This window comes from Streptomyces sp. 549, from assembly GCF_030124175.1.
Lineage (GTDB): Bacteria > Actinomycetota > Actinomycetes > Streptomycetales > Streptomycetaceae > Streptomyces.
The window spans coordinates 113,460-170,483 of sequence record NZ_JASKMT010000004.1; the positions used below are offsets into that span (position 1 = coordinate 113,460).

Sequence of the window (57,024 nt, forward strand, 5' to 3'; positions counted from 1 at the left end):
CGCCCGGGACAGCGGTGGCTGGGCCATGCCGAGGCGCTCGGCGGCACGGCCGAAGTGCAGTTCCTCCGCGACGGCCGTGAAGTACCGCAGCTCACGGGTCTCCAACGGGTCCATGACCACAGCGTACTTCGGTGATACCCACCGGGTATGGCAGGCCACCGGATCGGTATTGGATGCGCCGCTTGTCCGCGAGCGAGCATCGACGGCATGAGCGAAACCACGAACACAGCCTCCGCATCACTGCCCGGCGGCACCTGGTCCCTGGGCGAGCTGACCGTCACCCGCTTCGGCTACGGCGCCATGCAGCTCGCCGGCCCCGGGGTCATGGGCCCGCCTGCCGACCGCGACGGCGCGCTCGCCGTCCTGCGCGAGGCCACCGACCTCGGGATCAGCCATATCGACACCGCCGGCGCGTACGGACCACGAGTCACCAACCACCTGATCCGAGAGGCGCTGCACCCCTATCCCGAATCGCTGCACATCGTGACCAAGGTCGGCGCGGTCCGCGATCAGCAGGGTGGCTGGCCCCCTGCCCGCCAGCCCGAGGACCTGCGCCGCGCCGTCCGCGAGAACCTGGAGGACCTCGGCCTCGATGCGCTCGACGTGGTCAATCTCCGGCTCGGCGACGCCCAGGGGCCCCTGCCGGGCTCGCTCGCCGAACCCTTCGAGACCCTCGTCGAACTCCAGCAGCAGGGCCTCGTCCGGCACCTCGGAGTGAGCAACGCGACGGCGGAACAGGTCACCGAGGCGCAGTCGATCGGACCGATCGTGTGCGTGCAGAACATGTACAACCTCGCCCACCGTCAGGACGACGCGCTGATCGACGAGTTGGCCTACAAGGGCATCGCCTACGTACCCTTCTTCCCGCTGGGCGGCTTCACCCCACTACAGTCCACGGCGCTCTTCGCCGTGGCCGACCGGCTGGATGCGACGCCGATGTCGGTCGCCCTGGCCTGGCTGCTGCGGCGGTCGCCGAACATCCTCCTCATCCCCGGTACCTCGTCGGTGGGGCACCTGCGCGAGAACGTCACCGGCGCGGGACTCTCGCTCTCCGACGAGGACCTTGCCGAGTTGGACCGGATCGGCCACTAGCAGGACGCGATCCGGCCCCGCGGGGCTCGCCTACGCGGCAGCGGACAGCCCCGGTGCGTCCGCTCGCCGACCCCTGCCCGCCCCGACGCGTTCCGTCCGTGCCCCCGCCCTCTCACGGGCGGGACGAGGACGGGACGCGTCGGCGGGTGGCGGGCGGCTATCTGCGGATCATGCTCACCAGGGTCTTGAAGGCCGGCTTGGTGGGAATGAACGGCGTGAAGTGGCCGATGCCCGTCATGAGTTGCAGCCGCGCACCCCAGTTGTTGACGTACCGGCGGGACAGCTCGATCGGCACGTCCAGGTCGGCGGTGCCGTGCACCACCTCGACGGCCACCCGCGGCAGCAGCCGCATCGGGTCGGCCTCCGGCATGTGGGCGGCGACGCCCTCCTGGCCGCCGAGGAACTCGGCCACCGCACCGTCGCTGAGCCCCATGTCGTAGGCGCGGGCCAGGTCCGCGATCGGCGCGACGGCGATCACCCGGTCCGCGGCCCGTTCCCGGGTGGCCGCCGCCCACAGGGCGAGCTGGCCGCCCGCCGAGTGGCCCAGCAGCACCCTCGGCGGACCACCCAGATGGGTGAGCGCGGCGTCCACGTCCTCGGCCGTCTGCGGCCATCCGCCGCCACCGCCGATCCGCCGGTACTCGACCAGCTCGACGGAGAACCCCTCCTCACCCAGCGCCGCGGCGAACGGCGACAGGTAGCCGCGGTCGTAGCTCTGCCGCCAGAACCCGCCGTGCAGCACCGTCACCCGCGGCCCGGTGCCCTTGCCGTACAGGTCGATCACCTGCGCCGGGTCGTCCCCGTACGCCTCCGTGCGCACCGGTTCCACCGGCGCCAACTCGGTCAGCAGCGTCCACTCGGCCTCACTCACCCGACGACCTCCCCCAGCACCCGTGCCGCGTACTCGACATCGGTGAACGAGGTGTACAGCGGAGTGAAGCCGAAGCGCAAGACGCCCGGCCGCCGGTGGTCACCGACCACACCCCGCGCGATCAGTTCGGCCATCACCGGTTCGGCGTCGTCGCAGTGCAGCGAGATCTGGCTGCCGCGCCGGTCGTGCTCGCGCGGCGTTACGCAGCCCAGCCGTCCCTCGGGCACGTGGACGTCCACACACCGCAGGAAGAAGTCGGTCAGGGCGAGGGACTTGGCACGCACGTCGGCGATGTCCACGTCCCGCCAGACGTCGAGCGCCGCCTCAAGGGCCGCCATCGACAGGATGTCGGGCGTGCCGACGCGCCCGTTGCGCACGTCGCCCGCCGGCTCGTACGCGGACGCCATTCCGAACGGATCGCGGTGCGAGTGCCAGCCCGGCAGCGGGGAGTCGAAACGGGACTGGTGCTCGCGGCGCAGGTACAGGAACGCCGGCGCCCCCGGGCCGCCGTTGAGGTACTTGTACGAGCAGCCCACGGCGAAGTCCACGCCGTGCTCGTCCACGCCGACCGGCAGCGCGCCGGCGCTGTGGCACAGGTCCGCCACGACGTACGCGCCGGCGGCGTGCGCCGCCGAGGTGAGCGCGGGCAGGTCGTGCAGTTCACCGGTGCGGTAGTCGACCTGGTTGAGCAGCACCGCAGCCGTACGCGGCCCGACCGCGGCGGCCAACTCGCCCGGATGCACGGGCCGGACGGTGCGGCCGGTGAGCCGGGCGGCGGACTCGGCGATGTAGCCGTCGGTGGGGAACGTCGCCGCGTCCACCAGGATCTCGTCCCGGTCGGCGCCCGCGGTGGACGCCCCGGAAGCTGCCGGGTGCGGGCCGTGGCTGTCGGCCAGCCGCACCGCGCCGACCAGCGCCTTGAAGACGTTGACGGACGTCGAGTCGCCGACGACCACCTGGCCGGGGGCGGCACCGATGACGGGGGCGATGAGGTCACCGACCCGTTCGGGCGCCTCCCACCAGCCGGACTCCGTCCAGGAGCGAATGCGCATCCGTCCCCACTCGCGGGTGACGACGTCCGCGAGCCGGTCGGGCACGTTGCGCGGCAGGGCGCCGAGCGAGTTGCCGTCGAGGTAGACGACCCCCGGAGAGCCGTCCTCTGCGGGGCCGTCCTCTGCGGAGCCGTCCTCCAGGGAGTCGTCCAGTACGAACCGGTCCCGGACCCCCGCGAGCTTGTCGCCGTCGTCGAGGCGGGCTGCTTCCCGCCTGAGGTCAGACATGGCTGCGAGCCGTCCACAACTCGGGGAAGACGCTCTTGCCGGCGCGCTTCTCCAGCCAGGCCACCCCGGCCGAACCGCCCGTCCCGGTCTTCGCGCCCATCGCCCGGCGCGTGGCCACCAGGTGGTCGTTGCGCCAGCGCCACACCAGCTCGGCCACCTCGGTCAGCGCCTCGCCGAGCCGCACCAGCTCGCTGTCCTGGTCTCCGTCGGCGTAGACGCGCGTCCAGGCGGCCTCGACCTCCGGGTCCGGCTCGTAGCGCTTGGTCAGGTCGCGGTTGACGACGTGCTCGGGCACACCCGCGCCCCGCCGGTGCAGGAAGGCGAGCACCTCGTCGTAGAGGCTCGGCTCGTGCAGGGCCTTCTCCAACTCGTCGTGCACCCGCGGCGCACCGCGGTGCGGGACGAGCATGGAGGCCGACTTGTCGCCGAGCATGAACTCCATCCGCCGGTACATGGCCGACTGGAAACCGGAGCCCTCGCCCAGCGCGGACCGGTAGGAGTTGAACTGGGCGGGCGTCAGGTGGGCCAGCGGCTCCCAGGACGCGTTGAGCGAGCTGAGCTCCCAGGTGGAGCGCTTGAGTGCGGCGAACGCGGTCGGCAGGTCGTCCTGTCTCAGCGCGTTCGCGGCGGTCTGCCACTCGTGCACGATGACCGTGAACCACAGCTCCATGACCTGCGTGGTCACCAGGAACACCATCTCGCCGGGGTCGTCCGACAGCGGGTGCTGGAGGTGGGTGAGGACGTCCGCCTGCACGTAGTCCTCATACGGCGTGGTACCTGCGAAATCCAGGTTCGGGGTCTCCGACATCTCAGGTCTCCTTGAACGCTCGCCCGGGGTTGCCGGGCCCTCGGGCCCGCCCCTCGCCGCGCCGCGCGCGCCGGGCGCACACGGGCGGGGAGACGAACAGGCCCCGGCGAGATCATCTCTGCCGGGGCCTGCGACGGCAAGGGCCGAAGGGCACAGTCAGGCCCGTTCAGGCCTGTTGGTGTTCTGCGGTCAGCCGTATCCCAGCGGTCACCGTCAGCCGTCAGCCGTCAGCCGTCAGCCGTCAGCCGTCAGCTGAGGATGTCCGCCGCGGTGGGCGAGCTCTCCTTCAGGAACGTCGAGCAGCGCTCGTACTCGTCCTGCTCGCCGATGGCCTGCGCGGCGCGGGCCAGGGCGTGCAGGGCGCGCAGGAAGCCGCGGTTGGGCTCGTGCTCGAACGGCACCGGGCCGTGGCCCTTCCAGCCGCTGCGGCGCAGCGCGTCCAGACCGCGGTGGTAGCCGGTGCGGGCGTAGGCGTAGGACGCGACGACCTGGCCGGCCTCGAAGGCGTCGTCGGCGAGCTGGGCCCAGGCCAGGGAGGACGTGGGGTACTTCGCGGCGACCTCGGCGGGTGCCTTGCCCGAAGCCATCAGCTCGCGCGGCTCCGGATCGTCGGGCAGGTGGGTGGGGGGCGGTCCCCCGAGCAGGTTTTCGTGAGTGGCCATGCCCCCAGTGTGCCTTGTGCGGCGCACGGAGAACCGCCCGCCCCGACGACCCGGGCGGGCGGTTTCCTGGTTGTACCGTGCAGCTTTCGGCGAGGTGCTACTTGAGCTTGGTGCCGGTGGAGCGCAGGTCGCCGCAGGCCTTGAGCACGCGGGCCGCCATCGACGCCTCGGCCAGCTTGCCCCAGCTGCGCGGGTCGTAGACCTTCTTGTCGCCGACCTCGCCGTCGACCTTCAGCACGCCGTCGTAGTTGCGGAACGCGTGGTCCACGATCGGGCGGGTGAAGGCGTACTGGGTGTCGGTGTCGAGGTTCATCTTCACCACACCGTTCTCCAACGCGGTGGCGATCTCCTGCTCGGTGGAACCGGAACCGCCGTGGAAGACGAAGTCGAAGGGGTCCTGCTTGCCGTACTTGGCGGCGACGCCCTCCTGCAGGTCCTTCAGCAGCTCCGGACGCAGCACCACGTTGCCGGGCTTGTACACGCCGTGCACGTTGCCGAAGGACGCGGCCAGCAGGTAGCGGCCCTTCTCCCCCAGCCCCAGGGCCTCGGCGGTGCGCAGCGCGTCGTCCACGGTGGTGTACAGCTCGTCGTTGATCTCGTGGGTGACGCCGTCCTCCTCACCACCGGTCGGGGTGATCTCCACCTCAAGGATGATCTTGGCGGCGGCAGCGGCGGCGAGCAGTTCCTGGCCGATGGACAGGTTGTCGGCCAGGGTCTCCGCCGAGCCGTCCCACATGTGGGACTGGAACAGCGGGTTCTGACCGGCGGCGACGCGCTCCTTGGAGACCTCGATCAGCGGACGGACGTAGCCGTCCAGCTTGTCCTTGGGGCAGTGGTCGGTGTGCAGCGCGATGTTCACCGGGTACTTCTTGGCGACGATGTGCGCGAACTCGGCCAGCGCGACCGCACCGGTGACCATGTCCTTGCTGTACTGGCCGCCCAGGAACTCCGCACCACCGGTGGAGATCTGGACGATGCCGTCGCTCTCGGCCTCGGCGAAGCCGCGCAGCGCCGCGTGCAGGGTCTGCGTCGAGGTGACGTTGATGGCCGGGTAGGCGAACTTGCCTGCCTTCGCCCGGTCGAGCATCTCGTTGTAGACCTCGGGGGTTGCGATGGGCATCTGTCCGCTCCTTGTGAGACGTGCGGGTGTCCGCTGGGATTGACCGTGAAAGTTTCCAGCCCTGACCTTTGGGCGACGTCATCGTCGGCCCCATCCTCCCAGAACCCGCCGGATGCTCCAGACGGGCAGGCCGTTTGTGGACGGCTCGCCTCTCCGGACAACCGTCGTGCCCCGGTTTCACGTGAAACCGTCCGCCACTCGGGGGATCAGGGGCGGGCACGGGGATCAGCTGGCTCAGGGATCAGGCGAGGCCGAGGTCGCTCAGGTCGTAGGCGTACCGGTAGGTGAGGCCCGCGTCCTCCATGGCCGGAGCGGCACTGCGCTCCACGATCGTCGCCACCGCGACGACCTCGGCGCCCGCCTCGCGGGCGGCCTCGACGGCGGTCAGCGGGGAGCCGCCGGTGGTGGAGGTGTCCTCGACGATCAGCACCCGGCGGCCGGCGATGTCCGGGCCCTCGATCCGGCGCTGGAGGCCGTGGGCCTTGCCCGCCTTGCGCACCACGAACGCGTCGAGCCTCCGGCCGCGCGCCGCGGCGGCGTGCAGCATCGAACCGGCGACGGGATCGGCGCCCAGGGTGAGCCCGCCGACCGCGTCGTACTCCAGGTCGGCGGTGAGGTCCAGCATGACCTGACCGGTCAGCGGCGCGGCCTCACCGTCCAGGGTGATGCGGCGCAGGTCCACGTAGAAGTCGGCCTCGGCACCCGAGGAGAGAGTCACCTTGCCGTGCACCACGGCCTTGTCCTTGATCTGCTGCAGCAGATCAGCACGCACGTCGCTCATGGCGCAGAGCCTATGCGCTGCCCCCCGCCCGGGCAGCGCCGGGCGGGCCGGGGACAGGGCGGGAACAGGGCGGGGCAGCACCGGGCCCGGCGGGGGCGAGACCGGGCGAGGCGTGGACGTGCCGGGTGCGGGCGTGCTGACGGGCGCTGCCTGGACGGCACGGCTCAGGAAGGGTCGCCGAGCCCGCGCCAGGTCCAGGTGGTCGACGCCTCCAGTGGTTCGATCGGGGTGACCAGGCGCGGGTGCGTGTTCAGGCCGTTGGGCGGTCCGGTCTGCGGCTCCACGCAGACCGCCTCGGCCTGCTGGTCGTAGACCACCGCCCACTCGCTCCGGCTGGTGACCCGCAACTCCAGCTCGCCCGGCCAGGTGAGCGTGACGTCCACGCCGTCCGGCATGCCGAAGCAGTCGTCCCAGGGGCCGGGCTGGGGTGAGAGTCGCCGTCCGGTGGGGATGTGGTCCTCGCCGCGCTCCTCCTGCCACTCGGCGGTGAAGTCCAGCGCCACGTCCGAGCCGCCGCGTCCCAGGTTCCGCAGGAACCAGGGGTGCCAGCCGACCTGCGCGGGAAAGGACTCGGCTGACGTCTCGACACCCGTCGTGAGCGTCAGACCGCTGCCGTCCTCGGCGAGTTCGACCACCTGCGTGACCAGGCCGTCCCACGGCCAGGGGTCACCCAGCGGAAAGGTGAACACCGCGGAGCGGGCGTCCGAGCGGACCGCCCGCCACTCCCCCCGCCACCCCGTGCCGTGCATGGCGTGCGGGCCTGCGTCCAACGGGAGTTGGTGGGTGTCACCCCCACTCAGGAAACGTCCCCGGTCGATCCGGCCGCACCACGGCACCATCACGAACGAGCCGTAGGCGTCGCCCTGCCGGAGCAGTTCGGCACCGTGGACGCGGAGGGATGAGACGCGGCAGCCGTTTCCCGGTTCGACGGTCAACTCGGCGGGCCCTGCGGCAAGCCGCACAGCGGCAGTCTGAGTCGTCACGTCGACGACCCTAACGGCCCCTGCGACGGAGCACGCGCCCCACCACCACCGCCGTGGCCAACGCGAGCGCGGCGGCGGGCGCCGCCCAGCGCAGTGTGTCGGCGGTCGAGGAGTCGTCGGGCGCCGGCACCGGTGCGTACCGGCCGCGCGGCGGGGCGTGGTCCACCTCCTCCGCGCTGCGCCCGATCATGGTGCGCCGTGCGTGCGCCGCCTCGGCGGCGGGCACCCCCTCGACGTCGGCCGGGTCCTGGGCCCCGAACGGCCCGGCGTCCTCACCGGGCAGCTCGCCGGGCACATCCCCTGGCAGGTCACCGGGCAGGTCACCGGGCATCTCGCCGGTGGCGAACAGTTCGTCGGCGTCGGCGTCGGCGTTGTCCTCCGCGTGGTCATCGCCCACCCCACCGTTGCGGTCGGCTGCTTCAGCGTCGGCCGGCTCCCCGGTACGGCCGGGTCCCGCAGGTTGCTCCGGACGGGGGGCGTGCGGGTCCGGCGGGGCTGCGGGCATGTCCGCGTCGAAGACCGGTTCGGGGCTCTGCGGCACGGACGGGTCGGGCTGCGGTGTGCCGCTGGACGTGGTCTCCGAGCTGTCCGGGGACTCCGGGGCGGGGATGCCGGGAATGACCCGCGCGTTGTCGTCCGCGGGCGAGTCGGCGGCAAGGCTCTCGGCCAGGGCCACCGCGAACCGGTCGAGCAGGCGGCGCCCCGCGGTGGCCTGCTGCGTTTCCTCGTACTCGGTGATGCGGCCCTTGCCGGCCAGCGTGCCCTCGCAGACCAGCACCGTCCCCGCGCCCTCGCCGGGGTTCTCCGCGGGCCGCGGCAGCATGCTCATGGACAGCAGGGCGGAACCGGAGCCCCGGGCCTCCTGGCCCTCGCCCTCGATGGCAAAACCATTCTCCCGGGCGCTGATGCGCAGCACCCCGCGGTAGGTGATGGACGAGCCGGCGATGCGCAGCCTCAGCCGCCCTTCGACCGCACCGCCGTCCCCGGCGGAGTCGGCAGCCGCCGCGGGCCCGGAGGCCGGCTCGGCCTCGTCCGGCGTGTCGAGCTGAAGGCCCGGCACGCACCGCGCCACGCGCTCCGGCTCGGAGAGCGCCGCGCGCACCTCGCCGACCGGAAACGGAACGTACACCTCGTGCTCCATGCTTCCGAGCCTACCCACGGGGTGGCCGAGATGTACCCGCCCGATGCGCGACGCGCGCCGCGGTCCCACCCGACGGGCCGCAGGCGGCACACCGGCCGGGGGGACGGCGGCGTGTGCGGAAGGCGGATCAGGCAGCAGAGGCGAGAGCGGCGAGGCACCGGGCCGTGCCGCCAGGGTCGGTCGTCTGGTGGAGGTGCGTGCCGGGAAGGTGTGCCGTGCGCCAGCCGCGTTCGCGTGCGGCAGCGGCCAGGACTTCGTAGGGAGGGCTGAACAGCAGATAGGCGCAGGGGTGGTCGTCCCAGCCTTCGGGGACCGGGATGCGCTGCTCGTAGAACGACAACGGCAGGGTGGGCTGCTCCTCGATGACCGTCTGCCGCATCTGCGGATCGGGGAGCATGGGAGCGATGTCCGACTCCTCCCACCAGTCGGTCCAGCGTGGCAGCCGCCCGTTCACGGCCATGGGGCGGAGGAACTCCAGCATCTCGGGTGAGGCGACCGCGGTCGAGCCGTGCCGGGCCGGGAGCGCGGCGTCAACGAAGATCGAACTCGTCACCGAGTGGTCGAGGCCTGAGCGGATCGCGGGAAGGTACAAGCCTGCGTTGCTGTGTGCCACCAGGGAGACGGGGCTGCCGGTCGGGACCTGCTGGAGGTCGTCTCGGACGGCGTCGACGACGCGCGGCCAGAACGGCGGGGCGCCGGCGCCTGCGTGCAGCAGCGACGGGACCCGCACCTGGTGTCCCGCCGCCGCCAGGTGTTCGGCCACGGGGCGCCAGGTCGAGGGCCCCACGGACGGACTGTGCACGAGAACGAAGGCAGGCTGCATGGGTTGATGCTGGCGCCCGGGTCGTCGCAGGCGCGACCGGATCGGCTGAGAGCGGATCGACCGGCGCGGCAACGCACCTGCGGCCTGACGCAGGCCGGAGGCCACCGCGGCACGGACTACTCGCAGCGCGGGTGCTACTTACAGCGCGGGTGCTACTCGTAGCGCGGGTGGAGGAGCGTGGAGGGTTCGGCGGGGTCGGGGCGGTGGGCCTGGGCGGTGCGCGCGGCGCGCTCCAGCGCGGGCCGGTCCACGTCGCCCGGCCCCGGACGGAGTTCGGGCGCGGTGTGCCGGGCGGCCAGCAGCATGCCCCAGTCCGCGGCGTCGGCCGCCCGGCCGGGCGGCGAGCCCTGCCGGGCGCGGTCCGGACCGGCGGGGCCGCCGGACAGCCTGCCGTCGACGGCGTAGGGCAGAGGCCGGAAACCGGCGGCGCGCAGGGTGGCCTCGACGGTCCAGAACGCGCCGCCGTCGCCGCCCGTCACCGAGGGGGCGTGCACGGCGAGGCGTCCGCCGTCGGCGAGGGCGCGCGCGACGAGACCGTAGAACTCCTGCGAGTAGAACTTGGTGCTCTCGGCGATACGGGGGTCCGCCAGGGTGGAGATCACCACGTCGTAGGGCGGGTCGCCGCTGCCGGACCGGTCCCGCAGCCAGCGGAAGGCGTCGGCGGCGGCCACTTCCACCCGGGGATCGTCCAGTGAGTGGGCGTTGAGGGCGCTGAGCTGCGGATCGCTGCGGGCCAGGTCGAGCACACCGGGGTCGAGGTCGACGACCGTCACCGTCCGGACGCCGGGGTGCCGCAGCACCTCGCGGACGGCGAGGCCGTCGCCGCCGCCGAGGACGAGCACGCGTGCGTGCTGTCCGGCGGCCATCGCGGGGTGCACCAGGGCCTGGTGGAAGCGGGCCTCGTCCGTGCTGGACGCCCGCAGGCGTCCGTCGAGGAAGAGCCGCAGCGCGGGGCCGTCAGGGCCGGAACCGGGGACGGAGCCGGAGCGGAGGTCCGGGTGAGGGCCGGGCTCGGGCCCGGGGGCGGGGGCGCCCTCGGTGAGCACGATCTCCTGCACGTCGGTGTGCACAGCCACCCGCACGTCGGCGCCGTAGACCGCGCGGCGGGCGGCCTCCTCGAAGCTGCCGGCGAACGCGGCGGCCGTGGCGAGCAGCGCCACCACGGAGATGTTGACGGCCAGCAGTGCGGCGCGGGTGGCCGGGGTGAGGTCGCTGCGGAACAGCCACAGCACCACCACGCCGCCCGCTACGACGTTGACCACGCCGACCAGCAGGGCGCCGGTGAGCTGACCGAAGAACGGCAGCAGCAGGAACGGGAACGCCAGCCCGCCCACGAGCGCACCGACGTAGTCGGCGGCGAACAGGTCGGCGACGGCGACGCCGGGGTCCTGGGCGCGGATGCGCTGGATCAGGGTCATCAGCAGCGGCATCTCCGCGCCGATCAGTACGCCGATGGCGAGGGAGAAGCCGACCAGGGCGGCCTGGGACTCGCCGAACCAGGCGAAGCAGGCGTACAGGGCCATCGCCGAGCCGCCGCCGACCAGTGCGAGCAGCGCCTCGATGAAGCCGAAGGCCGCCGCGGCACGGCAGCGCAGCCGCTTGGCGAGCAGCGAGCCGACGCCCATCGCGAAGACCATGACCGACAGCACGATGGACGCCTGGGTGACGGAGTCCCCGATCAGGTAGGTGGCCAGGGCCACCAGTTCGAGTTCGTACACCAGCCCGCAGGCGGCGCAGACGAACACGCAGACGAGGACCACGGAGCGGCCGAGGCCCGGGCGCACCGGCAGTTCCACGGACGGCCCGCCCGTCCGTGCGACCGGGCCCGGCACGGACTGGTCGATCATGTTGTGAACGCTACGTGACGCTAAACCTCCGTCATGTCACCCACAGGAGTGGTCTGTTGGTTCACTCGGCGCCATGAGCCGGACCCCGGTCCGATGGTCGTACCGACGCCCGCCCCGACGTACCACCGCACGTGGGGGACGTACCACCGGACAGTGGGGCCCGGTGGCTGTCAGACGGTCAGGTGCTCCCGGGTGCGTACGCCCACCCGGGTGCGGGTGGCGACCAGTCGGCCCTCCTGCGGGTAGGAGTGCCACGTGCGCCAGCACACCTGCTGCTCGACGCGCTGGACCAGCAGGGCGGTGAAGGCGTGCGGACTTCCGGGGAAGGTGCCGGCCAGCCCGTTGGGGTGGTCGGCGACCAGGGCGAGGAGTTCCTGCGCGCGGCCGGCGAACGAGCCGGTGGAGAGCTTCTCGACGCGGGCGGCGAACTCGTACTCGTAGGCGCCGAGACGCTTGGACACGCCGAGTGGCAGCGGGCTGCTGCTGCCCGGCATGCAGGCGACCGTCTCCGAGCAGCTGCCCTGATCGTCCTCCAGCAGTACCTGGTGGGAGGCGCCCAGCAACCGCAACTGCACGCGGGCGTCGGAGAGATCGAGGTCGAGTGTGGCCAGGGACGGCAGTGGTTCCCTGCCCAGGGCCCAGGCGAGGTCGCCGGCCCGGGTGTCGGAGTAGGCGGTCTGGAGAATGGTGAGCATGGATCGGCTCCGCAAGCACGTGTGGAGGGTGGGCCGGCCACCCCTCGGATAAGCCTCGGGATTCGCATTCACCGGCTCGTGCCCACGTGGGTCCGGGATACGACGTCACCGAATCATGGTTATCGCCAAGTCCACAGTGCTTTTACCCATCTTCGCCACGTTTCCATACCAGAGGGGGCGGTGCTGGTCAGGTGTTCAACTACCGCCCCCCGCAACCCCGCGCGTTCAGCAGCCGCCACCACCGTCACTGCCGCCGCCACCGCCACTGTCGCCCCCTCCGGAACCGCCCCCGAAGCCACCGCCCGAGGCGCAGGAGCCGGAACCTCCGAATCCGCCGTCGAAGGAACCCGCGCCTCCATGGCCGGCCACCATCCCCGTTCCGTGGCCGCTGTCGTGGCGGACACCGCCGCCCGCGCGGAACGAGCCGCCCCGGCGGGCCCCGGCTCCGCGGCCCCCACCCACAAGACGGATGACGAAGACGGCCGCGAAGAGCGCCATCAACGTCAGAACGAAAAGTACGAAGATGTACTCCATGATGGTTTCTCTTCCTGTCGCGTGCTCTTCCCGCGTCCCCCGTTCAGGACGTGTGCCTGACATTCCCACGCCATGACCACGCCAAAGCGCAGTTGAGGAAGACCAGAGCTTCGCGCAGGATGGCCGGCATGGGACGACCGCTGCTCAACCGCCGCCTCGCAGAATTCGGCACCACCGTGTTCGCCGAGATGTCGGCGCTCGCCCAGCGCACCGGGGCCGTCAACCTCGGTCAGGGCTTCCCCGACACCGACGGGCCCGAAGCCGTCCGTGAGGCCGCCGTCCGCGCGCTGCGCGACGGCCGCGGCAACCAGTACCCGCCCGGCCCGGGTGTTCCCGAGCTGCGCACGGCCGTCACCGAGCACCAGCGGCGTTTTTACGGCCTGGGCTTCGACTCCGACACCGAGGTCCTGGTCACCGCGGGCGCGACGGAGGCCATCGCCGCCTCGATGCTGGCGCTGCTGGAGCCGGGCGACGAGGTCATCGCCTTCGAGCCCTACTACGACTCGTACGCGGCGAGCATCGCCATGGCCGGGGGCAGGCGGGTGCCGCTGACCCTGCGCGCCCCGGACTTCCGCCCGGACCTGGACGAGCTGCGCGCCAAGATCACCCCGCGGACCCGCCTGCTGCTGCTCAACTCCCCGCACAACCCGACCGGCACCGTCCTCACCCGCGACGAGCTGGCCGCCATCGCCGAACTGGCCGTGGAGCGGGACCTGCTCGTCGTCACCGACGAGGTCTACGAGCACCTGGTCTTCGACGGCGAGCACATCCCGCTGGTCTCCCTGCCCGGCATGCGCGACCGCACGGTGTCGATCTCATCCGCGGGGAAGACGTTCTCCTTCACCGGCTGGAAGGTCGGCTGGGTCACGGGGTCCGCTGCACTCGTGACCGCCGTCCGTTCCGCCAAGCAGTACCTGACGTACGTCTCGGCGGGACCGTTCCAGTACGCGATCGCGGAAGCGCTCGCGCTGCCGGACGGCTACTTCACCGACTTTCGCGAGGACCTGCGCGCCAAGCGAGACATCCTCGCCGACGGGCTCGCGGAGGCCGGCTTGGGGGTCTTCCGCCCGCAGGGCACGTACTTCGTCACCACCGACATCGCCGCCCTCGGCGAGACGGACGGTCTGGCCTTCTGCCGGGGCCTGCCGGAGCGGTGCGGCGTGGTCGCCGTGCCCACCCAGGTCTTCTACGACGACCCCGAGGCCGGCCGCACACTGGTCCGCTTCGCGTTCTGCAAGCGCGAGGACGTTCTGCGCGAGGCCGCCGCACGCCTCCGACGACGGTGAGCGCCTTCCGATGGCATCTGCCATGCCCGCCGACCACAGCTCACGGTGAGCAGCCCGTGGTCCTGACCGAGCGTGTCTCCCGCCGCCCCTGCCCGGTCCGGCAGACGGAGTGCGCCAGGGCGCCTGCCCCCGTGGCAGGGCATCGACGTGGGCTGACGCGGTCGGCACACCGGGGTTCCCACGTGCCTTCGCACCACGACCTTGCCCGGCATGAGCCCTTCACGTGCTGACCTTGACGGGCTGCTCCCATGGCTCGTCTCCGCTCACGGCAGGGGGCGGGAGCAGGTGGAGGTCTCGACGTAGGCAAGGCCGTCGTAGTCCTGGGCGGGCACTGTCGGGGCGTGGTGCAGCCGGTAGGTGAAACGCGGCACGTTGGCGCCCAGGCTGCGATGCCTGTGCTGCCTGCCCAGCCAGTCCCGTACCTCGGCGGGGGCGGTCCGGGCGGCGCGCAGATCAACGAGGTGGTCGCCCGGGACGGCCTGAGCGAGCTCGGCCTCCAGTGAGCCCACTCCCGGTCTGCTGATCCGGTGCGGGACGGCGGGCCGGCGCATGTTGCGACCCCGGCGGGCGCGGAACGCACCCGCGCCGAAGAGCATGCCGAGGGAGTAGTAGGCGTCGCCATAACGCTGGTGCAGGTGGTGGCCGAGGGCGGGCACGCCGGGCATGTAGTGACCCCGGGACACATGGCCGTTGTGTGCCCAGACCACGACCTTCTCCTCGCCGCTGCCGTTGGGACCGGCCGGCCCGGTGCCGTCGACGACGGCACTCACGGCTTCGGCCATGTACCGGTCGCGGGCGGTGAACAAGCGCGTGTCGAAGGAAAGGGTCACCAGGTCCGCGGACCTGACGAGCACGTGGGTGTGGCTGATCGCTGCCTCGGTCGCCTCCGCGCCCACCTGCGCGGTGAACTCCGCCCGCCGGTCGGTCAGCAGGTCCAGCAGGCGCTCGGCCGAGGCGCGGAGCCCTTGCTGGGGGTCGGGCCGGCTCCCCGGCCGGGCGGTGTCGAGCGGTGCGAGCGCGGACTGTGCGGCCACCGCCTCTGCCGGCGCAACCTGGTGGAGGAAGTCGGTGACGTACGCGACGGACGCCCGGGAACGCTGTGGGTCGATCCCCACAAAGCGCACCCGCCGCCCGGGCGCGGCGCGCTGGTTGTGCGCCCGCATCCAGGTCACAAGCGCACGCATCTCCTCGGTGTGCCAGGTCCAGAAGCCCAGGCGTCCCATCAACTCCCCGGGGTCGCCGCCACCACCCTGGACGTAGCCGTCCACTGCCCGGGCGGCGGATTCGCTCGCCTCCAGCGCCAGTGTGGTGAAGCCGGCTTCCACGACGAGGAACTCGAAGATGCGGTGCTTGAGCTGGAAGAACTCCCGGCTGCCGTGTGTCGCTTCACCGAGGCCGACGATGCGTACCCCGGACAGGGCGGCACCGAAGGGCGCCAAGTCCTCACACCGCCCGCCCGCGGTCAGGCGCTCCAGCCGCCAGGCTTGCTCCGCCAGCCAGTCCGTCAAGCCCTGCGGTGCGGGCGATTGCCCATGGGGAGTTGCCATCTTCCCGTCACTCCGTCCGGTCGGCAGTCCTGCATCCCGACCTCGTCAGGATGCGGCGCAGATCTTCCGCTGCCGCACCGTAGCCGTATGTCGCGGCCACACCAGAGAGATTCAGGACGACTTCATCGACCCCGGCCACCTCGTACTCACGGAGTCCGGCGTGAATCTCCTCGGCTGAACCGTAGAGAAACGTGCCCGAATCGACCAGGGCACGCGCGCCCAGATATGGCTGGGAAGGATGCAGCCGCAGACCGGCCTGCCGCAGCATGTCGGTGTAGTGCGCGGTGCTGAGGTGCGCCCTCGCTGCGGCGAGCGCGAGCTGGTAGGGGTCCCGACCGGGCCCCGCCAGAGCCGCGTGCACCACGGTCACCATCCGGGGCACCGGTCGGCCGCGCTCAGCCGCACCCTTGGCCATGGCAGGCAGCAAGACGTCCGCTACGTAGCCCGGGGGTGTCATCCAGCTGATCGCCGCGTCAGCAGCCATTCCCGCGGCCCGTGCCAGTACCGGCCGCAGCACGCCGAGCCCGAGCTCCACACCGGGGTGTTCGAGACCCGGAAGCAGTGGTGCGGCACCTCGCTGCCCGCCTGAGGGGAAGGCTTCAGACTGACCGAGGAAGTGCCGCGTGGCGTCCAGGTAGTCGATGCACGCGGTGCGCGGGCTCGTGTAGGGCTCGCCTCGCAGTTCGGCGGTGAAGTCCGGCGCTCCGGGCCCGACGCCCAACACGGTGCGTCGGCCGGTGAGGCGCGACAGCGATCGCGCCTGCACGGCGGCTTCGAAGGCGTGTCGCATCGGCATCAGGACAACGCTCGTACCGACCGGGATGTCGAAGCCGCGGCCGGCCAGGTAGGCGAACATCTGGTGCGTTTCCAGACTCAGCGACTGTCCCTGCCACAGCCGCGCGGCGTGCCCTTCCTGCACCAACTCGGCGAACGGGAGAAAGCTCAGCGGGTCCTTTGCCATAGTGGGGAAGATGAGGGAACAGCGCATGTTGTCACCCCTGCTCTGTCCGAGGCCCAGCCTCGGATGTCGCGGGCTCGGTCTCGGGACGGCCGTCGGCCCCGGGTTGATCGCTGGAGGTGTATCCGGCGGCCTGGAGATTGAAAAGATAGGCGTAGGTACCGCCGAGCTTCATAAGCGTCTCGTGTGAGCCCTCCTCGATCAGCTTGCCGTCCTCGATGACGATGATCTTGTCCGCGACACGTACGGTCGAGAAGCGGTGCGCGATGAGGAGAGAGGTTGCGCCCTGCGCAACGGTGCGTAGCCGACCGAAGATCTCGGCCTCGGCAGCCGCGTCGATGGCGGCGGTCGGTTCGTCGAGCACCACGATCGGGGCCTTGCGCATGAACGCACGGCTGAGCGCGATCTTCTGCCACTGGCCGCCGGAGAGCTGGTGCCCATCCTCGAAGTGGCGGCCGAGCATGGTGTCGTAGCGCTGGGGGAGGGCGTCGACGGCGGGAGCGATACCGCCCGCCTGCGCGGCGCTGCGAATACGGGTGTTGTCCGCCAGGTAGTCGACGCGGCCGAACCCGATGTTCTCCCGGACCGGCATCTCGTACCGGATGAAGTCCTGGAAGATCACGCCCATGTTCCGCTGGAGCTGCTCGACGTCGTACTCCTCAATGGGGACGCCGTCGATCAGGATCTGTCCACTGGTCGGCTCGTAGAGGCGGGTGAGCAGCTTGACGATGCTCGTCTTTCCGGCACCGTTCCGGCCGACGAGCGCCATGCATTCACCCGCCGCCAGCCGGAAGCTCACGTCGTCCAGGACGAGCCTGCCCGTACCCGGATAGGCGAAGCTGACGTGGCGGAACTCGATGCCCTTGGTCAGCCTCGCCGGGAAGTCCCGGCTACCACCGGTGATGGCGCGCTCCGGCATGTCGAGAAAGTCGAACAGATTTCCGAGGAAGAGAGTGTCTTTGTAGAGCGAGGAGAAGCCGAGCAGCATGCTGATGGCGGTCACCTGAATCGTGCCGATCGCCTGCAGGTAGCCGGCGAGTTGGCCAATCTGCCCGGAAGTGATCGCACTGTGGATGGCCCAGATGATCGCCCCGGAGGATGCGCCGACGCTGAGGGTGCCGAGCAGCCCGGAGAGCATCGACTGCCGGCGGGCCAGCCCCCTGTCCACCCGGAAGAACTTCTGCACGAGTTCCTGGTAACGCCTGACGAGCGTGGGCGCCAGTTGAAAGAGACGGACTTCCTTGAAGGAGTGGTCGGTGGTGGTCAGGTACTGGTAGTAGAAGAGGCGACGGCGCTCGGGCGCCCGAGCGAACTCGATCTCGAACGCCTTGTGCGCGTAGATCATGTGGGAGATGGCCGCGGGTATGGGGGCAAGAAGGATGAACAGCGCCACCCATGGGCTCCAGACGAAGAGGACCGAGCCCACCGAGACGATGGTGATCAGGTCGCGCCCTACGTCCAGGAGTTGGGAGAACAGCTGGTAGATCCGGCCTCCGTTGCTCTCCTGGAACGCGCGCTGGAGCTTGTCGTAGGAGTCAGCGCTCTCGTACTGCTGCAGTTCCAGGCATGTCCCCTTTCGCATCACTCGCTCACCGATCTTCGTGGTGAGCTCCAGCCTGAGCAGGGAGTCCAGGTACTGGATGCAGGTGCCGAGCAGATGGTTGGCGATCGCCAGCAAGAGCAGCAACACGGCGTACCGGAGCGCTTGGTCCCCTGCCGCCTCCGACCCACCGATCGCGTCCGCGACGGCCTGCACGGCCGCCGCGGTCAACGCGATCTGGATTCCGGGAACGGCGGCTGAAAGGACCGTCACGACGGTGTACGCCGTGACCCGTGTACGGCTCAGCTGCCAGAAGAGCCGCATCACGCGGAGCCAGATCATTGCTGCCCCCGTGCCACCAGTCGGCCGCGGATGGCGCGGAGAGTCTGGCCCCAGAGTCGATGGCAGTGTTTCTCGCGCTCGAGATCCACCGGAAGAAGCCGATTGAACTGCACATGAGCCAGGCTGCCGAGCACGTCGTCCGCCGTGCCGACCAGCGTGCCACGTGCGGTCGCCGCGCGTACGGCCTCGGCGACCTCGGTGACGGCGGTGGCTTGGGGTGCCAGCAGCTCGGCGAGACGGCTGCGGTGCCGCGCTCCCTCGGGATGGGTGAACCGTTCCCAGGGGGTCAGCAGTTCGCACAGGTAGTCGCGGTTGTCCCGGAACTGTCTGCGTGTGGCTTCGTCCTCCTTGACGTGGCTCAGCCGGGTAGTGCGCTCCGCGAGGGACATGCCCCACTGGGCGTGGAGTATGTCCAGCGTGGCGACGCCGAGGAACTCCGGCTCGAGGCCGATCTTCGTGGCGATGAGCGCTGCAGCCACCTCACTGTTGGCGGCGAAGAGCCGCTCCACCGCGTCGAACGTATCCACACCGCCGTACCGAGCGACCTCGGGGGCGTAGCTGGAGACCGCGAGGTCCCTTGCCATGCCCTGCGCGACGACATCGCGGCCCCAACCGGTGAACGTGGTGAGGAGCTCCGCCGGCGCCGAGCCCCGGACGCGGATACGCAGATGCGGGAAAGGGTCGGCGTAGCGTAGGTAGAACCAGCGGTCCAGCAAACCGTGTGCACGCAGTTCGGCCACGACCGCGCGCAGCGGACCCGTGATGATCTCGTCATGGCGCTCGGGTACGGCGTAGAGCTTCAGGAACGTCCATTCGCCGCCTGGCAGGTGGCGCCGGACCGGCACCTGCGGGCTGGGGAAGACGGCGTCGCGTGCCACCCGTCCGGCGTCCTTGGCGACGACCGGGACAACCAGCTCATCGAGATAGGTCTTGCCGTCATCATCGCTTACCCATGTGTGGTCCGGTCCCGGCAACATCTCGTGCAGCACAACCTCCGGCTTGTTACGGAGTTCGGCGCGCAGCTCGTCGACACAGACGGGGTTGTCGAGGTCGAGCAACAGCCGGTTGTCCCCGTTCACAAGAAAGACGTGTCGCGGCACCTGCCAGCGGGCGAACCAGCCGTCCAAATCGTCGCGTTCCTCCTGCGTAATCTGCCACTGGGCGACGCGCAGCACGATTCGGCCCCGCGTGACCCGGGGCAGGAAGGGCGACGATTCGAGCGATCCCCAGTAAAAGCCGGTCGGCAGAACGTAGCCGTCCAGCGACACCTCGGTCAGAAACCGCGCCACGTTCGGCGCTAGCGCCGGACTCAGCATGTGGTGCTGCGCGACCACGATCTCCCGGTCGAGCCGTTTGGACCACAGGTAGAAGCGGCGGTTCGTAGCCCCGACGAGAATGTCGTCAAGCGGGATCGTCCGGTCCTCGGCCACGGATGGGACGGTGTTGATCGGGATCTCATACGGCCGGACGCTCGGACGGACAGCCACGTTCGCGGCCCTGCCGTACGACGGGAGATAGGCGAGCTCCGCGTACGCCACCTCGGGGTTCAGCCGCTCCTCCTGGTGGGCGAAGTCGTGCACCATTCGTAGCGAGGGTTCGTCGATGAGGTCGTGGAAGCGGCCGAAGGTTCGGCCGCCGTACGCAAGCCCGTCGGCACGCAGGACCGCACGCCACTCACCGGCGTCGATCGCCTCCCGGCTGGTGGCGGCGATTTGCAGATAGGCGTCCATGGCCGGCGGCCAGACCCCGGTGTCCGAGCGCGGCGCGATCCGGTCAAGCCAGGCGTCGGTGAGCTCGACCTCCTGAGCGCGCTGCCACCATGCCTCCTGGGCGAAGCGGAGAAGCGCCCGGTCCCGGCGGCTGGCGTCCGGCTGGGGCGCGGCTGGCAGCTCAATGCTGCGCGGGGGCATTGTGTAGGTGGGCGGGGCGTCAAGCCCTTGGTCGGCACTGAGAAGTTCGAGCACCGGCACGCGCGTGCCGGCACCGTAGGTCTCCTCGAACTCCTCGCGGTAGCGCGTGAGGTGGTGCGCCCTTCCGAGCGTCGTGGACAGCCGCATCAGTACGTCCACGGCGTCTGCTGCGGCTTCACCGACGGACGTATTCAGCTGGGGTGCGCGCAGGTCGAGCGCAGCGTCGGCCTGATAGGTCTGGCCGCGGTACTCGGGCAGCAGGGCGGTCTGAGTGGCCTTGAGCCGACGCAGCGAGGCGACGTCATCGGCACGCTCGGCCAGTTCGGCGACTCCTCGCAGCCGCTCCGCGGCGTCGGCAGCGTGCGGTACGTCGGCCAGAGCCTTCAACACGTCCTGCTCTGGGCGGGCCGCGGTCTGCGGCGGTCGCAGATCGCCGACCAGAAACCCGAGGTCCCATAGTTGGCGGACCAGCCCTTCAACGGTGTTCGAGTCCTCCTCGGGGAAGGCGGCGGTGAGTTCGTCGACTATCCGCTGGTAGGGGACGCAGTGGGCTGCGGCGGCCCACACCACGTCAACGGCTGGGGTCGCCCGGATGCGCACCGTCCTGCTGTCCCCCTGCCCGTACTTATCCGCCTGCGGAAGCACGACCCGGTCACCGGCCCGGTGGGCCATCAGGTTCAGCCGAACCGGGAGGTGCCGCAGCAGTTCGGGGTCCTCCTCCACCTCCTTGATCCACGACAGCAGCCAGCTCATGTCGGTACGCACCCGGAGTCGTCCGAGCGCCGGGCTGCCGAGGTGCAATGTGCTGCTGGGGCCGAAGGCGCCGACCCCCACCCCGGAGAACGCACCGAACGGAGTGGGCCTGGTGGCCATCCTGATGAGATAGCGAAGCAGCCGCGAGCGCACCTTGGCTGCTCGCTTCGGACTGAGGGCGTCCAGGCCCCGGTCCAGGGTCGTGGTCAGGTCCTCGCTCGCCACGAGCAGGGCACGTCGTACGGCCGGCCGCTGCGCGAGTCGCATCACCTTGTCGTCGGTCCGGGACGGGTCCGCCATCAGGTCGAGGAACTCGTTAAATGGAAGTGCGGGCGTGCGCAGCATGAAGAAGCCTGCGGGTGTGTAGGTGGCCATGCGTCACCTCGCGAGGAAGAGGCGGAACCAACCGGGCCGTTCGGCACTCAGCGCCGCGATCAGCGTCAGTGCCACACCGGAGGCACCCGTGAGCAGGGTGGGGTCATCCACGAGGACACCCGGCTCGTCCTGATCGGCGAAAAGCAGAGGTCGCTGCGGGTCAGCATGCTCCAGCAACTCCTCGGTGAGTCGCGGCAGGGCTGCTCGGGCGGCGCCGCTCCACGGCGCCAACTCCAGGCAAAGCATGAGAAGTCCGGCCTGTCCGTGGCAGAGAGTGGGCGACAGCGGGCGCGTTCGGGCGGTCCGCTCCAGCACGGCCTCGAACGCCTCGACGGCCACCTTGCGCAGACTGTCGTCACCCAGGCTCACGGCGACGGTCAACAGGGCGCCGGCGACCCCAGCGGTGCCGTAGCACCAGGCGAGCTGGTCTCCCGTGCAGGATGCCGGGAGTTCGACACCCTCCGGGCTGACGCCGGTGCCATCCGACCAAACCGGGCCGTGCTCGTCGGTATGCGACTGGGCAACGATCCACGTGGCCAGTGCGTCGATCGCGCCCCGGTGCCCTGGCCTCCGCAGACCAGCCCGCCAGGCCACGGCCAACGCGGCGGCGACCCCCGGCATGCCGTGTGACAACCCCAGGTTCAGGTAGCCGTGAGGCCATTTCTCCCGGTAGCTGGGCAGGGGTGGGTAGACGTCAGGGGTGAGCAGCCAGCGGTGAGGTGTGGCCGGGGTCTGTGCTGGGCCGGTGAGCCAGATCAGGTAATCGAGCAGTCGCTCGGCCGCCCCGCGCACCCGGTCCGTCGGCTTCTCGACGGAGCTCAGGTAGGCCAGTGTTCCGGCCGCTCCGGTGATGAGGTCGTAGTCGACGTCGCTGACCGCTCGCTCGACCCTCGGGTAATCGGTGTCGAGCACCTGGTTGGCCAGTTGCTCGTGCAGCCGGTCGAGACTGGGTCGAAAACGAGGTTCCAGACGTACGCATTCGGCCACCGTCAGCGCGAGACCGCTGGTGCCGGCGAAGAGCCCAGGGCCGCTCAGCGGTTCAACGGAGGTGGCCGCCACTGCTTCGCGGAGGTGGTGGAAAGCTGCGTCCAGATTGCCCAACCCGGCCGACGCAGCGTACAGGTGCAGCAGAGCGGCGCCGGCCTGTCCACTGCTGACGCTGGGTGGGTACCAGCCTGTTGGCCGGGGAGACTGTTCGGCGCTCTGCAGCACGAGTTCGGTGAGCTGTGCGGTGTCAGAGGTACGTTCCGTCACGTGGGTGACCGTGCGCCGGACTCGTTCCGCCAGTAGGCCGTCCTCCAGCCCGATCCAGCTGTCAGTAGTGTCAGGGACGCGTGGCATCGTTCTTTTCCTTGTCTCATGACGGGACTGGGAAGCCATGGCGGCGTACGGGTGCTGCCGTGCCAGCATCACGGCAGCACCCGTCGCAGCGCTCCGCGCCTGACTGGCGCGTGTTACTGCGGACTACTGCGGACTACTGCTCGGGACGGCACAGGGCGGTGCAGAGGGACGTGCAGGCGCAGGTGCTGGTCACCTTGCATGCGACACGAGTGCAGACCGTTCGGGTCGCGATGGACGAGATGGACAGCGGGCCGACCTCCGTTTCACCGGCCTTCGGCGTGTTGACCTGAGCGTCGAGGTCGAATGCGTCCGACATGTTCATTCCTTTCGAGCATTCTGATGAAACCCGCGCAGAATCGGCACGGGTGCGTGAAGGGCGTTCTCCGCACGCAAAAGGAATTTTCATTCAGTCGGCGATAGCCCACCATTGTCGTCTGCGACAGTGTTTACCGTGACTGCTGCTGACGCATGGTGCTGCCCGGGTGGAACCGGGTGATCGACGGCCAGTTCCGTACAGAAGTAGTAGGCCGCCAGGCAGGCCGCCATCCTGGAACTGATTCCGAGTTTCTCCATGATGGCGGCCAGATGCGCGCGGACCGTGCGTTCGGTCACTTTGAGCTGGTCGGCCATCCACTGGTTGGACGAACCCTCGGATAACAGCGTGAACACCTCACGTTCCCGCGGGGTCAGCCTGTTGACTTTCTTCAGCGCATGCTTCCACTGCGGCCCTTCGACGGCCGCGGGGCGTCCGCACCCGCAATGGCCCTTCGCTTGACACGCGGCCGCCGGCCTGGGCACGACCTGATCTGCTCGCATAATTCCCCCTGAATCGACATGCGAGGTGCTGTGACCGGGGACTGCGGCCCAGGAGGGTCAGTCCTGGTGCAGGCCCATTCGGTGAGTGCGGTCCCCGCGAGTTGCGGTACCGCAACTCGGGCACGAGAAGCGCAGGTAAGAGGTTGACGTCGGCTTGCGCAGGCATCCCGTGGCCCTGCACGGCTGGTCCGGCAGGCCAAGGGAGAGACTGGGGGACGCGATGACCGGTTGACCATCGGCGAACGTGTCCAACTCGCCGCACTATGCCGTTGAACGCCCACTCAAAAGGCGGGCGAGGCCCTGGAAGACGGTCTCGGATTCGCCGTGCCGTCGCTCTTGGCAAGCACTACAGGGGCACGAAGAACCAGTGTTCTACACGACGAAACAAGAATCCATAAGCAAAAGAAACGGCCACCGTGAGTACAGGCGCACGCATGGTCTTTTCAGGCACTTCCCCCATTGCCAAGTTAAGTTTGGTCGGCTCTTAACGTTGCGCTACACACTATGTATCGTCCACAGGCTGAGATCAACTCCCTCTTATGTGACGTGCGTCACACGTTCCAATTGCGAATGCAACACCTTTCGGCGACACCTATAAGCAATGGCCGAAACGAGTTTCCGCCTCAAGTTGGTTTAACGATCAAGGACTTCCCTGGTCGATGAACGATTCGGAGTCCGTGATTCCAGGAGCACCTCGCCGGAGCGAGCCACTATGAGGCGTCCCGGGGAATCCAACTGCAGACGGCTGGAGGCATGACGGTCCCTGGCGCGAGGAGATCAGCAAAGGACACGCCGACGGCCCCGGGCAGCAGATCGCCAGGCGTCGCTGTCCGGGGCCGTCGGGTGGTGCCGTGGTGCGGGGTGGCGCCGTGTTACTCGGTGGTGGTGCCGATGGGGAGGAGGTCAGTCCCCCTTCGGCTCCTCCGGGTTCTCGGTGCCCTCGGCGTTCTTCTCCAGGCCGAGCGCCTCCAGCAGCCACTTGTCGAACTCGATCGACGCCCGCACCCAGCTGACCGTGCTGGACACGAAGTGCTCCAGCGCGACACCGGTGCCGATGAGCATCTGCGCCTCACCGATCAGGCGCACCGTGCCGTCGTCGTGGGTGTGGCTGTAGACCTTGGGCCACAGGGTGCGGCGGTTCCAGTCGTCGATCGACTCGAGGATCTTCACCTTGTCGTCGATGGAGTGCGGCCGGTCGTAGAACGTGCGGACCGAGAAGACCTGCTGCTCCGCTTCGCCACGGAACATGAAGTACGTGCGGAATTCCTCCCACGGCGCCGCGAGGTCGCCCTCGTCGTCGACGACGTACTTCAGTTCCATCTGCTCAAGAAGCTGCTTGACCAGGTCCTGGTCAGGGACGACCGGTCCGGCCGGGCCCCCGCTCGGTTGCGGCTCGGGCTGCTGGCCCCCGAAATTCGGAATCGAGGACGGGTCGATGCTCACGTGAGGTTCCCTTCGTACGGCTCCGGCCATCCTCCCTCACCTCTGCCCCGTCCTGGCAAGCCCGGGCCGAACGGGTGAGGACGGGACCGGCCTGCCGGTCCGGCTGTGAGCCGAACGGGCAGGCCGGGCGCCTCCGGGCCGGACCGGCTCAGGCGCGGACCGGTGTGACGGTGAGGGCGGTGCCGGGCGCGTCGCCGGTGACGTCGACCCGGACGGTGTCGCCGTCCAGCACGTCGCCGCTGAGGATCGCCCGGGCGAGCTGGTCGCCGATCGCCGTCTGCACCAGCCGCCGCAGCGGCCGGGCCCCGTAGGCCGGGTCGTTGCCCTCGACGGCCAGCCAGTGCAGCGACTCGTCCGAGACGTCCAGCGTGAGCCGCCGCTCGGTGAGCCGCCGCTGCAGGCTCGCGATCTGCAGCCTGGCGATGCGTTCCAGCTCCGGGCCGCTGAGCGCGGAGAACACCACCAGGTCGTCCAGCCGGTTCAGGAACTCCGGCCGGAACGCCGCCCGGACCGCGCCGAGCACCTTCTCGCGCCGCTCCTCCGGCTTGGCCAGCGGGTCCATCAAGTGCTGGCTGCCGAGGTTGGAGGTGAGGATGAGGATGGTGTTGCGGAAGTCGACTGTGCGGCCCTGCCCGTCGGTGAGCCGGCCGTCGTCGAGGACCTGGAGCAGCACGTCGAAGACCTCGTGGTGGGCCTTCTCCACCTCGTCCAGCAGCACCACGCTGTAGGGCCGGCGCCGTACGGCCTCGGTGAGCTGGCCGCCCTCCTCGTAGCCGACGTACCCGGGAGGTGCGCCGACCAGGCGGGCCACCGAGTGCTTCTCGCCGTACTCGCTCATGTCGATGCGGACCATGGCCCGCTCGTCGTCGAAGAGGAAGTCCGCCAGCGCCTTCGCCAGCTCGGTCTTGCCGACACCCGTCGGCCCGAGGAACAGGAACGAGCCGGTGGGGCGGTTGGGGTCGGCGATGCCGGCCCGGCTGCGGCGCACCGCGTCGGACACCGCGCGCACGGCCTCACCCTGGCCGATCAGCCGGTTGCCCAGTTCCTCCTCCATGCGCAGCAGCTTCTGTGTCTCGCCCTCCAGCAGCCGGCCCGCCGGGATGCCCGTCCAGGCGGCCACCACGTCGGCGATGTCGTCGGCGCCGACCTCGTCCTTGACCATGGTGTCCTTGGCGGCCTCCTCCTCGGCCTCGGCTGCCTCGGCCAACTGGCGCTCCACGGACGGGATCTCGCCGTACAGCAGCTTGGACGCGGCGTCGAAGTCGCCCTCGCGCTCGGCGCGTTCGGCCTGGCCGCGCAGCTCGTCCAGCCGCTCCTTCAGCGCACCGACCTGGTTCAGCGCCTGCTTCTCCTTGTCCCAGCGCGCCGTGAGCTGCCGCAGCTCCTCCTCCCGGTCGGCCAGGTCACGCCGGATGCGGGCCAGGCGGTCCTGGGACGCGGGGTCGGACTCGTTGGCGAGCGCCAACTCCTCCATCTTCATCCGGTCCACCGACCGCTGGAGTTCGTCGATCTCCACCGGGGAGGAGTCGATCTCCATGCGCAGCCGGGACGCGGCCTCGTCGACCAGGTCGATGGCCTTGTCCGGCAGGAAGCGGGAGGTGATGTAGCGGTCGGAGAGGGTCGCGGCGGCCACCAGCGCGCTGTCCGCGATCTGCACCTTGTGGTGCGCCTCGTAGCGGCCCTTGAGGCCGCGCAGGATCGCGATGGAGTCCTCGACTGTGGGTTCGGCCACCAGCACCTGCTGGAAGCGGCGCTCCAGCGCCGGGTCCTTCTCGACCCGCTCGCGGTACTCGTCGAGCGTCGTCGCACCGACCATGCGCAGCTCGCCGCGGGCCAGCATGGGCTTGAGCATGTTGCCCGCGTCCATCGCCGAGTCACCGCCCGCGCCGGCCCCCACGACGGTGTGCAGCTCGTCGATGAAGGTGATGATCTGACCGTCGCTGGACTTGATCTCCGACAGGACCGTCTTCAGCCGCTCCTCGAACTCGCCGCGGTACTTCGCGCCGGCCACCATCGCGCCCAGGTCGAGCGAGACCAGGCGCTTGTTGCGCAGCGACTCGGGCACGTCGCCCTTGACGATGCGCTGGGCCAGGCCCTCCACCACGGCCGTCTTGCCGACGCCGGGCTCACCGATGAGAACCGGGTTGTTCTTCGTCCGGCGGGACAGCACCTGGACGACCCGGCGGATCTCCTGGTCGCGTCCGATCACCGGGTCGAGCTTGCCCTCGCGGGCCGCCTCGGTGAAGTCGGTGCCGAACTTCTCCAGCGCCTTGTAGGTGCCCTCCGGGTCGGCGGTGGTCACCCGCCGGCCGCCGCGGTTCGCCTGGAACGCCTCGGTCAGCTTCTTCGCCGTGGCACCCTGCTGGACCAGCAGCCGTCCGGCCTGGCCGCCCTTGTCGGCGACGGCGATGAGCAGGTGCTCGGTGGAGACGTAGGCGTCGTCCAGCGCCTTCGCCCGGCCGCTCGCGTCCGCGATGACCGCCAGGAACTCGCGGTCGGGCTGCGGCCTGGCGACCGTGGAGCCCTGCACCGTCGGCAGCGCGCCGAGCTGCTGCTCGGCGGCGGACCGGACCGCGGCCTGGTCGGCGTCGACCGCGGCCAGCAGGTCCTGGATGTTCTCGTTGTCGGAGCCCTCCAGCAGGGCCAGCAGCAGGTGTCCAGGGGTGATGTCGGGGTGGCCGCCGGTGATGGCACGGTTGTTGGCCGCACTGATCGCGTCTCGGCTCTTGTTGGTCAGCTCGGCATCCATCTGCGTTCTCTCCTCCTCGGTACACCTGACGGCTGCGGGACTCCCCGTGCCCTGACTCAATCAACGTGTACAAAGTTGAGTCTATTCCACTCAAGGCGTGGGGTCATCGTTTCTTCTGTAGATCACGCCACTCTTCAGCGTGAACGTGCGGCCCGTGAGCTGCGCTCAGCGACACCGGTTCGGTAGGACTGGCCTTCGACCGCTGGGGGGTGCAGCATGACGGCCATGGCACACGAGCCACCACCGACGCAGGAACAGCTCCTCCTGGAGAGCTTCCTGGCCCTGGAGACCCCCGAGGGGTTCAAGGCCGAGCTCATCGAGGGGGAGATCGTTGTGGCACCACCACCGGACGGCGATCACGAGGACTACATCTCCACTGTCGTACGGCAGGTGGTGCGGAGCGCCACCACCGAGATGGACGTCTCCGGCAACAAGGGGCTGATCCTGCCGCGTGGCGGGCTGTGCCCGCGCAACCGGGCGATTCCCGACGCCACGTTCGCCCCGCGCTCCCTGCGGCTGTTCCGCGGCGCCGAGCCGTGGATGCCCTGTGACGGAGTGGCCATGGTCGCCGAGGTGACGAGCAGCAAACCGTTCGGCGACCGTGGGACCAAGCGTGCCTGCTACGCGCTCGCGGGCATTCCGCTGTACCTGCTGATCGACCGCGAGCGCAGCAGCGTCACGCTGCTCAGCGAACCGGACGGCGACGACTACACGCGGGCGATCTCCCGCGCCTTCGGCAAGCCGGTACCGCTGCCCGAGCCGTTCGGCTTCGAGCTGGAGACAGCCGACTTCGGCTGAGCCGCACCCTGGCCCCAGCCGGTGCGCGAGGCCGCCCGCCCCGCCGGACGTGACACTTCCGGTCCGCGAAGGGCCGCCTTTCGGCCGTGCGCATTCCTGCCGGCCACCTTTCCCCGGCGACGGCCGGAAAGCGCCGGGCCGCCGTCGGCCAAACACCCGCCGCCTTCTGTTTGGCCGATAACGGCTGCCTTCTCCCACGGCTTTCCGTGTTGGCATGTACCCGCACATCACCGCACTTCTCACCGACGGGGGACCGACCGGAAGGAATTCCATGGTGAAGTTGCTGGCCGTCTTCGGTGCCGTCGCCTCGCTCTTCGTCGCGTCGTCGGCAGCCACCGCACAGCCGCTGCCGACACCGCCGGACAAGATCGTTATCACCCTGGCCACGGTGAACGGCTCCGGATGCCCGGCAGGCACCGCCGCGGTGGCCGTCGCGCCGGACAACACCGCGTTCACCGTGACCTACAGCGACTATCTCGCGCAGGTCGGCGTGGGCGCCAAGCCGACCGACTTCCGCAAGAACTGCCAGCTCAGCCTGCGGGTGCACGTGCCGCACGGCTTCACCTACGCCATCGCGCAGGCCGACTACCGGGGCTTCGCCTCCCTGGAGAAGGGCGCCTCGGCCGTGCAGCGCGCCAACTACTACTTCCAGGGCATGTCGCAGACCGAGCACCGCTCGCACTCGTTCACCGGCGCCTACAGCGACTACTGGCAGAGCACCGACGTCACCGACATCGCGGCACTCGTCTACGCGCCCTGCGGCGAACAGCGCAATTTCAACATCAACACCGAACTCCGGGTGAACGCCGGAACGTCCGACCCGAAGAAGACCACCAGTTTCATGGCGATGGACTCCACCGACGGAAACATCAACACCATCTACCACCTCGCGTGGAAGAAGTGCTGACCGCCGCAACTCCCCGCTGATTCCCCGCCGCACGGGAAGGCCTGACCCGTGCGGATGCGGGAAACCCGCGCCCGGAGAGCAAAGGAAAAGGCGTCGGCCCCCGAACCCGCACTGGTGGTGGGTTCGGGGGCCGACCTCCCGCGGGGCCCCGCCTGCGCCGAGGGGTGCCGTCGGGAGCCGCGGTGGGCCGCTGGGGTGTTCTCCCGGCGGTCAGCTGCCCGCGCGCTCGTCGGCGTCGACGGCCGCGCGCAGCTCGACCAGCGCCCGCAGCGCGTGGCTGTACATCTGGATGCTCTTCTCGCTGTGGGTGGTGACGGCCGTCTTGACCTCGTTGTAGGTCTTCACGATGACCTCGTCCAGGTCCTTCTTGTCGATGCCGTTCATGCGGTTTCTCCTCTCGATGGGGTGGTCAGTCCCGGTTGACTGGCCACGAGGTGATCGTCTGCCACGGAGCACAGTCCGTGGCGGTCTCGGTGCCCTCGCAGACGGTGAGGCGGCCGGTGGTCGTCGGCATGAGTGACTGCCGCAGATCAATGTCCACCGAACCGCTGCCGCACACCTGCGCCAGCTTGCTCGCGGGGGCGGGGAAGAAGTCGAAGGTGAACCGGACCCACACCGAAGAGCATCCCTCACCGGTGCGGGTGAGCTGACCGGCCATCACCAGGTCCCGGAACAGCACCTGTCCGGGCTCGGTCCAGCGGTGGCCCGAAGCGGTCGCCGAGCCGTGCGCGGCCGACCAGGCGACCGCGCCCGGCGGCACTGCGGCCGGGGCCGCGGAGGCCGGGGGCCGCGGAGGCCGGGGGCCGCGGAGGCCAGGAGGGCCAGGGCCGCGGCTGCTGCGGCGGCGGACCAGCGGACGGCACGCATCAGATCAGCTCCTTCTTCGCTGGGGACAGGTCGGGCGGGGTGCGCACACCGTGGTGGCGCCGCAGCGCCGACAGCGCCGCCAGGTGCCCGCACATGCCGTGCACCGACGGGCCCGGCGGGGTCGACGCCGAGCACAGGTACACGCCGGGCAGCGGCGTGCTGTACGGGTCGAGGCGCAGGGCCGGGCGGGCCAGCGCCTGCCGCAGGTCCATGGCACCGGCGGCGATGTCGCCGCCCACGTAGTTGGGGTTGTACGCCTCGTACTGGGCGGCGGACAGGCCGCGGGAGGCGATCACCGTGTCACCGAAACCGGGCGCGTACTGCTCGATACGGCGGCGGATCATGTCCACCGGGTCGCGGGTGTCGCCGTGCGGGACGTGCGCGTACGCCCACACCGGCCGCCGGCCGCGCACCGCACGCGAGGGGTCGGTGACGGCCGGGTCGACGACCAGGACGAACGGGTCGGCGACGGCCCGCCCGGCGGCGGTGGCCGTCTCCTGCCGGTGGACGTCCTCCCGGGTGCCGCCGAGATGGACCGTGCCGGCCCGTCCCACCAGCGGGTTCCGCCACGGCACGGGGCCGTCCACCAGGAAGTCGGCCTTCGCGGCGCCCGGCCCGTAGCGGAAGCGCCGCAGGGCCCGGGCGTACCGGTCGGGCAGCCGTGGACCGGCCACCCGCAGCAGCTCCTTGGGGCTGACGTCGAGCAGCACGATCGGCACCGGGCCCAGTTCGGCCAGGTCCTGCACGTGGTGGCCGGTGTGGAACACCCCGCCGTGCGCGGTGATGTCGGCCGCCAGGGCGTCGGCGATGCGGGCGCTGCCGCCCTCGGGCAGCGGCCAGCCGCTGCTGTGCGCGGTGTGGGCCAGCAGCATCGCCACCGCCGACGACGTCAGCGAGGGCAGCCGCCCCACGGCGTGCGCGGCCACCCCGGCCAGCAGGGCCCGTGCCCGCTCCCCGCGGAACGGGGAGCGGGGCAGGGCGTGGGCCGGGACCCGAGTCGCGAGCAGCAGCGTCGCGAGGGGGTCCCGGGGCAGGGTGCGCTGGTCGGACAGCAGCAGGTCGGTGACGGCCCGGGAACGGGCGGCGAGCGGGCCCATCAGCCGGGTCCAGCGCCGGCCGTCCGCGCCGAGGTGCTCGGCGGTGCGTTCCAGGCAGCGCCAGGCGGCTGCCGCGTCGCCGTCCGGCAGCGGGTGCGCGTAGGGCACGTCGGGTTGCAGCAGCCGCACGCCGCGGGCGGGCAGGTCGAACCGGCGGAAGAACGACGAGGCGGCGGCCATCGGGTGCACGGCGGAGCAGATGTCGTGCGTGACGTCGCGGTCGAACAGCGGGGCGCTGCGCAGCCCGCCGCCGATGGTGTCGGCCTTCTCGTACAGGGCGACCTTCAGCCCGGCCCGGGCCAGGGTGACGGCGGCGGCCAGCCCGTTCGGGCCGGTGCCGACGACGGCGGCATCCGTCACGAGGCGGCTCCGGAGGGCGCCAGCTGGTGGCTGGCGAGGCGCCGGTAGGTGCTGTCGGAGTCCATCAGTTCGGCGTGGGTGCCGCTGGCCCGCAGCCGCCCTTCCTCCACGACGAGGATGCGGTCCGCGCCGATGGTGGTGGAGATGCGGTGCGCGATGGTCAGCACCTGGCAGCGGGCGCCGATGGTGTCGATGGCGTCCCGCAGGGCGCGTTCGGAGTCGGAGTCCAGATGCGAGGTCGCCTCGTCGAGCAGCAGCACCGCGGGCCGGGTCAGCAGCGAGCGGGCGATGGCCAGGCGCTGCCGCTGCCCGCCGGACAACCCGGTGCCGCTCTCGCCGAGTTCGGTGTCCAGGCCGTCGGGCAACGCCTGGACGACATCGGTGAGGTGGGCCGCGGCGAGCGCCTCGCGGATCTCCTCGTCGGTGGCGTCCGGGCGGGCGTACACCAGGTTGTCGCGCACGGTACCGCGCATCAGCGGCGCCTCCTGCTCGACCAGGCCGATGCGGGACCGCAGTTCGTCCAGCGGGAGGCGGGCGGCGTCGGCGCCGGAGAGGCGGATGGTGCCGGAGTCGGGGACGAAGAACCGCTCGATCAGCTGGAACAGGGTGGTCTTGCCCGCGCCGGAGGGGCCGACGACGGCGGTGACGCCGGTGGCGGGCAGCGAGAAGGAGATGCCGTCGACGGCGGGGGCGGCGTCCTCGGTGTAGGAGAACGTGACGTTGCTGAACTCCACCGCCGGCGCGCCCTCCACGGTCCTGGCACCGGTCGCGGCGGCCTTGGCGGCGGCCTGCGGGTCGGCCGGGCCATCGGGGCCGGCAGCATTGGCAGCTTCGGCTGCTTCGGCAGGGTCCGCCGGGGTCTCCTGTTCGACGTCCGCGAGGTCCTTGACCCGGTCGATGGCGGCCCGGCCCTGCTGGAACTCACCCAGCGCCATGAACAGCATCACCAGCGGCGACACCAGGTAGAAGAGGTACATGATGAACGCCGTCAGGTCCTCGATGGGCAGCGCGCCGGTCGCGGTGCGGGCCATGCCCCAGGCGATGACCACGGCGAGCGACACCTGGGTACCGACGTTCATGGCCGGCATCAGCATCGCCGACAGCCGCGTCACGTGGATGCCGCTGACGCGGGCCCCGTCGGCGAGCCCGGCGAGGCGCTCGGCCTCGCGCCGCTCGGCGCGGGACGCCTTCACGGTGGTCAGCGCGCCGAGCACCCGCAGCAGCCCGGAACCGTAGTCGCTGGTGTCCTCGCGGTTCTGCACCGCGGCCCGGCGCACGGCGCGGGCCAGGCCCAGGGCGACGGCGGAGGCGACACCGAGGCAGCCGGCGGTGGCCAGCAGCATGCGCCAGTCGATCCAGGCCATGACGGCGATGCAGCCGACGCTGGTGAACCCGGCGGTGATCATCTGCGCGACGGAGGAGGACAGCGCGACGCGGGCGATGGAGGTGTCGGCGAGCGTCCGGGTGAAGACGTCGCCGTGCTCCAGCTTGTTGAAGGCCCGGATCTGCGAGTGCAGCAGGCGCCCGGTGAGCGTGGTGCGCATGTCGAGCACGATGTTCTCGCCGGCGCGCCCGATCAGGTAGAAGTGCACGGCGGCCAGCAGCGCGTCGGCGGCGAACAGCGCGCCGATCAGCACGATGGGCCACAGCAGGGGCTCGTCGAGCGCGACGGCCTTGATCAGGTCGCCGATGAGCAGCGGCTGCACCAGCGTCGCGACGGTGCCCAGCAGTCCGAGCAGGGTGCCGGAGCCCAGCAGCAGGCGGTGGCGGCGGACGATCGCGGAGATGTTCACTGGTCACCCTTACCGAGGAAGAGCGACATCATCGCGGCGATGATCGCGGCGAAGACGAGGCTCTTGACCCACGCGTCGCGGGTGAGGTCACCGCCGTCGCGGAACATCACCAGCATGGCCGGTAGGACGAAGACGAACGTGGCGGCGAACCACCCTGCGCGACTGGCTGTCAGCACTTCCGGACCTCCTGCTTGGCTTGCGTGGCGCCGGACCTGTGGCGCTCCCTGCGTGGTGTGCGCGTGCCTGCCGGGCACGCGGGTGTGCGGTGTCGGTGGCGGGCGTGGACGGGCGGTGGTGCCGGCTCCGTCCCGGAGGGAGCGGGACGGAGCCGGGTGGTCAGGCGGTGCTGCGGACCGTGTACCAGTCGTAGGGCTGGAGGCCTTCGGCCGGACGCACCTCGTCGACGGCGAACCCGGCCTGCTTCAGGCACGCTTCGACCTCGTCGCGCTCGATGAGCAGCACGCTCTCCCCGAACTCCACCGGCGGCCTGCCGTCCTCGTCGACGCGGGTGCCCATGGTGAGCACGTCGCGGTCGTCGAGGGTGACGGTGAACGTGGTGGTGCCGCCGTGGTGCGGAGTGGGCACGGTCAGGACGTGCTGGGCGACGAGCGGCCGGTAGGCGCTGGTGGCGTAGTACTCCAGGCACAGCACGCCGCCGGGGGCGAGTACCTCCCGGACGTGGGTGAGGGCCGACGTCAGCTCCTCCCGGGTGCCCACGCAGGCCAGTGAGCCCATCGTGGAGTACGCCGCGTCGAACGGCCCGTCCACGGGCAGCGGCCGGCGGAAGTCCGCCTGGACGAGCGCCACGTTGCCCGGTACCGCCTTCGCCCGGAACTCGTCGAGCATCGGCGCCGAGTTGTCGATGCCGACCAGTTCGGCGGCGAGCGCCGCCACGGGGACGGCGATGCGGCCGGTGCCGACGCCGACCTCCAGCACCCGGGCCCCGGTGACGTGGGGTCGCAGCAGCTCCACCGCGTCCTCGGCGGGCATCGCGGGTGCGATCAGCGAGTCGTAGACCGACGCCACCTCGGTGCCGTACTGCACGTCGCCCGTCACGGGTTCACCTCTTCGTATTCGAAGACCAGGTCGTACTTGGGGTCCTCGCTGTGGTCGTAACCGGAGTAGCGCACCAGCAGCACCTGGAACAGCGGGTAGCCGGGTTCCGGGGTGAGCCGCTGCCGGACGAAGTCGTTGATGAGCCGGTACGCGGACTGCTTGGCCTCCTGGTGCAGCGGCGTCATCGCGCCCGGGTTGTGCACCAGCGTCGAGGCCACGTCGAAGATGGCCTTCTCGATGCGGCGGCCGGGGAACCAGAAGGCGTGGATCATCCGGCGCGGCGCGATGGCGTACACCTCGCGCCACTCGGTGTGCCGCGTCTTGTCCGCGGACGCCAGCCGGTACAGGAAGTGCTGGTCCTCGACCGCCGGATTGGGCGCGAAGAAGCGCCAGTTGGGGATGAGGATGCCGGTGCCGGTCTTGTCGGTGCTGCGGACCTTGTCAAAACCCCGGTCGGGGTGCTGGCCCAGCACCGAGGCCACGAACCAGCCGGCCAGGATCGCCGGCACGGCCCGTTCCATCACCGCGGTGGTCGTTGTCCTGGCGCTCACGCCGCCTCCCCCTGCTTCTCCGGTTCCAGGTCCCGCCGCGCCCCCGCACCGGCGGGTTCCGCTCCCTGCTGCTGCCGGGTGCGCCCGAAGTGGGCGACCGCGTCGGTGACCACCTGTTCGATCGCCGTGGTGGCCGGCGGGGCGTGCTCCACACCGCCGATGACCGACAGGTGGCTGGAGCCGGACACGGTGTCGATCCGACCGCCGCTGCCCGACGACAGGTACTCCTCGTACAGGTCGCGGTGTTCGGGTGTGCCCTGCAGGGTCGACTCCGCCGCGACGACCGAGACAGGCACGTCGAGGCGGTCCAGCGGACGGCCCCCGTCGAGCATGAACGCGTAGGTGTAGTCCCACTCGCGGCGCGCGGTGCGCCAGGTGGACGTGGCCGAGCCCTCCAGTCGCAGGGTCCGGTAGTAGGGGCTGCCCTCGGCGTAGGCGAACAGCCCCTTCTTGTCGAGCAGCAGCCCGGCGCCGAGCACCGCCGACACCGGCCCGAGCTTCATCGTCAGGTTCACCCCGCGCGAGCCCTCCCGCTGCTGCCGGGAGTGGAGCAGTTCCCGGGGGTGGGTGGGGTCGACGAGCGCCACGCCGTGCACCCGCTCCGGGAGTGCGGCGGCTGTGCGGTGCACGAGGTAGCCGCCGAGGGAGTGCCCGACCAGCACGCAGGGCGAGCCGGGCTCGACGGCCTCGGTGACGATCTCCGCCAGGTCGCTGACGGACTCGTTCAGCGAGTAGTCCTCGGGGCAGCGGCGCAGCGAACTGCGGTATCCGGCACGGTCGGTGAGCACGACGGTGATCGTCGGGTCGAGGTGGTCGGCGACCAGCAGCCACGCGGCGGAGGTGTTCATCAGCCCGGCCTCGAACACCGCCGTCGGCCCGCCGGGGGCGCCGCGGCGCACGTGGTAGGTGACGATGTTGCCGTTCTGGCAGCGCAGCCGGCGCTGCTCGAAGCCGGTGTGGCCGGCGCGGCAGCTGAGCGTCGCGTACGTCTGGTGGGCGAGGCCGGCGGCCAGGCAGGCGGCGAGGCCGGCCTTGGTCAGTGCCGGGAACGTCCAGGTGTTCATGCTGCCTCCCCGGTGCCCTTGGCGAGTGCCCGCACGGACGGATAGGTGGAGACGAACGCCCAGGCGAAGCGGGACAGTCCCATGAAGCGGGCGTTGGCCAGGTGGAAGCCGCCCATGACGAGCAGCCCGGCGTCGATGTACCTGCCCTTCTTCAGGAGCAGCAGCGGGAAGCCGCACTCCAGGGCGAGCACGACGTGGCACAGGGCGCGCGAGGCGGCCGGGTACCGGTCGAGCTGCTGGAAGAACCACTCGTCGCCGTAGGTCTGGGTGCGCATGATCTTGGCGAGGGCGTCGCCGGACCGCCACGCGTCGCCTGGCAGCTTGGCCCAGCCCGAGGCCCCGTAGGACAGCACGGTCTGCGCGCCGATGAAGTGCACGGCGGCGTTGCGGGTGGCGTCGGTCCCGCCGGCCCGGCCCAGTGCGGCGGCGGTCTGCACCAGGAAGGAGACCTGGTCCGAGCCGTCGGTGCCGAACAGGTGCCGCGGGTAGATGAGGATCTGGCTGCCGGCCAGGTAGGCGTTGGCGGCCATGCGCACGGTGTTGTTCCGGACCGGTGAGATGAGCACCGCGGCGGCCAGCGCACGCGAGGCGTGCAGCGCCTGGGTGACCGGCTCGCGGGCGACGAAGTCCTTGAGTCTCTGCACCGCCTCGGTCTTCGCCGGGACCTGTGCGCGGGTGTGGGTCCAGTCGTTGAGGCCGCCCGGCTCTCGGTCCTTCCCGCGGACCATGTACTCGAGGCTGGACAGCAGGTGGGTGGCGGCGGAGAGCCGCTCGGCCGTGGCAAGCGGTCTGGCGCACGCGGAGTCAGCGGCCCTGCGAAGACGTGACAGCATGATCGGTTTCCTGGTCGCAGAAGTGGCGTGGGAGGGAGGAGAGGCGGGGAGCCCCGTCGTGCCGGAACTCCCCGCCGTGCCCGACTACTTCTGGGCGGTCTTGACCGCGACGCCGACACCGGCGGCACCGGTGAGGATGGCGCTGGCCTTGGCGCCGGCCACCACACCGGCGACGAACGCGGCCGGGGTGGCCATCACGGGGGCGACGGGACCCTCGGACGCCTGACCGGCGCCGGCGTTGACCTTCTCGATGAGCACGGACATGGTGTTTCCTCCGTTTGTCTGCTATAGCGGACGGTGCATGGTCCTGGCGGGCGGGCATCGCCCCCCGGGAACCGGCCCTGGGACGGCTTCTCCTCACGACCGGGTGGACGTCGGCGGCTGCAACCGCCGGGATACGGCCAGCCGGCCCCGGTGAGCGGCCTCAGGGCTTCCTGCTGGGGTCGGTGACCTCGTGGGCCCCGCTCACAGGACGGGGCCCACGGGGGTGGGGACGAGGTACGGGATCAGCCGGTGGCGGTCTTGTACGCCACGTAGGCCGCACCGGTCACCGCGCCGGCGCCGACGACGGCACCCGCGGCCTTGGCGATCACGGGGGTCGCGATCAGGGCCGGGGTGGCCATGACCGGAGCCGCGCCGCCGACGGCGGAGCCCGCCTCCAGGGTTCCCGTCAGAGACGCGTCGGAATTCACCTTCTGCATCAGCATGAGTTCTCTCCTTTCGTATCGCTTTTGGACATGGGCCATCCCGCCGCCCACTTCGTTGAAAAACGAACAGCGGGAAGTCTTTTTCGGGATCGGTCGCTTTCCCAGAAACCTGGGGTCCATGCCGGGAAATTCACTCGTCGGATATCAGGCGGTTTTGGCGGGCACACGGCGCATCACCGCCGGCACATGGCTTCGCACACAGCCGGGCTCGTCACGGTTCAGGGCGCGACGACCCTCTGATTCCAGAACACAGGCGCAGCGGGCACCACGGCTCCGCGCACACCTCAGTTAATTCCCCGTTCACCCCGTTTCCCCGTTAGCGCGCCGGTCAGGCCGCGCAACACGTAAGCTACCCGGGCCACTTGGGAGGGTCAAGGCCGTCCTTTGACCGAGAAAACCTGCCCTCTACATACGGTACCGATGATGCACGGATGTCCGGATTCGCCGCGGTGGAATTTCGCGTGATGCCCGAAACGGGAATCCTCAAGCAAACCTCAGATAAACGCGACCGAGGCGTATACACACAGCTCAGCACCCGGAATTCCCGCGTCCACTTCCCCATTGACCTGTGAATCGTGGCAGGATCGCAGAAGCCGTCCCGCTCCGAGGAAGGACCTATGTCGGAATCACAAGAAGCCAGCCACATCCACGCCGAGGACGTCTGGCGCAGTTACGGTCGCGGAAAGCACACCTTCGACGCCGTGCGCGGCGTCAGCTTCACCGTCCGGCCCGGGAGCCTGTTCGCCCTCCTCGGCACCAACGGCGCCGGCAAGACCTCCACCGTCGAACTGCTCGAAGGGCTCGCCGCACCGCAGCGCGGACGCATCCGCCTCTTCGGCACGCTGGACCCGGTGGCCGACCGGGCCCGTATCCGCCCGCGCACGGGCGCGATGCTCCAGGAGGGAGGCTTCATCTCCCACCTGACCGTCGAGGAGTCCGTCCAGATGTGGGCCGACCTCACCTCCCGGCCGCGGCCGGTGGCCGAGGCGCTGGAACTCGCCGGCCTTTCCCACCGCACCGACGTGATGGTGCAGAACCTCTCCGGCGGGGAGAAGCGGCGTCTGGACCTGGCCGTCGCCACCCTGTCGTCGCCCGACGTGCTCTTCCTCGACGAGCCGACCGCCGGCATGGACGCCGAAGGGCGCCACGCCACCTGGCGCCTCATCAGGAAGCTGCAGCAGCAGGGGTCGACGATCCTGCTCACCACGCACTACCTGGAGGAGGCGGAGTCCCTCGCGGACCAGCTCGCCATCATGCACCGGGGCCGGATCGCGGCCTCCGGCACCGTCTCGGAGATCGTCGCCGACCACCCCTCGACCCTGTCCTTCGGCCTGCCCGCGCAGTGGCCGGTGGAGCAACTGCCGGTCAGCGGCACGGCCGAGGGCCGCAAGGGGCGGGTGACCGTCACCACCGCCCAGCTGCAGAAGGACGCCGCCCGGCTGCTCGCCTGGGCGGAGGAGCACGCGGTGGAACTGGACCGCTTCACCGCACGGCCCGCCTCCCTGGAGGAGGCGTTCATCACCATCGCCTCGGACGACGACACCGAGCAGGAGCAGGAGGCGGCACAGTGAGCAGCCCGGCCGTGCAGCACATGAGGACGCTGTTCCGCATCGAGTGGAAGCTGTTCAACCGCATCAAGGCCAACTACGTCTTCGTGGTGCTGGTCCCGCTGATGCTGCTGATGGGCATGCAGTTCGTGCAGGAGCAGATGGAGCTGGACCAGCACGGACTCAGCCCCGGCCCGCTGATGATCTCCACTGCGGCCGGCATCCTGCTGATCTTCTCCCTCTACTCCTCCGTCACCGGCCTGTACGTGGCCCGCCGGGAGGAACTGGTCCTCAAGCGGCTCCGCACCGGCGAGGTGTCCGACCCGGTGATCCTCGCCGGCGGCGCCTCGATGTACATGGCGGTGTGCGTGGTGCAGATCGTGGTGGTCGCCGCGGCGCTGTCCTTCATGTTCGGCGCGGCGCCCCGCCAGCCGCTGGCCGCGCTGGCCGGCCTGGTCACCGGCATCGCGCTGATGACGGCCATGGGGGCGGCCACCGCGGCCCTGTGCAGGACCGTCGAGTCGGTGATGGTCGCGACGCTGCCGGCGATCTTCATCCTGCCGATGGTGTCGGGCATCTACATCCCCCGCGAGGTGCTGCCCGACGCGCTCGGCGACGCCCTGCTGTTCGCGCCGCTCTCCCCGGTGGTCGACCTGGTCAGGTCCGGCTGGACCGGCCAGCTCGGCGCGGTCGACACGCTGGTGCGCGTCGGGCTGGCGGCGGGCTGGACGGCCCTCTTCATGTGGATCGCGATGCGGCGCTTCCGCTGGGAGCCCCGCGTCTGAACCCTCCCCCGGGCCGGGGGCGTGCCCACGCCGGCCCCGGGCCCGGCCCCCGCCCCGTCACGGGCACGGCACCTGCGGTCCGGGTACGGCGCATACGCTTCGGGCATGGCGAACGATCTGCACCACCTCGACCCGGGCTACCTGGCGTTCTGGCAGGAGTACCACCTCTGCACGCTCACCACGCCCCGGCCGGACGGGACTCCGCACGTGGTGCCCGTCGGCGTCACCTTCGAGCCGGAGACGCTGACCGCCCGAGTCATCACCCGCGGCACGAGCGCCAAGGTCCGCAACGTCCGCGCGGCCGGTCCGACCGGGGCCAGGGTCGCCGTCTGCCAGGTGTCGCGGGGCCGGTGGGCCACCCTGGAGGGCGTCGCCACCGTCGTCACCGAACCAGAGGCGGTCGCCGACGCCGTGGCCCGGTACGCCGAGCGCTACCAGCGCACCCCGGCGCCCAACCCCGAACGGGTCCTCATCCGCATCGCCGTGGACCGCGCCCTGGGCCGCGGCTGACTGCCGCCGTCACAAGCCGTCACAGGCCCCTCACACGTCCGCACCCGCCGGTGTGCGGGCCGTGTCGGCGCGGGTGAGCAGCGCGCGGCCCTGCCGCGGCGGGAACGGGCGGCCGAGCACCCGCCCGTCGCCGCTGCCGACCGACGTCACCCCCGCCACCGTGCCGGACCCGGCCACCGGGTCGAAGTCCCGCAGCCACGGTCCGCCGCTGGCGCCCCGCGTCAGCCGGCACGGCTCCAGCAGCAGCCCGCCGACGTTGGCCTCGTGCGCACTGTCCCGGGTCAGCAGTTCCGCGGTGCCCGCGCAGTAGCTCAGCGACTCCCCGTCGAACGGCGGGGATGACGGGTAGCCGAACGGCGCCACCCGCAGCGCCGCGGCGGGCGCCGCGAAGTCCACCCGGTTCGCGCCGTAGGACTCCGCGAGGGTGCGGCCGTTCTTCCGCTCGACCGTCACGAACGCGTAGTCGTGCGGGAGTATCTGCTCCAGCCCGCGGGCCACGTCCCAGCCCGGCGGGGTGTGGTACGAGGTGACGCGCCATCCGGTCCGCACGACCGCCGCGGTGCCGCTGCCGTCGTGGGCGGGCGAGAACCAGCCGCGTACCGGCGTCCCCGGGTACTGCGGGGAGCGCACGCAGTGCGCGGCGGTGGCGACGACGCTGCCGCTCGGCGAGTCGACTATCGCGCCGGAGCAGATGCCCATCCGCCCGCCACCGAGATCGGTGACCAGCTTGCCGACGGTCCGCACCGTCCGGCCCGCCCAGGGCTCACCCTGGGCGTCGGGTATGCCGCCGCCGGTTCCTGCCACGGGTGCCGACGCGGGCGCCGTCGTCGCGGCCCCCACCAGCACCAGCGCGGTGACGCCCGACGCGAGGGCGGCTATCAGCGTGCGTGTCTGCTCCATCACCCCACGGTGTGGCGCACCGCCCTGCCCGGCCAGCGGATGCGGGCCGACCGGGTTACCGCCGGGGCTGCAGGGCAGCGAGCCGGCGGCCCCGTTCGGCGCATCCCCATGTGCCGGGCATCGGCAGACCGCACCCGGGAAGACGCGGCACGTCCGGGCTGAGGGGCCCTGCCGCGGACTACTCGGCCGTGATCCGCGGGTTCACTCGTCGTCCGCAGTGCCGGCGCAGTAGTCGTGGCCGTCGATGAGCGGGATGTCGTCACCACAGGCGATGGCACCCCACTCAAGGTCGAGGGTGTAGGGCCTGCCGTTCACGCGGTAGTCGATCCACATCGTGCTCATGTAGGCGCCGCGTTCGCCCACTTGGAACTGGACGAACAGCTCGGTGTACCCGTTCTTGATCTCTTTCGCCTCGTCGCAGCCCTGGGTGACCATCAAACCGGGCTTCGCCTGAGTGAACCTCCCGACAAGCCGGCCGTCTTCGAGATCTGGAAGCCTTCCGAGGCCGCCAGATTTCGTAGTGAAGTTTTCCGCATCGTCCCTTTCCTCCCATCCGGAGGGGACGTCGCCCGACTGCAGGGTTCGCACCACCAGTTCCGTCCTGAGAGCTTGTACTTCTGTTTCCAGGCGGAACTCCTCAATCTCGATGGTGGAGCCGTCGGTGGTGCACAGCTGATGCCCACCGAAGGCCACATCCCAAGGAGAGGTCTTGGGCGCGTGGGCCGACAGGGTCACCCCGTACGAACGTGCGGAGAGCGGGCCTTCTCCCTCGGTGTGCGTCTTCCGGCTCTCGTCGAGCTGGGCGCAGGAGGTCAGTAGTAGCGCCGTGCCAGCCAGTATGAGTCCCGCCGAGCGGGAGACCCGCCGGAAGCATGCTGCGGGCATGGTCCGGCGGGTGTCCGTTGTCCTTGGCACAGTGCCCTTCCTCAGCTGCGGTACTGCGCGGTCTTGCTTGCCAGTCCCGGCATCTCGTTGTTGCCGCAGAGCCTGCGCGTGGACTTGGCGAGCTCGTAGGTGAGCTTCGAGTTCGACGCGTAGTTGCGTTTGGTGCTGAGGTCGATGTCGATGATCTTCTTCATCTGCACGCCGGTGGAGAGGGAGTAGCTCTTGCCCTTGGAGTTGGTCCTGGACCATGTGCCTCGGGGGAGGGTGTCGCAGCGCTTCCCAACCCCCTTGCCCTTGTTCCACGTGGGCCGCTTGCTCAGCTTCTTCTCCTTGGTGACGCCGGTCTCCACGATGGGGCGCCATCTGCGGTACAGCTCGATGCCGTCCTTGTTCTGGTGCGAGTACAGCCCATACCTCACCTGAGTGCGGTGCGCGCGCATGGTCTTCTGCGGCGCCCAGGTGAACTCGTAGCCGTTGCTGATGCTCTTGTCGCCGGAGGCGTTCCACTTCGACCCGTAGCTGACGGCGGCGCCGTAGGTGATCGTCCTGCCGGAGCCGTGGAACATGGTCGCCTTCTGGCCGCCGATGGGATAGGACGTCCCGATGGTGGCCATACGGTGAGACGTCTTGATCAGCCTCGTGATGGCCGACTGGGCTCCGACCCCACCTTCGGTCCGGGCCGAGACGCCTCCGGCCGGGCGCTCCGCCGCGCCCTTCGGCAGCGGGTGCAACTCCATCTCCACTCGGATCGGCTCAGGGACTGCGACGGTCCGGGCCGCCGACACGCCGTCCGGCTCGGCCCACTCGGCCGTCGTACCGGAACCCTCACCGACGAGTTGGAAGCTGGCCATCGTGGTGGCGATGGCGTTCTTCTCGGGGACGTAGATCTCCAGCTCCACGGTCGCCAGACCGTCGCCGGAGAGGAAGCCCTCTGCCAGGTCGTCCGGCCGAAGCCTGAGGACGAACTCGCTGCCCTTCGCCTCCACCAGTTCGGCGGGCAGGGTCTGAGTCGGCACCGTCTCACCCACCACGACCGCTTCGTCGATCTCCGGGGCGGGTTGGGCCACCACTGTGAATCGGGCGTTCTCCAGCGAGACGCCGTCATCGGCGAGCGCGCCGACGAGGGCCACGGGTGCGCCGCTGCCGCCGGTGTCGGCGGCTGTGGCCACCGCAGGAGCACCGCCGAGTACAAGCGGTGCCGCCATGGCACACACGACCACTCCCGTGGCGCTTCGTAAGCGCACTACTCTCTTCTTGCCTCTCACATGGCCTCCTTGTCCGATGCCTGGCGAGGACGAGGAAGGCGGCCCCCAAATTCGACCCTGCGGGCCGCCCCCGTCCGTCCCTGAACGTAGAGTGCCTGCCGGTCCACGGTCAACGGAGTACCGAAAGCTTGAGCATTTCCTGAGGTTTATCGATTGCAACAGCAATCGGAAGAGAATGCTCCGCCGTCGAGAACTCGCCAGGTCGCATGTGAACCTCTAACCGGACTCTCGGCTGCGCCGGGAGCCATCTCGGCAGCAAGATTTGCCAACGTGACCAATCTGAGCCGCACTGGCGAGCGGATCTTGCTCATCTGCTCGTACTCAATTCCGTCCCATCACCAAACCGGTCCCACGCGGATTCTGACCGGAAAATCCCCGGAACGGAACCCACCGGCGCATGGCTGGATCCGTAGGCGCTCGTTGCCCGATTACCGGGGACGAAGGATGGACAAAAAACAGCCACACGCGGCCGGGGCGGCTCGATTGGATCCCTTCCGCCGGCTGAGCTTGTCGCTGATGATGTCCGTGTGGCTCACCGCATCAGCACTCTGATCTCGACCTTCGGCTTCCTCGCCAGCGTGGCGCTGCTCGTCCTGGCGGTTGGTGAGTGCCGCTCTGGGGGCTCGGCCCTCTGGCTCGTGGCCGGAGCCGTGATCTTTTCCATCGCCTCCTACACACTCGTACAGGAGGCACGCCGACTCCGCCCTGGGCCGACCACCTGACAGCGCACCGACGGACAGACCGGTGGCGCGCCCCACCTCCGCTCACGTCATGGGAGGCGAGGCGTCCCTCGCCACGAGGAACACGAAGGCCGACAAGGCGTACTCACCACGCGATGCGCGAGTAGCAGCGCAAGCGCGGTAGCCGGGCGGTCAACGCCAGCCCGGCCGATCAACGCTTCCAGCTGCGGCTGTCCGAACGGAGCCGGCTAGTCGCGGCGGCGGGGGCGCCAGACGACCAGGGCGCTGGACTGCTGCACGTCCTCGTACCGGACCAGGTCGCGCCGGTAGGAGGCGTGCACCTGCGCCTCACGCTGCTGCATGGCCACCGCGGCGCCCTCCAGCGCCTGCGCCAGCTCGGCGGCGCGGGCCTGGAGCGCGGCGACCTGGTTCTCCAGCTCGATGATGCGCTTGATGCCGGCCAGGTTGATGCCCTCGTCCTGGCTGAGCCGCTGCACCTCGCGCAGCAGCTCGATGTCCCGCGCCGAGTAGCGCCGGCCGCGTCCGGCGGTGCGGTCCGGGGAGACCAGACCGAGCCGGTCGTACTGCCGCAGCGTCTGCGGATGCAGTCCTGACAGTTGCGCGGCGACCGAGATGACGTACACGGGCGACTCGTCGGTCAGCTCGTAGGGGTTGTTCCTGCGGACACCTCGGCCGTCCACGTCATTCTCCCTTCGCGGCCTTGAACAGCGCCGCCCGGGGGTCCTCGTCCGCGGTAGCGTCGCGGTAGGACTCCAGGGTCTCCTTCGCCTTCTTGCCCAGTTCCTTCGGTACCGCGAGCTCGACGGTGACCAGCAGGTCGCCGCGGGTGCCGTCCTTGCGGGCGGCGCCCTTGCCGCGGGCCCTCAGCGTCCGGCCGCCCGGCGTGCCCGGCGGCAGCCTGAGCGTCACCGGCGGACCTCCGAGGGTCGGCACGGTGATTTCACCACCCAGCGCCGCTTCGGGGAAGGTGACCGGCACGGTGACGGTGAGATTGTCGCCGCGGCGACCGAACACCGGGTGCGCGTCCACGTGCACGATGACGTACAGGTCGCCGTGCGGACCGCCGCGTTCACCCGGCGCGCCCTTGCCGCGCAGTCTGATCCGCTGCCCGTCGGACACTCCCGCCGGGATGCGCACCTGCATGGTGCGCGAGCTGGTGGCCCGTCCGCTGCCGCGGCACACCTCGCAGGGGTTCTCCGCGATCAGGCCTCGGCCCTTGCAGTCCAGGCAGGGGTCGGTGAGCGAGAAGCCGCCGCCACCGCCCCGGCTGACCTGGCCGGTGCCGACACACGTCGGGCACACCCGGGGCGTGCCGTTCTTGTCGCCGGTGCCCGAACAGGCCTTGCAGGCCGCGCTGCTGGACATGCGCAGCGGGACCGTCGCGCCGTCCACCGCCTCGGTGAAGCTGAGCGTCACCTCGGACTCGATGTCCTGCCCGCGCCTTGGCTGGGTGCGGGTACCGGGGCCGCCTCGGTTGAACAGGCCGCCGAACACGTCGCCGAGCCCGCCGCCGAAACCGCCGGCACCGCCCGGCTGGCCGGGCTGCCCCGGCTGGCCGCCGAAGAGGTCACCCAGGTCGAAGTTGAAGTTGCCGCCGGCGCCCGGCCCCGGGCGGAACCCGCCCGAGCCGAGCAGCGCGCGCGCCTCGTCGTACTCCTTGCGCTGCTTGGTGTCGGAGAGGATCTCGTTGGCCTCGCCGACCTCCTTGAAGCGCTCCTCCGCCTTGGCGTCGCCCTTGTTGGCGTCCGGGTGGTACTCGCGGGCGAGTTTCCGGTACGCCTTCTTGATCTCTGCCTCGGTGGCGTCCCTCGGGACGCCGAGGACCTTGTAAAGATCCTTCTCCAGCACTTCCCTGCTGAGGCTCATCCCCGGCGTCCCTCCTTCCGTTCACACCTCACGTCAGCCCTCGTCCGGGCCACCGCTCTCCTCGCCCGCGGCAGCCGCGTCGTCGCCCTTGGGACCCTGCGCACCCGGCTGGGGCTCGGCCACGCCGACCCGCGCGGGGCGGATCGTGCGCTCGCCGATGCGGTAGCCGGGCTGGAGGATCTGCACACACGTCGTCTCGGAGACGTCGGGCGAGTACGAGTGCATCAGCGCCTCGTGCACCATCGGGTCGAAGGGCTCGCCCTCCTTGCCGAACTGCTGGAGGCCCATCTTGGCGACGACCGTCTCCAGCGACTCGGCGACCGACTTGAAGCCGCCGACCAGCTCGCCGTGGTCCCGGGCCCGGCCGATGTCGTCGAGCACCGGCAGCAACTCGGTGAGCAGGTTCGCGACCGCGACCTCCTTGACCGCGATCCGGTCCCGGTCCACCCGGCGGCGGTAGTTGGCGAACTCCGCCTGAAGGCGCTGGACGTCCTGCGTCCGCTCGGTGAGCGCCGTCCTGGTCTGGTCCAGCTGGGCGACGAGGGCGACGTCCGGCGAACCGGAGAAGTCGTCCGCCTCCTGGCTGTCACGGCCGGCGGAGCCGTCGGTGTGCTCGGTTCCGCCGCTTTCGGCTGCCTCCCCTGCCGGGGCCGGCGGGCCCGCCTGCTCGGCGGACCCGCCCTCTGCCGCAGTCTCGTCCGACTGGGCTGCTTCGGCGGGGACTTCGGGCTCCTGCTTGTCGAAGCCCGGGGTCTCCTCCGTCACGCGGCACCACCCTGTCGCTTGTCGTTCTTCTCGTCGTCGACGATCTCCGCGTCCACCACGTCGTCGTCGCCCTGCGCGCCGCCCGCGCCGCCCGCGTCACCGGCACCGCCGGCCGCCTGCTGCGCCTGGGCGTCGGCGTAGAGCGCCTGGCCCAGCTTCTGGCTGGTCGCGCCGACCTTCTCGGACGCCTCGCGGATGGCCGCGGTGTCCTCGCCCTTCAGCTTCTCCTTGAGGTCGGTCACCGCTTCCTCGACCTCGGTCTTGATGTCGGCGGGGACCTTCTCCTCGTTGTCCTTGAGGAACTTCTCGGTCGTGTAGACGAGCTGCTCGGCCTGGTTGCGGGTCTCCGCGGCCTCGCGGCGCTTGGAGTCCTCGTCGGCGTACTGCTCGGCGTCGCGCATCATGCGCTCGATGTCGTCCTTCGGCAGCGCGGAGCCGCCGGTGACGGTCATGCGCTGCTCCTTGCCGGTGCCGAGGTCCTTCGCGCCGACGTGCATGATGCCGTTGGCGTCGATGTCGAAGGTGACCTCGATCTGCGGCACGCCGCGCGGGGCCGGAGGCAGGCCGGTCAGCTCGAACATGCCGAGCTTCTTGTTGTAGGCCGCGATCTCGCGCTCGCCCTGGTAGACCTGGATCTGCACCGACGGCTGGTTGTCCTCGGCCGTGGTGAAGATCTCCGAACGCTTCGTCGGGATCGTGGTGTTGCGCTCGATGAGCTTGGTCATGATGCCGCCCTTGGTCTCGATACCGAGGGACAGCGGGGTGACGTCGAGCAGCAGGACGTCCTTGACCTCGCCCTTGAGCACACCGGCCTGGAGCACGGCGCCGATGGCGACGACCTCGTCCGGGTTGACGCCCTTGTTGGCGTCCTTGCCGCCGGTCAGCTCCTTGACGAGCTCGGCGACGGCGGGCATCCGGGTCGAGCCGCCGACCAGGACCACGTGGTCGATCTCGGACAGCGCGATGCCGGCGTCCTTGATGACGTTGTGGAACGGGGTCTTGCAGCGCTCCAGCAGGTCGGAGGTGAGCTGCTGGAACTGCGCCCGGGTCAGCTTCTCGTCGAGGTGCAGGGGACCCTCGGCGGAGGCGGTGATGTAGGGCAGGTTGATCGAGGTCTCGGTGGACGAGGACAGCTCGATCTTGGCCTTCTCGGCGGCCTCACGCAGGCGCTGGAGCGCCATCTTGTCCTTGCCCAGGTCCACGCCGTGGCCCGACTGGAACTGCTTCACCAGGTAGTCGACGACCCGCTGGTCCCAGTCGTCACCACCGAGGTGGTTGTCGCCGTTGGTGGCCTTCACCTCGACGACGCCGTCGCCGATCTCCAGCAGCGAGACGTCGAAGGTGCCACCACCGAGGTCGAAGACCAGGATGGTCTGGTCGTCCTTCTCCAGGCCGTAGGCGAGCGCCGCCGCGGTGGGCTCGTTGACGATGCGCAGGACGTTGAGGCCCGCGATCTCACCGGCCTCCTTGGTGGCCTGGCGCTCGTGGTCGTTGAAGTAGGCCGGCACGGTGATGACCGCGTCGGTGACCTTCTCGCCCAGGTAGGCCTCGGCGTCCCGCTTGAGCTTCTGCAGGATGAAGGCGCTCATCTGCTGCGGGTTGAAGTCCTTGCCGTCCAGGTTGATCTTCCAGTCGGTGCCCATGTGGCGCTTGACCGACCGGACCGTCCTGTCGACGTTGGTGACGGCCTGGCGCTTGGCCACCTCGCCCACCAGGACCTCACCGTTCTTCGCGAAGGCGACGACGGACGGCGTGGTCCTGGCGCCCTCGGCGTTGGAGATGACGGTGGGCTCACCGCCTTCGAGAACACTGACGACGGAGTTCGTCGTACCCAGGTCGATGCCGACCGCACGAGCCATTTCGTAATCCTCCAGCTAAAGCATTGAGTGGAACTGGCTCAAGCATGCAACACGGGACGGAGTTCGTCAACAGGGATGAGTCCAAGCGACTCAAGTCTTCTGCCGGTAAGGAGCGCATAAGGATGCCCTCGCCGCAACGGGCCTGGTCAGCGCCTGGCGGGGCAGGGCAGGGCGCTGCCCGGCAGGGCAGGGCAGGGCAGGGCAGGGCAGGGCAGGGCAGGGTCAACGCCCGGCGGGGCAGGGGAGGGTCGGCGGCCGGCGGGGCGGAGTCAGCGCCCGGCGGGCTTGCGGTGCGGGGCCAGCAGGGCGTCCCAGCCCCGCCGCAGGTCCTGGTACTCGAAGTGGGCGTGGTCCGCCCGCGCGCTCGGCAGCAGGACGGCGTCACGTCGGGCCCCCGCCTCCCGCGGCTCGGCGCCCTCGGCGCCCTCAGCGCCCTCAGCGCCACGGAGCGCGCCGTGCAGGTAGGCGCGGTAGTTCACCGCCCGGGCGGCGTCGTGCGCGTGCTCGTCCGCGAAGTCGAATTCCGCAGGGTCGGAGTCGGCCGCGTACAGCTCGTAGCTCTCGGCCGCCGCCAGTATCGCCCGCCGGCCCGCTTCGCCCTGCGGTATCAGGCTGTAGGCGGCGAACTGGTCAGCCACGTCCTCCTCCCGCCCGGTGTAGGGGAGTTGCAGCTTGTCGATCAGTGCGTGGCCGGCCTCGTGGTACAGCGTCTCCACCAGCACGCCGGCCGTCTTGGCGGCCACGGCTCGGCCGGCTCCTGAGTTCTCGAACTGCTCGCGGACCTCGGCCACGAACTCGTAGCAGAGGTCTATGCGCGAGTGCTCCGGGTCGTAGGCCACCTCGGTGCTGCCGCACGACCGGCCGGTCATGCGCACCGTGCCCGGAACGGACAGGCCGCGGTTCAGACGGTCCGCCACCTTCTCCAGCGTGCGCCGGTCGGCCAGGAACGCGCGGTCCCCCTCGCCGCCCGGCGCCGCCCGCCCGTACTCCGCGACGAAGCCGGGCGAACCCGTCCGGGTGTCGCCGCCGCCACGCTGCGCGGAGCTGACCAGCACCAGCGGCACCAGGCCGAGGCAGACCAGCGCGAACGCCAGCGTCAGCACCGTTCCCAGGACGGTTCGCCACCGGGCCGGAGAGTCACTGGTGGCGTAACGTCCAAGCATGTCCCCTACTGTCGCGGATGCGGCGACGGAAGGGATCACCCGGACGTCTGTGGTTGCCCCCGCCGGTCGGCGGGGGCAACCACAGACGTCCGGACACCCCCGGGGGCCGGTACCGACGCAAGCGAAGCCGAGAGAGCAGAAGCCGTGATTCGAGTGGTCGTCGTCGACGACGAGCAGCTGGTCCGGTCCGGGGTGCGGATGATCCTCGGTACCGCCCCCGACATCGAGGTGGTCGCCGACTGCGCCGGCCCGCAGGCCGTCGCCACCATCACCACCACCCGCCCCGACGTCGTGCTGCTCGACATCCGCATGCCCGAGACCGACGGCCTGGCCGTGCTGCGCGGCCTGCGGGCGGCCCACGGCGACCGGCCGGGCCCGGCGGTGTCCATGCTGACCACCTTCGACGCCGACGAGTACCTGACCGCCGCCCTGCAACTGGGCGCCGCCGGCTACCTGCTGAAGGACGCCGAACCCGAGCGCCTGATCCAGTCCGTGCGCTCGCTGGCCGCGGGCGGCAGCACCCTCGACCCCGGCGTCACCGGAGCCGTCATCGGCGGCTACCTCGACCGCTCCGGCGGCACGCCCGAGGCGCTGCGCGCCGTGCAGGCGCTCACCCCGCGCGAACGCGAGGTGCTGGCGCTGCTCGCCGAGGGCTTGTCGAACGCCGCCATCGCCTGCCGCATGGGGCTCGCGCACGGCACGGTCAAGGACCACGTGAGCGCGCTGCTCAGCAAGCTCGGCGGTATCAACCGGGTGCAGGCGGCGGTACTGGCCGACCGGGCCGGCCTGACCGGCGGCCCCCGGTGACCCGTGAACCGGCCCACGGCCGCCGGGCGCCCCGCAGCCGCCGGGCCCGCCCGCCGCGGCCCGCAGCCGGGCCGGAGGCGGGGACGGGGGCCGAGCCGGGGACGGGTTCGGGGGCAGGGACGGGGGCTGACGCGGGGCCGGAGGCGGGGGCTGGGCCAGGGGCGGAACCGGGGCCGGGGTCCAGGTCCGGTCCGGGACGCGCGGCCGGGTCCGGGACGGGCCGGTTCGCGCTGCCGCGGCGCCCGGCGCCCGCCGGGCGGTCCGCGCGCGATGTGCTCACCGGGCACCTCGCCACCACCTACGGGCCCGTCGCCCTGGCGACCGCCGACGCCCTGCTGGTGAACGGGGTGTCGCCGTCACCCGACCTGGCGGCGGCGCTGGCCGCCGCAGCCGTGCTGCCGCTGCGCCGGCGGTGGCCGGTACCGGTCCTGCTGGTCGCACTCGTCGGCCTGTACGTCGGCTTCATCTGGTTCGCGCCGCTCATCGCGCTCTACACCGTCGCCCGCCACCGCCCCGGCCGCACCCGGCTGGCCGTCTGCGCCACGCTGTTCGCCGCGGCCTACCTGGTGCCCAACCCGGTGGACGAGAACCCGTGGGAGTCCGTGCAGGAAGCGGTGCTCGACTTCACCGACACCGCGCTCGTCATCGCCGCGCCCATCGCGCTGGGCCTGCTCATGGCGGCCCGCGGCCGGGAGAACGCGCTGCTGGCCGAACGGGTGCTCAGCACCGAACGGGTGCGCCTCGCCCGCGAGATGCACGACGTGGTGGCGCACCAGGTCAGCCTCATCAGCCTGCAGGCGGGCGCGCTGCGCATCAGCACCACCGACCCCGCCACCCGCGACAGTGCCGACACCATGCGCTCGCTCGCCGTCGCCACGCTGGACGAGCTGCGGCACCTCGTCGGCGTGCTCCGCGCGGCCGGGGGCAGCACCGCGCAGCTCAGCCCGCAGCCCCGGCTCTCCGACCTGCCCCGGCTCATCGCCGACAGCGGCCTGGAGGTCGACTTCTCCCCGCTGCCCGACCCCCCGGACGGCCCCGGCACCCCGAATGCGCCCGCCCCCTCCGACCCCGCCCCCTCCGACCCCGCCCCCGCCGACCCTTCCGGCTCCGAAGCTCCCGGCTCCGACACGTCCGGCTCCCGGGACCGGCCGCCCGAGCGCGCCGGTGCCGGTGCCGGTGCCGGGACCGCGAGGCGGTATCCGGAGGCCGTGGAGCGCGCCGCGTTCCGGACAGTGCAGGAAGGCCTGACGAACGCCCGCAAGCACGCCCCCGGCGGCCATGTGCGGGTGCGCCTGGCGGAGGTCGGGCGACGGTTGAGCGTGGAGGTGCACAACGGGCCGCGCGCTCGGGACGCGGAGCTGCCCGCGCTGCCCGGCGGCGGACACGGACTGGTCGGTCTGCGCGAGCGCGCCCAGCAGCTCGGCGGCACCTTCTCCGCCGGGCCGACGCCGGACGGCGGCTTCACCGTCCGGGCGGAGCTGCCCTTCCGTTCCACCGACCGGACCACCCGCTTGTCCCATTAACCGCCGTTTCCTGTAAAGGACGGAAATAGCCGGGCCCAGCTGTTAACGATCACCACCCCGGGAGAGTCGAGGCAGTAGCCGCAGGACCTCCGGCCGAACGGGAGATGGTGAAGGTGTCGACTCGTCAGTTGACGTCCGCAGACCGCGCACGGGCAGCGGTGCACGACGCCCTGGCCCGCCTCGGTCGCGGCAGGCCGCACCTCCCCCGCCGGGGCACGGCCCGTAGCGCTGCCCGGTACGCCGCCCGGCGAGCTGCCCGGCGGACGGTCGCGGGCGGCATGACGAGCGCCGCACTGGCCGTGCTGCTGCTGGGCGCGTCGCCCGCGCGCGCCGAGAGCGGCGGCGTCACGCCCGGGCTGCGGCACGTCGGCGCGCCGTTCGCCGTCGACACGTCCGTGCGCTCCCTGCACCGTCAGGCCCTCCGGGCTTCCCGCGCCCACGAGCGGGCCCGGCTGGCGGCGGACCGGCAGCGGCGTACCGTCGGCCGGCTGGACCGGTCGCTGCGCGCCAAGCAGGCCGAGTACCGGGGGCTGCGGCAGGCGGTGGGCGCTGCCGCCGCCGAGCACTACCGGGCCGGCGCAGGGGCTCTGCTACCCGGGGCCCGGCTGATGCTGTCCGACTCCCCCGAGCAGTTCCTCGCCCGCAGCGCGGCCATGGAGCGCGGGACCCGGGCGGCGGACCAGCTCACGGAGAACGTGCGCCGGGCGGAGGCGGAACTGGCCCGCGAGCAGTCCGTCGCCGACCGCGCCCTGGCGCGGCTGCGCCGGGACCAGGCCCGGCAGCTCGCCTGGGCGCGGCACCTGACGGTGCAGCTCACCCGCGCCCGGCAGCAGGCCGCGCGCATGGCGTCCGGCCGCGCGGGCGGCCACGCGAACGGACATGCGGACGGCGGCGCGGACGGCCACGCGAGCGCGCGTGTGGTGGTGCAGCGGGGCGCGGGCGGGTGTGCGACGAGCAGCGGCGGAGGCGGCTCGGCGGCGTCCACGGGCAACGCCTGGGTGGCACCCGTCGAGCGGTACCGGCTCTCCGCCGGTTTCGCGGCGCGGGGCTCCCGCTGGTCGCACGGGCACACCGGGCAGGACTTCGCCGTCACCACCGGCACCCCGGTGCGCGCGGTCGGAGCCGGAGTGGTCGCCGGCCTCGGCTGCGGGGACGCGTTCGGCCACCAGCTGGTGCTGCGGCATCCGGGTGGCTTCTACACCCAGTACGCTCATCTCTCGCTGCTCCAGGCCCGCCCTGGGCAGCGGGTGCACACGGGCGAGCAGATCGGGCTGTCCGGCAACACGGGCAACTCCAGCGGCCCCCACCTGCACTTCGAGGTCCGGATGACACCGCAGGTCGGCTCGGGCGTGGACCCGGTGCCGTGGCTGCGCGCCCGGGGGGTGAAGCTGTGAGCCGGGCCCGCGGGCCCGGCTCCCGGGAGGCCGCCAGGTAAGCCCACCCTCAGCGACGCAGATCACCGCATGCCGCGGTACAGGCTCGCGCGGATACTGGGTAGTCTCGTACGGACTGGATAAGTTACTGCTTAGTACGCTTGCAGACGCAGGCACCGCCCCGGCAGGTTCGAGGAGCCGTCATGCAACTCGCCGCGATCATCGTCACGCTGGCCCTCACTGTGGTCGGTGTTGCGCTCATCGCTCGCGCCGTCGCGCAGATCTACCGTTTCGTGAAGCTCGGCCAACCCGTGCCGGCCGGTTCACGCACGGACAACTGGCAGCAGCGCACCGCGACCCTGACCAAGGAGTTCCTCGGCCACACCCGGATGAACCGGTGGGCCGTGGTGGGCGTCGCCCACTGGTTCGTGGCCATCGGCTTCCTGACGCTGCCGCCGACGCTGATCAACGCGTACGGCCAGCTCTTCCAGGCCGACTGGATGCTGCCCCTCATCGGCGGCTTCCTGCCGTACGAGATGTACATCGAGTTCATCGGCCTGATGACGGTCGTCGGCATCCTCACGCTGATGGTGATCCGGCTGCTGAACCTGCCGTCCCGCGCGGGACGCAAGTCCCGCTTCGCCGGCTCGAAGGCCTGGCAGGCGTACTTCGTCGAGTACATCATCCTCACCATCGGCCTGGCGATCATCGTCCTGCGCGGCCTGGAGGGCGCGCTGCACGGCGTGGACTCCTACGGGCCCGCGTACTTCGCCTCGTACCCCCTGGTGGCCCTCTTCAGCGGCTTGAGCCTCGGCACGCTGCAGAACCTCGTCTACTTCTGGGCGATGGTGAAGATCGGCACCTCGATGATCTGGATGATCACCGTCAGCCTCAACACCAACATGGGTGTGGCCTGGCACCGCTTCCTGGCGTTCCCCAACATCTGGTTCAAGCGCGACGCCCGCGGCGGCACCGCGCTGGGCGCGCTCCAGCCGATGACGTCCGGCGGCAAGGTCATCGACTTCGAGACGGCCTTCGACGACGACGGCGACGAGAACGCCGAGGAGACCAAGTTCGGCGTCTCCCAGGTCGAGCACTTCTCCTGGAAGGGCATTCTCGACTTCTCCACCTGCACCGAGTGCGGTCGCTGCCAGTCGCAGTGCCCCGCGTGGAACACCGGCAAGCCGCTCTCCCCGAAGCTGCTCATCATGTCGCTGCGCGACCACGCGCACGCCAAGGCGCCCTACCTGCTGGCGGGCGGCGGCAAGACGATGGAGGGCGAGGAGAAGGCGACCGCCGAGCAGCTCAAGGACGTGCCGGCCAGCGCCCTGGCCGAGGCCGAGCGCCCGCTCATCGGCACCGCCGAGGAGAACGGCGTCATCGACCCGGACGTGCTGTGGTCGTGCACCACCTGCGGTGCGTGCGTCGAGCAGTGCCCGGTCGACATCGAGCACGTCGACCACATCCTCGACATGCGCCGCTACCAGGTGATGATCGAGAGCGCGTTCCCGTCCGAGGCCGGGACGATGCTCAAGAACCTGGAGAAGAAGGGCAACCCCTGGGGTCTGGCCAAGAAGCAGCGGCTGGAGTGGACCAAGGAGCTGGAGCAGGAGACGGGCTTCCAGGTCCCGGTCGTCGGCAAGACCGTCGAGGACCTCACCGAGGTCGAGTACCTCTACTGGGTCGGCTGCGCCGGAGCCCTGGAGGACCGCGCCAAGAAGACCACCAAGGCCTTCGCGGAGCTGCTGCACATGGCGGGCGTCAACTTCGCCATCATGGGCGGCGACGAGAAGTGCACCGGTGACTCGGCCCGGCGTCTCGGCAACGAGTTCCTCTTCCAGCAGCTCGGCGAGGAGAACGTCGCCGTGCTGAACGCCGCGTTCGGCGAGGATGAGGACGAGGGCGTCACCGTGCCGGTGGCGAAGAAGAAGATCGTCGCGACCTGCCCGCACTGCTTCAACACGATCGCCAACGAGTACCCGCAGCTCGGCGGGCACTACGAGGTCATCCACCACACGCAGCTGCTCCAGCACCTGATCGACGAGGGCAAGCTGGTCCCGGTCACCCCGGTCGAGGGTCTGATCACCTACCACGACCCCTGCTACCTGGGTCGGCACAACCAGGTGTACACGCCCCCGCGCGAGATCATCGGCCGGGTGCCGGGCCTGCGCAACGAGGAGATGCACCGCCACAAGGAGCGCGGCTTCTGCTGCGGCGCCGGCGGCGCCCGGATGTGGATGGAGGAGCGGATCGGCAAGCGCGTCAACAACGAGCGTGTCGACGAGGCCCTCGCCCTCAACCCGGACATCGTCTCCACCGCCTGCCCGTTCTGCCTGGTCATGCTCACCGACTCGGTCAACGGCAAGAAGAACGACGGCGCCGCGAAGGAGTCCGTCCAGGTCGTCGACGTCGCCCAGCTCCTGCTGGAGTCCGTCCGCACCCCCGCCGCCGGCAACGACGGTGATGACGGGGACAACGGGGACGGCGGCGGTGAGGGCGGCGGCAGCCCCGAACCGGCCGACGCCCCGGAGCCCGAACCCGCGAAGTGACACCGAGCCCCGCCGAGGGGCTCTCCGGAACGGCCGGCTCCCGCACAGGGAGCCGGCCGTTCCGGCGTCCGGGCCCCTCTGCGGGCCCCTTCCGAGAGCCGTCGCCTCCAGGCTGGAGCCCCGGACGCCTTCCGGTTGCAACCCGGCTGCCTCCCCGCTGACTCCTCCACCGGAGGCCGGGCAGGAACCGCAGCGGAGACGGCCAAGGCCGCTCGCCACCTGATCACTTCCGGTCGGTTACGGCACCGAACCAGACGCCCGGGCCCGCAGGCCCGGCATGCAGGGCCGCCGACCGTAACCTCTGCCCATGCCTGTGGAACAGGCGGCCTGTCCGCACCACGACCCCGTGCCCGTGCAGCAACTTCGCGCCGGGGACCACGCCTTCGTCCGCTACGACACCGACACGGCCCGCTGGGAGACAGCCGCCGCCTTCGTACGCACCGGCCTCGACCTGGGTGAACGCGTCATCGTGCTGGCCAGCCCGCTGGCCGGCAGGAAGGCCGCACTCACCGCACTCCGCGGCCACACCCCGGCATTCGCCTCAGCCCGCTCCGAGGGACGTCTGGTACTGAGCACCATGCGAGAACTCATCGCCCCCCGTACCGAGTTCACCGAGCAACGGCAGTGGGAGCGGCTCACGGAGGAGACCGGCCGAGCGGTCCGGGACGGCTGCACCGGCGCCCGCGCCTTCATCGACATGGACTGGGTGAGGGACCTCGGCACCGGCACCGACGCGGTCGTCCACCGCGAGAGCCACAGCCACCACCTGTTCACCGGCCGTCCCTACACCGAGCTG

The 57,024-nt window shown here is 70.7% G+C and carries 53 protein-coding genes (2 of these 53 running past the window's edge); 12 read left to right on the forward strand and 41 right to left on the reverse strand.

Features of this window, described 5'->3' with window-relative positions; all coding sequences use genetic code 11:
• On the reverse strand, positions 1-114 hold the start of the coding sequence (locus QNO07_RS06545) for a LysR family transcriptional regulator (RefSeq protein WP_283990639.1). It extends 759 nt beyond the left edge of the window; the window shows 114 of its 873 coding nt (coding positions 1-114); its start codon is at positions 112-114; its stop codon lies off the left edge, out of view.
• Positions 115-207: 93 nt separating this feature from the next.
• On the opposite strand from QNO07_RS06545, the gene QNO07_RS06550 reads away from it, so the two are divergent.
• Entirely contained in the window at positions 208-1,092 is an 885-nt protein-coding gene (locus QNO07_RS06550; protein ID WP_283990640.1) for an aldo/keto reductase family oxidoreductase, read from the forward strand.
• Between the two features lie 157 nt (positions 1,093-1,249).
• Here the strand turns inward: QNO07_RS06550 and QNO07_RS06555 are convergent, their stop codons facing one another.
• From QNO07_RS06555 to QNO07_RS06610, 12 genes are all read right to left on the reverse strand, one after another.
• On the reverse strand, positions 1,250-1,963 hold the full coding sequence (locus QNO07_RS06555; RefSeq protein WP_283990641.1) for an alpha/beta hydrolase family protein: 714 nt from the start codon (positions 1,961-1,963) through the stop codon (positions 1,250-1,252).
• A complete protein-coding gene (gene kynU / locus QNO07_RS06560) occupies positions 1,960-3,243 on the reverse strand; it encodes a kynureninase (protein ID WP_283990643.1) in 1,284 nt (427 codons plus the stop codon). The genes QNO07_RS06555 and kynU overlap by 4 nt, the downstream gene beginning before the upstream one ends.
• Positions 3,236-4,051 carry a tryptophan 2,3-dioxygenase family protein gene (locus QNO07_RS06565; protein ID WP_283990644.1) on the reverse strand — a complete coding sequence of 272 codons (816 nt, stop codon included), beginning with the start codon at positions 4,049-4,051 and terminating at the stop codon, positions 3,236-3,238. Before QNO07_RS06565 ends, kynU begins: the two co-directional genes overlap by 8 nt.
• A gap of 248 nt (positions 4,052-4,299) precedes the next feature.
• Entirely contained in the window at positions 4,300-4,713 is a 414-nt protein-coding gene (locus tag QNO07_RS06570) for a DUF3151 domain-containing protein (RefSeq protein WP_283990645.1), read from the reverse strand.
• Positions 4,714-4,810: 97 nt separating this feature from the next.
• The gene (gene fbaA / locus QNO07_RS06575; RefSeq protein WP_283990646.1) at positions 4,811-5,833 is read right to left on the reverse strand and encodes a class II fructose-bisphosphate aldolase; all 1,023 of its coding nucleotides are present in this window, start codon (positions 5,831-5,833) and stop codon (positions 4,811-4,813) included.
• A 241-nt stretch (positions 5,834-6,074) separates the two neighbouring features.
• On the reverse strand, positions 6,075-6,614 hold the full coding sequence (locus tag QNO07_RS06580; RefSeq protein WP_283990647.1) for an orotate phosphoribosyltransferase: 540 nt from the start codon (positions 6,612-6,614) through the stop codon (positions 6,075-6,077).
• 164 nt (positions 6,615-6,778) lie between these two features.
• Entirely contained in the window at positions 6,779-7,597 is an 819-nt protein-coding gene (locus QNO07_RS06585; protein WP_283990648.1) for an aldose epimerase family protein, read from the reverse strand.
• Between the two features lie 10 nt (positions 7,598-7,607).
• Positions 7,608-8,738, reverse strand: a complete 1,131-nt coding sequence (locus tag QNO07_RS06590) for an SRPBCC family protein (RefSeq protein WP_283990649.1) — start codon at positions 8,736-8,738, stop codon at positions 7,608-7,610.
• Between the two features lie 127 nt (positions 8,739-8,865).
• A complete protein-coding gene (locus QNO07_RS06595) occupies positions 8,866-9,525 on the reverse strand; it encodes an alpha/beta hydrolase (RefSeq protein ID WP_283990650.1) in 660 nt (219 codons plus the stop codon).
• A 188-nt stretch (positions 9,526-9,713) separates the two neighbouring features.
• Entirely contained in the window at positions 9,714-11,408 is a 1,695-nt protein-coding gene (locus QNO07_RS06600; protein WP_283990651.1) for a polyamine aminopropyltransferase, read from the reverse strand.
• A 170-nt stretch (positions 11,409-11,578) separates the two neighbouring features.
• The gene (locus tag QNO07_RS06605) at positions 11,579-12,103 is read right to left on the reverse strand and encodes a DUF2617 family protein (protein WP_283990653.1); all 525 of its coding nucleotides are present in this window, start codon (positions 12,101-12,103) and stop codon (positions 11,579-11,581) included.
• A gap of 225 nt (positions 12,104-12,328) precedes the next feature.
• Positions 12,329-12,637 (reverse strand): hypothetical protein, encoded by a 309-nt coding sequence (locus QNO07_RS06610; protein WP_283990654.1) that lies wholly within the window; start codon positions 12,635-12,637, stop codon positions 12,329-12,331.
• 119 nt (positions 12,638-12,756) lie between these two features.
• On the opposite strand from QNO07_RS06610, the gene QNO07_RS06615 reads away from it, so the two are divergent.
• The gene (locus QNO07_RS06615) at positions 12,757-13,923 is read left to right on the forward strand and encodes a pyridoxal phosphate-dependent aminotransferase (RefSeq protein WP_502961791.1); all 1,167 of its coding nucleotides are present in this window, start codon (positions 12,757-12,759) and stop codon (positions 13,921-13,923) included.
• Between the two features lie 263 nt (positions 13,924-14,186).
• On the opposite strand, the gene QNO07_RS06620 is transcribed toward QNO07_RS06615, so the two are convergent.
• The 9 genes from QNO07_RS06620 to clpB form a co-directional block, all read right to left on the reverse strand.
• The gene (locus QNO07_RS06620) at positions 14,187-15,470 is read right to left on the reverse strand and encodes an erythromycin esterase family protein (RefSeq protein WP_283990656.1); all 1,284 of its coding nucleotides are present in this window, start codon (positions 15,468-15,470) and stop codon (positions 14,187-14,189) included.
• Positions 15,471-15,477: 7 nt separating this feature from the next.
• Entirely contained in the window at positions 15,478-16,431 is a 954-nt protein-coding gene (locus QNO07_RS06625) for an LLM class flavin-dependent oxidoreductase (protein WP_283990657.1), read from the reverse strand.
• Positions 16,432-16,462: 31 nt separating this feature from the next.
• Complete coding sequence (locus QNO07_RS06630; protein ID WP_283990659.1) at positions 16,463-18,310, reverse strand: ABC transporter ATP-binding protein; 1,848 nt, start codon at positions 18,308-18,310, stop codon at positions 16,463-16,465.
• The gene (locus QNO07_RS06635) at positions 18,307-21,348 is read right to left on the reverse strand and encodes a lantibiotic dehydratase (RefSeq protein ID WP_283990661.1); all 3,042 of its coding nucleotides are present in this window, start codon (positions 21,346-21,348) and stop codon (positions 18,307-18,309) included. The genes QNO07_RS06630 and QNO07_RS06635 overlap by 4 nt, the downstream gene beginning before the upstream one ends.
• Positions 21,349-21,351: 3 nt before the next feature.
• Positions 21,352-22,602 carry a lanthionine synthetase C family protein gene (locus QNO07_RS06640; RefSeq protein ID WP_283990662.1) on the reverse strand — a complete coding sequence of 417 codons (1,251 nt, stop codon included), beginning with the start codon at positions 22,600-22,602 and terminating at the stop codon, positions 21,352-21,354.
• Positions 22,603-22,822: 220 nt separating this feature from the next.
• On the reverse strand, positions 22,823-23,005 hold the full coding sequence (locus QNO07_RS06645) for an FDLD family class I lanthipeptide (RefSeq protein ID WP_283990663.1): 183 nt from the start codon (positions 23,003-23,005) through the stop codon (positions 22,823-22,825).
• Between the two features lie 86 nt (positions 23,006-23,091).
• Entirely contained in the window at positions 23,092-23,505 is a 414-nt protein-coding gene (locus QNO07_RS06650; protein ID WP_283990664.1) for a response regulator transcription factor, read from the reverse strand.
• A gap of 903 nt (positions 23,506-24,408) precedes the next feature.
• A complete protein-coding gene (locus QNO07_RS06655; RefSeq protein ID WP_283990665.1) occupies positions 24,409-24,948 on the reverse strand; it encodes a type III secretion system chaperone family protein in 540 nt (179 codons plus the stop codon).
• A 148-nt stretch (positions 24,949-25,096) separates the two neighbouring features.
• The gene (clpB, locus tag QNO07_RS06660) at positions 25,097-27,697 is read right to left on the reverse strand and encodes an ATP-dependent chaperone ClpB (protein WP_283990666.1); all 2,601 of its coding nucleotides are present in this window, start codon (positions 27,695-27,697) and stop codon (positions 25,097-25,099) included.
• A 225-nt stretch (positions 27,698-27,922) separates the two neighbouring features.
• Between clpB and QNO07_RS06665 the strand changes: the two genes are divergently transcribed.
• Both QNO07_RS06665 and QNO07_RS06670 read left to right on the forward strand, forming a co-directional pair.
• Positions 27,923-28,495, forward strand: coding sequence for a Uma2 family endonuclease (locus QNO07_RS06665; RefSeq protein WP_283990667.1), 573 nt, complete (start codon positions 27,923-27,925; stop codon positions 28,493-28,495).
• A 271-nt stretch (positions 28,496-28,766) separates the two neighbouring features.
• Positions 28,767-29,402, forward strand: a complete 636-nt coding sequence (locus QNO07_RS06670) for a DUF4360 domain-containing protein (protein ID WP_283990668.1) — start codon at positions 28,767-28,769, stop codon at positions 29,400-29,402.
• A gap of 210 nt (positions 29,403-29,612) precedes the next feature.
• On the opposite strand, the gene QNO07_RS06675 is transcribed toward QNO07_RS06670, so the two are convergent.
• The 11 genes from QNO07_RS06675 to QNO07_RS06725 all read right to left on the reverse strand — a co-directional run bounded on the left by QNO07_RS06675 (position 29,613) and on the right by QNO07_RS06725 (position 37,730).
• A complete protein-coding gene (locus QNO07_RS06675; protein WP_283990670.1) occupies positions 29,613-29,786 on the reverse strand; it encodes a hypothetical protein in 174 nt (57 codons plus the stop codon).
• 25 nt (positions 29,787-29,811) lie between these two features.
• On the reverse strand, positions 29,812-30,162 hold the full coding sequence (locus QNO07_RS06680; RefSeq protein WP_283990671.1) for a hypothetical protein: 351 nt from the start codon (positions 30,160-30,162) through the stop codon (positions 29,812-29,814).
• Between the two features lie 106 nt (positions 30,163-30,268).
• Positions 30,269-31,726, reverse strand: coding sequence for a phytoene desaturase family protein (locus QNO07_RS06685; RefSeq protein ID WP_283990672.1), 1,458 nt, complete (start codon positions 31,724-31,726; stop codon positions 30,269-30,271).
• Positions 31,723-33,519: an ABC transporter ATP-binding protein gene (locus QNO07_RS06690; protein ID WP_283990673.1), complete on the reverse strand. Its 1,797-nt coding sequence runs from the start codon at positions 33,517-33,519 to the stop codon at positions 31,723-31,725. The genes QNO07_RS06685 and QNO07_RS06690 overlap by 4 nt, the downstream gene beginning before the upstream one ends.
• Positions 33,516-33,695: a hypothetical protein gene (locus QNO07_RS06695; RefSeq protein ID WP_283990674.1), complete on the reverse strand. Its 180-nt coding sequence runs from the start codon at positions 33,693-33,695 to the stop codon at positions 33,516-33,518. Before QNO07_RS06695 ends, QNO07_RS06690 begins: the two co-directional genes overlap by 4 nt.
• A 160-nt stretch (positions 33,696-33,855) precedes the next feature.
• Complete coding sequence (locus QNO07_RS06700; RefSeq protein ID WP_283990675.1) at positions 33,856-34,575, reverse strand: class I SAM-dependent DNA methyltransferase; 720 nt, start codon at positions 34,573-34,575, stop codon at positions 33,856-33,858.
• Positions 34,572-35,126, reverse strand: coding sequence for a hypothetical protein (locus tag QNO07_RS06705; protein ID WP_283990676.1), 555 nt, complete (start codon positions 35,124-35,126; stop codon positions 34,572-34,574). Before QNO07_RS06705 ends, QNO07_RS06700 begins: the two co-directional genes overlap by 4 nt.
• Positions 35,123-36,190 (reverse strand): alpha/beta hydrolase, encoded by a 1,068-nt coding sequence (locus QNO07_RS06710; RefSeq protein WP_283990677.1) that lies wholly within the window; start codon positions 36,188-36,190, stop codon positions 35,123-35,125. The genes QNO07_RS06705 and QNO07_RS06710 overlap by 4 nt, the downstream gene beginning before the upstream one ends.
• Entirely contained in the window at positions 36,187-37,023 is an 837-nt protein-coding gene (locus QNO07_RS06715; protein ID WP_283990678.1) for an HTTM domain-containing protein, read from the reverse strand. The genes QNO07_RS06710 and QNO07_RS06715 overlap by 4 nt, the downstream gene beginning before the upstream one ends.
• Before the next feature lie 84 nt (positions 37,024-37,107).
• Positions 37,108-37,287 (reverse strand): hypothetical protein, encoded by a 180-nt coding sequence (locus tag QNO07_RS06720; protein WP_283990680.1) that lies wholly within the window; start codon positions 37,285-37,287, stop codon positions 37,108-37,110.
• 242 nt (positions 37,288-37,529) lie between these two features.
• On the reverse strand, positions 37,530-37,730 hold the full coding sequence (locus QNO07_RS06725; RefSeq protein ID WP_283990682.1) for a hypothetical protein: 201 nt from the start codon (positions 37,728-37,730) through the stop codon (positions 37,530-37,532).
• Between the two features lie 617 nt (positions 37,731-38,347).
• Between QNO07_RS06725 and QNO07_RS06730 the strand changes: the two genes are divergently transcribed.
• The 3 genes from QNO07_RS06730 (at position 38,348) to QNO07_RS06740 (ending at position 40,572) form a co-directional block, all read left to right on the forward strand.
• A complete protein-coding gene (locus QNO07_RS06730) occupies positions 38,348-39,301 on the forward strand; it encodes an ABC transporter ATP-binding protein (RefSeq protein ID WP_283990683.1) in 954 nt (317 codons plus the stop codon).
• On the forward strand, positions 39,298-40,062 hold the full coding sequence (locus QNO07_RS06735; protein ID WP_283990685.1) for an ABC transporter permease: 765 nt from the start codon (positions 39,298-39,300) through the stop codon (positions 40,060-40,062). Before QNO07_RS06730 ends, QNO07_RS06735 begins: the two co-directional genes overlap by 4 nt.
• A gap of 105 nt (positions 40,063-40,167) precedes the next feature.
• The gene (locus tag QNO07_RS06740) at positions 40,168-40,572 is read left to right on the forward strand and encodes a pyridoxamine 5'-phosphate oxidase family protein (protein ID WP_283990686.1); all 405 of its coding nucleotides are present in this window, start codon (positions 40,168-40,170) and stop codon (positions 40,570-40,572) included.
• Positions 40,573-40,602: 30 nt separating this feature from the next.
• Here the strand turns inward: QNO07_RS06740 and QNO07_RS06745 are convergent, their stop codons facing one another.
• The 8 genes from QNO07_RS06745 to QNO07_RS06780 form a co-directional block, all read right to left on the reverse strand.
• A complete protein-coding gene (locus QNO07_RS06745; RefSeq protein ID WP_283990688.1) occupies positions 40,603-41,472 on the reverse strand; it encodes a trypsin-like serine peptidase in 870 nt (289 codons plus the stop codon).
• Between the two features lie 201 nt (positions 41,473-41,673).
• Entirely contained in the window at positions 41,674-42,207 is a 534-nt protein-coding gene (locus QNO07_RS06750; protein WP_283990690.1) for a hypothetical protein, read from the reverse strand.
• Between the two features lie 191 nt (positions 42,208-42,398).
• Positions 42,399-43,562: a hypothetical protein gene (locus QNO07_RS06755; RefSeq protein WP_283990691.1), complete on the reverse strand. Its 1,164-nt coding sequence runs from the start codon at positions 43,560-43,562 to the stop codon at positions 42,399-42,401.
• Between the two features lie 988 nt (positions 43,563-44,550).
• Entirely contained in the window at positions 44,551-45,003 is a 453-nt protein-coding gene (locus tag QNO07_RS06760) for a heat shock protein transcriptional repressor HspR (protein WP_283990692.1), read from the reverse strand.
• A 1-nt stretch (position 45,004) separates the two neighbouring features.
• Positions 45,005-46,189 (reverse strand): molecular chaperone DnaJ, encoded by a 1,185-nt coding sequence (gene dnaJ, locus QNO07_RS06765; protein WP_283990694.1) that lies wholly within the window; start codon positions 46,187-46,189, stop codon positions 45,005-45,007.
• Between the two features lie 33 nt (positions 46,190-46,222).
• The gene (grpE, locus tag QNO07_RS06770; protein ID WP_283990695.1) at positions 46,223-46,954 is read right to left on the reverse strand and encodes a nucleotide exchange factor GrpE; all 732 of its coding nucleotides are present in this window, start codon (positions 46,952-46,954) and stop codon (positions 46,223-46,225) included.
• Positions 46,951-48,813, reverse strand: coding sequence for a molecular chaperone DnaK (gene dnaK / locus QNO07_RS06775; RefSeq protein ID WP_283990696.1), 1,863 nt, complete (start codon positions 48,811-48,813; stop codon positions 46,951-46,953). Before dnaK ends, grpE begins: the two co-directional genes overlap by 4 nt.
• 269 nt (positions 48,814-49,082) lie before the next feature.
• Entirely contained in the window at positions 49,083-49,976 is an 894-nt protein-coding gene (locus QNO07_RS06780) for a DUF4344 domain-containing metallopeptidase (RefSeq protein WP_283990698.1), read from the reverse strand.
• 144 nt (positions 49,977-50,120) lie between these two features.
• Here QNO07_RS06780 and QNO07_RS06785 point away from each other — a divergent pair, with 144 nt between their 5' ends.
• The 5 genes from QNO07_RS06785 to QNO07_RS06805 form a co-directional block, all read left to right on the forward strand.
• Positions 50,121-50,783: a response regulator gene (locus QNO07_RS06785; protein ID WP_283990699.1), complete on the forward strand. Its 663-nt coding sequence runs from the start codon at positions 50,121-50,123 to the stop codon at positions 50,781-50,783.
• Between the two features lie 272 nt (positions 50,784-51,055).
• Entirely contained in the window at positions 51,056-52,306 is a 1,251-nt protein-coding gene (locus tag QNO07_RS06790; protein ID WP_283990700.1) for a sensor histidine kinase, read from the forward strand.
• 278 nt (positions 52,307-52,584) lie between these two features.
• A complete protein-coding gene (locus QNO07_RS06795) occupies positions 52,585-53,700 on the forward strand; it encodes a M23 family metallopeptidase (RefSeq protein ID WP_283990701.1) in 1,116 nt (371 codons plus the stop codon).
• Positions 53,701-53,882: 182 nt separating this feature from the next.
• Complete coding sequence (locus tag QNO07_RS06800; protein WP_283990702.1) at positions 53,883-56,228, forward strand: (Fe-S)-binding protein; 2,346 nt, start codon at positions 53,883-53,885, stop codon at positions 56,226-56,228.
• A 307-nt stretch (positions 56,229-56,535) separates the two neighbouring features.
• On the forward strand, positions 56,536-57,024 hold the 5' portion of the coding sequence (locus QNO07_RS06805; protein ID WP_283990703.1) for an MEDS domain-containing protein. 408 nt of this gene lie beyond the right edge of the window; 489 of the gene's 897 nt are visible here — the first part of the coding sequence; its start codon is at positions 56,536-56,538; the stop codon falls past the right edge of the window.

Coding starts and splice junctions, on each gene's coding strand:
- QNO07_RS06625 (WP_283990657.1), bottom strand. CDS start 16,431: ATGGCAAAGGACCCGCTGAGCTTTCTCCCGTTCGCCGAGTTGGTGCAG.
- QNO07_RS06630 (WP_283990659.1), bottom strand. CDS start 18,310: ATGATCTGGCTCCGCGTGATGCGGCTCTTCTGGCAGCTGAGCCGTACA.
- QNO07_RS06800 (WP_283990702.1), top strand. CDS start 53,883: ATGCAACTCGCCGCGATCATCGTCACGCTGGCCCTCACTGTGGTCGGT.
- QNO07_RS06675 (WP_283990670.1), bottom strand. CDS start 29,786: ATGAACGGCATCGACAAGAAGGACCTGGACGAGGTCATCGTGAAGACC.
- QNO07_RS06730 (WP_283990683.1), top strand. CDS start 38,348: ATGTCGGAATCACAAGAAGCCAGCCACATCCACGCCGAGGACGTCTGG.
- QNO07_RS06615 (WP_502961791.1), top strand. CDS start 12,757: ATGGCCGGCATGGGACGACCGCTGCTCAACCGCCGCCTCGCAGAATTC.
- QNO07_RS06565 (WP_283990644.1), bottom strand. CDS start 4,051: ATGTCGGAGACCCCGAACCTGGATTTCGCAGGTACCACGCCGTATGAG.
- QNO07_RS06635 (WP_283990661.1), bottom strand. CDS start 21,348: ATGGCCACCTACACACCCGCAGGCTTCTTCATGCTGCGCACGCCCGCA.
- QNO07_RS06755 (WP_283990691.1), bottom strand. CDS start 43,562: ATGGCGGCACCGCTTGTACTCGGCGGTGCTCCTGCGGTGGCCACAGCC.
- QNO07_RS06745 (WP_283990688.1), bottom strand. CDS start 41,472: ATGGAGCAGACACGCACGCTGATAGCCGCCCTCGCGTCGGGCGTCACC.
- QNO07_RS06610 (WP_283990654.1), bottom strand. CDS start 12,637: ATGGAGTACATCTTCGTACTTTTCGTTCTGACGTTGATGGCGCTCTTC.
- QNO07_RS06550 (WP_283990640.1), top strand. CDS start 208: ATGAGCGAAACCACGAACACAGCCTCCGCATCACTGCCCGGCGGCACC.
- QNO07_RS06670 (WP_283990668.1), top strand. CDS start 28,767: ATGGTGAAGTTGCTGGCCGTCTTCGGTGCCGTCGCCTCGCTCTTCGTC.
- QNO07_RS06580 (WP_283990647.1), bottom strand. CDS start 6,614: ATGAGCGACGTGCGTGCTGATCTGCTGCAGCAGATCAAGGACAAGGCC.
- dnaJ (WP_283990694.1), bottom strand. CDS start 46,189: ATGAGCCTCAGCAGGGAAGTGCTGGAGAAGGATCTTTACAAGGTCCTC.
- QNO07_RS06725 (WP_283990682.1), bottom strand. CDS start 37,730: ATGCTGATGCAGAAGGTGAATTCCGACGCGTCTCTGACGGGAACCCTG.
- dnaK (WP_283990696.1), bottom strand. CDS start 48,813: ATGGCTCGTGCGGTCGGCATCGACCTGGGTACGACGAACTCCGTCGTC.
- QNO07_RS06715 (WP_283990678.1), bottom strand. CDS start 37,023: ATGCTGTCACGTCTTCGCAGGGCCGCTGACTCCGCGTGCGCCAGACCG.
- QNO07_RS06650 (WP_283990664.1), bottom strand. CDS start 23,505: ATGCGAGCAGATCAGGTCGTGCCCAGGCCGGCGGCCGCGTGTCAAGCG.
- kynU (WP_283990643.1), bottom strand. CDS start 3,243: ATGTCTGACCTCAGGCGGGAAGCAGCCCGCCTCGACGACGGCGACAAG.
- QNO07_RS06570 (WP_283990645.1), bottom strand. CDS start 4,713: ATGGCCACTCACGAAAACCTGCTCGGGGGACCGCCCCCCACCCACCTG.
- QNO07_RS06795 (WP_283990701.1), top strand. CDS start 52,585: ATGACGAGCGCCGCACTGGCCGTGCTGCTGCTGGGCGCGTCGCCCGCG.
- QNO07_RS06605 (WP_283990653.1), bottom strand. CDS start 12,103: ATGCTCACCATTCTCCAGACCGCCTACTCCGACACCCGGGCCGGCGAC.
- QNO07_RS06645 (WP_283990663.1), bottom strand. CDS start 23,005: ATGTCGGACGCATTCGACCTCGACGCTCAGGTCAACACGCCGAAGGCC.
- QNO07_RS06710 (WP_283990677.1), bottom strand. CDS start 36,190: ATGAACACCTGGACGTTCCCGGCACTGACCAAGGCCGGCCTCGCCGCC.
- fbaA (WP_283990646.1), bottom strand. CDS start 5,833: ATGCCCATCGCAACCCCCGAGGTCTACAACGAGATGCTCGACCGGGCG.
- QNO07_RS06740 (WP_283990686.1), top strand. CDS start 40,168: ATGGCGAACGATCTGCACCACCTCGACCCGGGCTACCTGGCGTTCTGG.
- QNO07_RS06665 (WP_283990667.1), top strand. CDS start 27,923: ATGGCACACGAGCCACCACCGACGCAGGAACAGCTCCTCCTGGAGAGC.
- QNO07_RS06720 (WP_283990680.1), bottom strand. CDS start 37,287: ATGTCCGTGCTCATCGAGAAGGTCAACGCCGGCGCCGGTCAGGCGTCC.
- clpB (WP_283990666.1), bottom strand. CDS start 27,697: ATGGATGCCGAGCTGACCAACAAGAGCCGAGACGCGATCAGTGCGGCC.
- QNO07_RS06600 (WP_283990651.1), bottom strand. CDS start 11,408: ATGATCGACCAGTCCGTGCCGGGCCCGGTCGCACGGACGGGCGGGCCG.
- QNO07_RS06620 (WP_283990656.1), bottom strand. CDS start 15,470: ATGGCAACTCCCCATGGGCAATCGCCCGCACCGCAGGGCTTGACGGAC.
- QNO07_RS06590 (WP_283990649.1), bottom strand. CDS start 8,738: ATGGAGCACGAGGTGTACGTTCCGTTTCCGGTCGGCGAGGTGCGCGCG.
- QNO07_RS06780 (WP_283990698.1), bottom strand. CDS start 49,976: ATGCTTGGACGTTACGCCACCAGTGACTCTCCGGCCCGGTGGCGAACC.